Here is a 57,671-nt window from a genome sequence, read left to right as displayed (position 1 = left end):
CGCAAGGCTACGTGCTTCTTTGTGTAGGAAAAGCACTGACCGATAAGGTGAAAGTGGAAGTGGGTTAATAAACTCATTTTTTGATGACAAATAGAATCGTCTGGGATCAATTTTATCAAAAGCTGAACGTCATTTTCAATGGCGTATTAGCTATTTCCATGATTCCTTTTGCGCTTGTTTTTTTGGATATCCAAAAGAACGATCCTCCGTCCATGTATGAGGGCATGACACACACTGCACTGAAAATGTCACTGATGTTTTTGAGTCTGGGCGTGTTGGGAATTTCCAACTGGTTTTGGAGGAAGCATATTGGGCAAGTGTCAAAAGCTTCAGACATTGAATCAAAGCTCGAGGCCTACCTTTCCGAGAGATTGAAGCACCTGGCGGTAATAGAATTGTCAGCAATTGTTGCGGTAGTGGGATATTTCCTCTTAAAGGAATTCATTTTCGTTATCATATATCTAGGTGTGCTGTTTGTTTTTTCACAGTACCGGCCAAGGTTTTCGAAGGTCTGTAAAGATCTACTGGAAAAGGAGGAGGATGTAATTAATTGGATTGAGCAGGGATAGAAGTTAAATTGTGTCTATGAGGTATTTGATTGTTTTGTTGGTAATTGCTTGTCTGACTCAGTGTAAATTTATCGAAAGCAGTACGGGGTCTTCAGGCCCTTCATATGCACCTGCCACTGGTCCTCACGCATTAACCGGTCAGCAATGCTTCATTAATGCCAAAGTATTGATGATGCTGGACACTGGAGTTTATGAATTGCGGGTTTATCAAATTATGAAGCAATCAAAGACCTTTTCTCAGCCGCTTTCTCCGGGAGATAAGATCAGTCTTCATACGCCCATAATATTGCAGGTGGATTCGGAAGTCGATCTGAGTATTGAATGGGAGGAATATAACGGAGGAGGAGGCCGCTATATCCACAGTTCCTCCGCCGAGTAACACCAATCTTATAAAGTTATTCCAAAGCTCATGGCGTGCAGGCCTCCTAAATTAACCGGGCCGTGTCCTTGACTAAATACTTCGTTGAGGTCATACGTTGCGAAAATGTCCAGCCCTTTGAATCCAAATTGAGCCCTAATTCCATATCTGAAATTTTGAAGATAGAAGTGATCGGAGGTCTTATCTTTTTGCTTGTTGCCGTTCACCTTGTATTTCAATTTGCTATTACCCCCAATCCTGTAACCGGCATAACCGCCTAACCCGAATCTTAATCCCTGGTTTTTATATTCATCCCGATCGAAATTGAAACCATCCTTCCATTTAGAATGAGGCCTTTGACCATTGGTCAGGTTAATAACAGGTACAAAATTGACATTGACATAAGGCACTGAGAGACGACTTTTGATAGTCTGGTATTCTGCCGGTGTGGGTTGGAGTTCAATTTCATTGGCTCCTTTCGTAAAGATATAGTCAGAGTCCTGAAGCTTGTAATTATTCCAGCTCACCCCAAATCCCCAATCCAGATATAAAGGCCCGGTGACCCAGGTACTGTAACTACTATTGAGGCCTATGTACCAGCTTCCAAACGGCTTTACCGTGAAAGGAGAGTTATCGGCATCGGGAAATTTCCCTCCAGCCATCCAGTTGTTGAGTCCAATGTCTACATTAAATGAATTAGAGGTCCTTCTATTATCGTTGTCATCTTCCTTATCAAAGTCATCCCAGAAAAAGTTATGGTCCTCTTCATCTTCCTCCCATTCATCAGCGTCAATGAGAAGTTCCATATTGCCAATTTTTATGCTTGTTTTGGCCTGACCATCACCAATGATAATTGTCGTGTCCTTTGAATAACTCTGACCATTTTCGTCAGTCAACTCTATTTTTTGAATTTTTTTAGATTCTAACGCTTCGTTAATATCTCTGATCATTTGATTGATATCATATCTCTCCAGTCCTTTGAGTTCTTCGCGATTATCGGAGTAAATAATGATCTTGCTTCCTGCTGAAAGTTCGATGATCACAGTATCTGAGGCTAAGATATCTTTTGTGGTGAAAGCAAAACTTCCCAGGGCTGTGAACAACACAGCGATAAATATTGCGGTCTTTTTCATGTTGATTTTCTTAAAAGCTTAATTTCTACTTAATAACTGGTTCTTGGCATCACGCAAGTCGGCTAACAGGCCGGCAGGGGAGACCTGCTGAGCAACAGAGATGACTTTTGTAAGACTTTCACCCACGCCATCCTTTTTATTGCCGGGCATATGTGCTATTCGAACGCTTTGACTAACATCTGCCGGTACTGGTGCCAGGTCCAGGGAATATGAATAGGGAATTGCGATCTGCTGAGCTGGTTTCGCCTCAACCGTGAAAATCTCAGGCACTCGTTCCTCGACTATAATATGATTTGTTTCAGGTTCAGCAGTTTTAGTGGCTAATTTATAGATTGGATCACTTTGGCTGTCAGAAATCTTCTGGGGATCAGGAACAGGTAATGCGATGACCACGATTTGTTCTTTTCTTTGAACTGGATGATCAATTGAGCCACTCAGGTACTGATCGGACACTGAATCAGTTTTCCAGAAGGCCACGACAGCCAAAAGTATTGCGATGGATGCGGCTGCGGCCCAATAAGTCCTGACTTTTACGGATTTCTTCGGCACAATTTCCTGCTGGAACTGTTGCCATGCCAATTCCGTAGGAGTAACCTCCATATTCGATAGGCGCTCTCGAAAAAGTAAATCTGTTTGATTGATATCAGCCATTTTCTTTCCTAATTATCCTTTCATCTTCCTGCAGGGCCATCAACTTTGTTTGAAGCAGTTTCCTGGCTCTGCTAAGTTGCGATTTAGATGTACTTTCATTGACATCTAGTAGCTCAGCGATTTCGGCATGATTGTAACCTTCAATTGCATACAGGTTGAATACCGTTCTGTAACCCACAGGAAGTTCTTGTATGATTCTTAACAGGTCCTCCGTGGCCATGGACGATTCTATCAGTTCAAAATCAATTGACGATGGGTCATTCACATAATCCACCTCCAGAGACATCATTCTGTTCTTTCTGATGTACATCAGACATTCGTTGATCACAATTCGTCTTACCCATCCTTCCAGGCTACCTTCCCCTTTAAATTGCTTCAACTTTTCAAATGCCTTGACCATGGCACCTACCATTACGTGCTCGGCTTCCATCCGATCAGGGATGTACCGGGCGCATGCGCCTAGCATCTTGCTCGCAAATCGCACATAGAACTCCTTTTGGGCCTGTTGTTTTCCTTTCAGGCAGTCCTTCAGAAGTTGGTTTTCGGCGATTGTTTTCTGTATCAAAAGCATTTGAGACGATAGCGTTCGTAAGGAAGATGCTTGTGTTGCAACAAAGGTTGCATCATTATTAATTTTGAGTTAACCAAAATTATTTTGGTTAAAAAATGTACCCTTCAACGTATTCAGGAATTCCTTCATAGGTGCCGGAGACCCTGTTATCATTATTTAACAATACGTCAAACGTGATCCTTATGGTGCCATTCTTGAAAGCAACCAGTTTCACGTTACCCTCAATAGCTGAGAAATTTTCCTGGGCCGTCCCAAATAAAAAACGTCGGTAAATGTATTCTTCGGCTATCTCCTCGAATGATTCATCACGTGATTTTTTACGAAAGGTTCCGGTGGTGAACTGCTCAGTCCCCGGAGAGAACAATTCAATAAGAACAAAAAAGTCCACGCTATCACTAAAAACAAAGTAGGGCCGTCCTGCGTAATCGGTTTGTTTCTCAAAATAGACTGATTCACCTATTATCGTGAAGTCCATATTATAATGAGTGCCAGTATGGGCTCCCCAATCCTCCATAAGACAATGAGAAAACATCAGGGTCTGATCTTCATAATGAAGCACCGAGAGGACATCAGACTCTTTGTTGCACGAGCTAAGAACCAGTGTTGTAATGAAGCCAATGAAGATTGAAATTGATTTCATTGTGTTGAGCGTCTATATAAAGTTACTCATTGTTTGCCTTGAAATGGTAGGTTGTATATGAAGGTCTTTTTCCTTAAATTATATAGGTATAAACAACAAACTAGACCAAGCCAATGAAAACCCCAACACTATCTGTCATCCTGGTGATGGCTATTGCACTGATTTTTACGGCATGTGACAGCCGGCCAGCTAAAGACCAATCGAAAAGGGCAACAGTAGGAATAAGCCTTGGACCAGCTGATGGTCGATGGGCAAAGGACAGGGACTACCTGATGAGTAACCTTGAATCCAAAGGAGCTAAAGTTTATGTCAGGGAGGCAAAGGATGATGTGGCCACACAAAAGGATGATATCAGATACCTTATCAGCGAAAAAATTGATGTGATGATTGTGGTGCCTATTGATGGAGAATCATTATCAGAACTTGTAACAGAAGCCAGGTCAAAAGGGGTTAAGGTGGTGGCTTATGACAGGTTGATTCCGAATTGCAACCTGGACTTTTATGTTTCATTTGACAACTTTCGGGTTGGAGAAATGCAGGCGGAATACCTCACAAGGGTGATTCCGGAAGGTAATTACATGGTACTGGGAGGGTCTCCTACAGATTTGAACTCTAAGTTTCTGCGCCTGGGTCAGATGAATATATTACAACCACTTATTACAAAGGGAGATATCAATCTTATCTACGATACGGATATTGATAATTGGAACACGGAGCTGGCTTTTCAAAAAGTAAATGAGTTTCTAAAGAAATCTGAAACCAAGCCGGATGCTATACTTGCTTCAAGTGATAATTTGTCTATTGGCGCGATTCAGGCCTTAGATAGACACGGTCTGACAGGAAAAGTTATTGTCTCGGGACAAGATGCTCAGGAAGATGCTTGCAGAAGAATACTGGAAGGTTCACAGATCATGACGGTTTATAAAATCATTGAATCACTGGCACATACTGCCGCGAATGTGTCACTTGCTTTAGCTAAAAATGAAGTTATCCCGGATTCACATCTGACCATTAGCAATGGTAAAATGATGGTTCCGTCGATCTTATTGTCTTCTATGATTTCTGTAAATAAGGAGAATCTTCGGATGACGGTAATTGCTGATGGATACCTGGATGAATCTAAAGTCTATGACTCGAGTATGGTAGTGTCAGAAGAATAAAAAAAGGGCTTAATGAGCCCTTTTTTTGTTATGCGATGTTGGTAAAAACCTGCTGTACGTCGTCGTCGTCCTCAATCTTATCCAACATCTTTTCAATGTCTTCCATTTGCTCCTCTGTAAATTCTACCGGAGAAGTGGGTATTCTTTGAAGGTTAGCCTTTTTTATGTCTATTTCATGTTCCTCCAATGCCTTGGATAGAGTTCCGAAACTAGTATAATCGGCATATAGATAAACCATGTTTTCGTTTTCCTCGATTTCTTCCAGTCCGGCATCAATCAGCTCTAATTCCAATTCCTCCAGGTCCATCTCGTCCGGCTTTTCAAATTCAAATACAGCCTTTCTGCTAAACATGAACTCCAATGAGCCATTCGGGGCAATACTACCCCCTGCCTTATTGAAATAGGACTTTACATTGGCGACCGTTCTGGTTGTATTGTCCGTGGCACATTCGACAAAAACTAATACACCATGTGGCCCTTTACCCTCATAGATCACTTCTACAAAATCGGAAGCATCACCTCCGGAAGCTCTTTTGATCGCATTCTCAATGTTGTCTTTTGGCATGTTCTGCGCTTTGGCATTTTGAATTGCCGTACGCAGCTTGGCGTTCATTTCTGGCTCTGAGCCACCCTCCTTCACCGCTACGGTAATGGCTTTGGCCAGTTTCGGAAATAATTTGGACATTTTGTCCCAGCGTGCCTCTTTCGCTGCTCTTCTATATTCGAATGCTCTTCCCATGGGTTAAATTCAGAAATTGATATGCGAAATTACTTCGATTGCTTCAATGAAAAAACTCAGAATTGACATTTAGCGATGGCCTCTTTGAGTCTTTGGAGTGTAGGTGGCTTTTGTACAAAGTCCACGTAAGGGACTTCAGGGTAATGTTTCATAAAGCCCTCCGTATGAGCTGAAATTACGATGATCTTTGGCTTGTGATCCAGTACTTCAACAAACTCAGGACCTTCCAAGCCCGAAATGTTAATATCAAGAAAGATGAAGTCAGGTTTCCTTTTTTCAATTTGTATTGCCGCGTTTACGGTATCGCCATAGGCACCCACTATTTCAATACCTTCAATTTTTGAAAGTAAAAATTGAAGGATTTCAATGAATTCAGGCTCATCTTCGACAATGATACATTTCAACGGCTTCATATTCCGCAATTATAAACATAACCGCCATGTTTTTTCAACCTGACGTGTCATCGGGAGACATTACCTGTTAAATAAATCCTGGAAACTTCTTCGCTTATCGATTTTAAGTTGCTGAAGGAGTGCGGACCTTGGGCGAATAGACAAACTGAAGGATTGATAATATCCGAAAGGGATGTAGCTAAATGTAAGAGACCAACAGTGAAGGTCCCTGTTCACATTGATGTTGGTGGTGGTCATCTTTTTGGCTTCAAAGTCATAACCTGACCGGAAAGAAACCTGGGTTTTTTGCGTTAGACTTACAGATCCACTAAAAGACATGCTTTGGGTAAGTTTTGCTTCATCAAACCCCGTTTTCCTACGATTGATTGAATATTGGACATTCAAACTCCAGGGCATATCGAAATCGACGTATTCCTCTGGGTTTTGCATAATGTAGTCGAGTTCTTCATCTGTAGCATAAGGATTATCGGTCAGTCCATTTTTTTCATCAATGAACCCATTGGTGTCTGAAAAAGTGTCGGCTCTGTTATAAGGGTCCTCGCTGGTGTCAGATTTTCCTTTCGTGTTTTTAGGCTTCAGTCGTAAGCTAATTGAGGTATTCAGTGAGGAGAGTTGGCCGATACCACCCCCGTGATTCCATGCATATTGATCAAGGCGTCGTTGAGATACTCGTGTATTCCCCCCGGCATCGGTTGTTTTACTGAGAAGCTGATAGACGTATGGGTCAAAGACACCTCCGAAGCTGACGCTTATGGCACCCTTAAAAAAGGAAGTTCTTGCATTCCAGTTGATATTGCTCAACTTAAAGGAATCGGCAGCGAAGTTATAACCGGAGCTCATGGACAGGTTGTCGAAAATCTTAACTTTTCTGTAGTCTTGCGTGCTGTCCTTATCATCACGGATTTTCATTTCAAGGTTGTTGCTTAGGGAGAAACTCATGGTCTTGCTCTTAGAGCCACTTGGTGAGCCATAGGCAAAATTTTGATACTTAGAGAGTCTTCGGGTATTGCCCAGGGTATCTATTTGAACATCTTCCCACACACCATACCTTTCTGATCCAAAATCAGGGCTGTAGCTAAATGAAACGCTTGGAGTAGCAACATGACGGATAGCCTGAATTTTCCCATCTCCACCAAAGGCAACAAATCCATAGAGCCGGGTATTCATAGAGGCACCGGTGTTCCAACTGCCTGCGCGGCTAAAACCATCTACGGTATCTACCCTTACTCCATTTTCTTCTGGCACAAAGGTGTAATCCAACTCTTTGAGGTACCATACCTCCTGGTAATTGAAACTAGGGCTGACTGTGAAATATTTCAGAAGACTGAAAGAAGTACTGACCGGGATAGTATGTCTACCTCCCGACTTGGCGTAGGGAAGGAAATCGCCCAGGTTGGCAAATAAATCTTGCAATTCAGCATCGGGATCTCGTGGCTGAGCATTGACCACATTAATACCCCCAATGGAAGAGCTCGAGATATTATTAGTTATTTCATTTTTAGCGGCAAAATTATGGCTGAAACTCAACTTGGCCAACGGAGATTTAGAGTTGCTGACGATCTTTTTCAATGGATAGATCCGGTTCATACTCATGGTGAAATCCGGCAAAGTCAAACTCGCCACCTTGGTGGAGATGTTTTGACTATGACGAGCATTCATTGCAAAGTTGAATGGCAGGTTACGAAATCGTTGAGTATAACCCACATTCGAAGAAAACTGAGAATTGATACTTCGCTCATAGTTTTGGCTGACAATGTTATTGTTAGAGTTATATGTAGATGTACCTGCTGAAACTGAAGCACTGAAGCTTGACAGTCCACGTGTTTCAGGTCTGTGGTTCCATCTGATCCAATAGTCCTTACTTTCGATTGGATTTTCTACATCATCGGATATGTTACGGTTGTAAGAAAAGTTGAAGGTTCCTCCGTAGCTGTACCTTTTCTTATAGTTGGAGGTGGCATTGATTGCATGTGCACCTTTAGAGTAAATGTCACCTGTAAGTCTGAGGTCGATATAATCGTTGAAAGCAAAGTAATACCCCATATCTCTTAAGAAAAACCCTCTACGTTGCTCTTCACCATATGAAGGAAACAATATACCGCTGGCCTGGTGTTTTGGTTGAGGGAACATTCCAAAGGGTCCCCAAAGTGGAGTCGGTATTTCTCTGAATTTTAGGTTGAATGGCCCTGTTACGACCTTGCTTCCGGGGATTACTTTGATTTTGTCTGATTCTATAAAGAAATGGGGGTCGGCCAGGCTACAGGTGGTGTATTTTCCACCTTTGATAAACAAATCATCATCTTCATCTTTTTTCACATCCTCGCCGTGCATAAAAGCACCATCGCTTTCAGTTACTGCACCCTTAATAAGGGCCCTTTTGGTTTTGAAATTGTACGTGAGGTCATTGGTTTCGTAAACTTTGCTTTTCTGTGTAAAAACAGGCTTTCCATATTTTGATCCCGTAGAGTCGACCAGAAATTTGGAGCTGAGTGTTTTCTCCTCCCAATCTATACTGGTGTTTTCAGAATCAATGGACATATCGTCATAATCGATGTGCGCTTTCCCGTATAAATACAATTTTTGATTGTCTACATCGAATATAATTGAGTCCTTGGCACTGTAGTTGATTGTGGTCTCAATGTCACTTTGTGTCCTTTGTTGAGGTCTGGGAGTAGGGGTTCGGGTAATTGAATCCTGTTTTAGAGGAGAAACACTTACAATTGAGTCTTTTTGTGAGTTATTTGAAGGATTGGCGATAATTGAGTCTTCAGGGAGAGACGGAACGAGTTGATCATCCGTTTGCGCCCAAAGATTAATTGAAAAAATCGTAAAAAAACAAGCAAAAACGAAACTCCTCAAGCCCTCTCGGATTTTAATTTAAAGTCAAAAATTTACAATTTTGCGTAAAAGTATTGGATTTTAGTATATAACCTGAATGCTGTGAGAAATATTGCTGTACCATTTCTAATTTCGGTGATCTTAGTTTTGGCTTCCTTTAATACGATAGGAGTCAAAAACGTTAGGGTCAAAAAGGTTGTTATAGACGCTGGTCACGGTGGACGGGATCCCGGTACTCATGGCGCTATCTCTAAAGAAAAGGATATTGCGCTCAAAATAACTAAGGAATTAGGTCGTATCATCAAGGAAAATTTACCTGAAGTTGATGTAGTCTATACCAGAAAGGACGATAGCTTCCCAACGCTTGAATCACGTCCGGAACTAGCTAATAAAGTAGGTGCGGATCTTTTTATTTCTATTCACGCTAACTGGATATCTAACCCTAAAATTCATGGATCAGAGACCTATGTTATGGGGGTTCAGAATAGTAGCCGAAATTTTGAAGTCGCGAAAAGAGAAAATTCAGTTATTCTTTTGGAGGAGAATTATCAAACCAGATATGATGGATTTGATCCTACTAAACCAGAATCTTATATTTTGTTTAACCTCACTCAATCTGCTTATCAGGAAAGAAGCTTAAGATTAGCCTCCTTGATTGAAGATCAATTCCAGAATAGAGTTGGTCGAAATAGCCGGGGGGTGAAACAATCGAGCTTATGGGTATTATGGAATTCCGCTATGCCTAGCGTTTTAGTAGAAGTGGGTTATCTTAGTAATCCCAAGGAAGAAAAGGAGCTGAACGATGAGCTGAATCAGGTGTATATCGCTTCAGGAATCTACAGAGCTTTCAGGGACTACAAACAGGAAATAGAATCCATGAATTAATCCGCATGTCAAAACAATTTAAAGTAGGACTAATAGCACTTCTTGCAGGTGGTGTGCTCTATTGGGGCTTCAACTTTTTAAAGGGTACTGACTTTTTCTCGCCGATCAATAAATATTATGTTGTTTATGAGAATGTCGAGGGCTTAAATAAATCCAACCCGGTTATTATCAATGGCCTCACGGTAGGACGTGTAAGTGAAGTAAGCTTACTGCAGGAAAAGGATAATTTCATTCTTGTCGAATTGGATATTGATGAATCTGTAGTCCTTGGTAGTGATGCTCAGGCTGCTTTGTCAAATACGGACTTTCTAGGGAGTAAAGGTATTGTTCTGAATGTTGGTAACCTCAGTAATCCAGCTGAACCGGGAGATACCCTTGATGCTGTTATCGATAAAGGTCTCGGAGAAATTTTGGAAAGCGCTCAACCAGTGGCCAATAACCTAAATACAACGATTACCAGGGTTAATGAAATTTTGATTGGTCTTAAGGGGAGTGGAGAGAAGATCAATGAGACTATCGGAGAGCTCCAAAAAATGATTGTTGGGGTCAACTACATGATAGATAAAAACCAGTCTAACATCGCCAAGGTCATAGCATCAACTTCGGAAGTAGTTAATAGTCTCAATGACAAAATTGATCAGCTTGGTCCGGTCATATCCAAGTCAGAAGGCTTGATTGATACTTTAAGTAATGTGAAGATCAATCAGACACTTGCCGGAATGGATTCCCTTATTTATAACCTCAATCAGACCGTAATGAATCTCAAGGATAGTGAAGGAACCCTGGGTAAATTCATTAAAGATGACTCTGTTTATAACAACCTCAATCAGTTGCTGATCGATTTAGATAAACTCGCTATCCACTTTGATCAATATCCTAAGGATTTTATGAAGCCACTTGGTCGTAAGCACAAAAAGCTAAAATCAGGTAACGAGTAGAAATAATAGCACCTGATCCTTAGCACATTTTTCGGGTTTATTGTTATATTAAAAGAGGAACCCCGAAGTTTAATTTCAGATTATTTAAAAGCCGTTTTGAAAGAGAGCGAATTAAAAGCACTGGTAACATTGCTCGAAGATGAGGATGAGGAGATTGTCAATCATGTCGAAAAAAGATTGATGGAATTGGGTACTGGTGTGATCCCTCTTTTGGAACAGGAGTGGGAAAGTAACTTCAATCCATTGATTCAGCGACGCATTGAAGACCTTATTCATACCCTGCAGTTTGAACTGGTGCAAGAGCGCTTAATCGAATGGAAGGACAATGGCGCAGAAGATTTGCTGGAAGGGCTTTGGCTGGTAGCGACTTACCAATACCCCGACATCGATCTTGAAGAGCTTAAGCAAGACGTACATCAGTTATATGTTGAAGTTTGGCGTGAGTTTCAAGAAGATTTGACGCCTTACGACCAGGTAAGGATATTAAATTCTGTCCTGTTCGATAAACTGAAATTCAGAGCTAACACCAAAAATTTTCATTCCCCTGCCAATAGCATGATCAATGCGGTATTGGAATCAAAGAAGGGTAATCCTATATCACTTTGTGCAGTTTATATGCTTATCGCACAGAAACTGGGCTTGCCCATTTATGGTGTAAATCTGCCAAACCTCTTCATTCTTACTTATAAGGATGAATACAATGAGTTTTACATCAATTGTTTCAATAAGGGGCTCATTTTTAGTCGGGCAGATATTGATAATTATTTGGATCACCTGAGCATTAGTCCTCAGGAGCTTTTCTATGAACCATGCGCACCTTTAGATATTGTCTTAAGAGCGTTCAGAAATCTTGTGGTTTCTTTCGAAAAACTGGGTGACTATCATAAATCCGACGAGGTGAAGATCATATTGAAAAGACTGGATGATCAATATATCGGGCTTGATTGAAAATTATTTCAGGTATTATAGGCGAGGACGTATCCTTTAATTTCCTCCAGCACAATCTCGTAATCTTTCGAAGCTCCATTCATAGACTTACTTATTGTTCCAAGGATTTGCTGATCCGAAAGGAATTTGACGAAAGTATCATCCTTCAAACTGAGTCTCTTTCTACTGTAGATTTTATAAAGGACTTCTTTAGCGCACCAGATGGCACACAGTTTTGACAGGTCATCTGCGTATGACACTTCAGACCCATTGATAAATTTTTCCCTAACCTGGATGAGTTTATGTCTTGGCAACTCCAGGTCAATACCACATGGAGATTTCAAATTAATAAGTGCCGCTGCCAATGGAAATGAGTGGGTAATGGAGATCTCAGCTTTTTTGTTTCTTAAAAAGGGCTTTCCAGTGGCTTCCACATCCACTCCCTCGTACGGGATGTTATACTTTGCGCAAAGTGTTTGAATAAGAATTCTCCCTACCATCCATTCGGCCTGTTTAGCCAATTTATAGTCCTTGGGAGGCATATCCGGTACCATTTGAGCCAATTCTTCGTTGGTCTCTTTGATGTTCCAAACGGCATATGCGGAATGGCCGTTGATAGCTTTGGAAAGTAGTAGTGGCATATATTCTGGATTGGATTGTTAATTTAGTATTAAATACAGGTATTTGGTCATTATTGATGAATGAATTTACTGGTATGATTGTTAATCCCGAATTCCCAACAGGAACCCAACTATATGCTTAGAAAACCCATTCAGGTACAAAAAATAAGAACACTTTCCGGACATAAGGAGCCGCTTTATACGCTCCAACCATTAAATGGATCACAATTTCTTTCAGCAGGAGGAGATGGAATGGTTGTGCGTTGGGATTTAGACAATCCGGAAGTCGGGCAGATGATTGTAAAGGTCCCAGCTTCGGTATACGCTATGGAGTACAATGAGCCCCATAATCTATTGGTGGTGGGACAAAACTTTAGCGGAGTGCATCTCATAGATGTTGAGAACAAAAGTGAGGTAAAGTCAGTAGCACTGACAAGTGAGTCCATTTTTGATATCCAATCTTCTCAAGAGTATATTTATGTGGGTGCCGGAGATGGGGAGTTGATTGTGCTGGATTGGGATTTGAATATTGTAACCAGGAAAAAACTGTCCCCCAAGAGTATCAGGGCCATAGCGATCAATCAGCATAAATCTGAAATGGCGGTAGGCTACAGCGATCATAAGGTCAGAATATTGTCAATGGATGATTATAAGGTTTTGCATGAAATTGAGGCACACTCTAATTCAGTTTTTAGTCTGTGTTATCACCCTGAGTTACCCTTATTGCTAAGTGCGGGGCGTGATGCAAGGATTAAATTTTGGGATACAGATAACGAATATAAGTGTGTGGAGGAAATCGTCGCACATATGTATACGATCAATCATCTGACGTTTAGTCCCGACCGACAACATTTTGTATCTTGTAGCATGGACAAGTCGATAAAGGTGTGGGATGCCCAAACCTTTAAACTGCTCAAGGTAATTGATAAGGCAAGGCACGCCGGACACGGCACATCGGTAAATAAGTTACTGTGGCTCAATCATAAAGAAACTTTGGTTTCTTGCAGTGACGATCGTACTATTTCCTTGTGGGACATTAATTTTGCTTCCTGATATGAAGATCACACCATTAGAAATTAGACAAAAGAACTTCGAGAAAAAGCTTCGAGGCTACGATAAAGATGAAGTATCGGCTTTTCTCCTTTCACTTTCGAATGAATGGGAAAGAGTTCTGGATGAAAATAAAGAATACCGGATCAAACTGGAACAGGCAGAAAAGGAGGTTAAAAAACTTAGAGAGGTAGAAAGCTCTTTGTTTAAAACTCTTAAAACAGCGGAAGATACCGGTGCAAGCCTGGTCGAACAGGCGAACAAAGCTGCTGAACTTCACCTGAAGGAAACGCAGATGAATGCTGAAGCCATGCTTGGTGAGGCAAAATCCAAGGCCAAAAACCTCATTGAAAAGGCCGAATCTGAGGCTCGTGACATAATCGACGAAATGCAGGAGGCAGTAAAGGACCTGGAGGAAAATTATCGGACACTCGAAAATCTGAGATCCACCATTATTTCGGAATTAAAAAATTTCACTGGTGATGTGACAGAAAGAATTGACAGAACGGTCAACAAGAAGGCGGAGTTTAAGCTTGAGGATCATACAAAGAAAGTAAAAGAGATCGTACGTGAATCGGAGAAGCGCATTAATAAGGAAAATCTCGAGATCAAGCCAAAGGTGATGAAGCCGATCAGTGAAGAAGAGGTGAGGAAAAAGTCGCTACCTGCTGCTTCTGAGAAGATTGTGAAGCCAAAACAACCGGTTAAGTCCAATCAGGGAGGTTCATTCTTTGACGAACTAGAGGACTAAGTAAAGGTTATGGGCAAGGTTTCTTTAGAGGGCATGGAGTTTTACGCTCGTCATGGTTATTACGAAGAGGAGCGTATTATCGGCAATAAGTACAGTGTTGATGTAACTATTGAGGTGGACTTTTCAGAAGCGGCAGAGACAGATCATCTGGAAGGTACGGTCAACTACGAAAAGGTCTACGAAATTGTGGCTGGTGTGATGGCCGTGGATGCCTTACTCCTGGAGCACCTGGCTGGAAAGATTATTAAAGACCTCAAAGCTCATTTTCCCCGAATTAAAAGCACCACTGTAAAAGTTTCCAAGTACAATCCACCAATCAAGGGGCTTTGTCAGCGTGCGGTGGTTGAGATGGAGGGATAGTGGATATCCTTATTCGGGCTTGGGAAAGCCCTGTTGTTCTGTGAATGACAGATGGTCCCAGTAGCCTCTCTGGAATTTGATTTTTTCATCGACTATCTGAAAAAAGCCACACCCCCTTAGTCCCAGTGGATCTTTCCATTCGAGTATCCCCCATTCACCATCCTCGAATATATTTTCTATTACACATGTCATTTGAGCGCGGGAGAAATCCTTTTCGAACATCATTTTGATATTCTCTCTACCTTCTATCGGATCCCATACCACCTGATGGTTAATTGCATCAGCATGATATAGTTCAGCTAAAGCATTGGCATCTCCATTGTTGAAATGTACCACCCATTGTTTTATCAGTTCTTTCGGGCTCATGATCCTCCCGAATTAAATACAAAACCCATTTCCGTTTCACCTTCGTACCAATCAATTTCCTTCCCGACCAAAAACATCGTTTCACGTTTTTGAACATAGACAGGAACACCATCTACTTCATAGGATAAATCTCCTTCTTTTTCTTTATCAAAACCGAGGACGAAGGACACACCGCAGCCCCCACCCTTCACACCTACACGGAGGCCATATCCTGAAGGAATATTCTTGTTTTTCAGAATGTTTTTGATCTCAACGAGTGCTTTTTCTGTAATTGTTACCGGTTGCATTTTGTGGCCAAAGAAAATGGTTATTTTTGGAACGCTTTACGTTTTGGGGTGGTGGAATAATTCCACAATAAACGTAGCAGCAAAGTTATATGTCGATTTGACAAAAATGATAAACTCTTAACACCGATCCAATGGAGATGGTTTACGACCTTCTGAAAATTACCTTACCTGCAATCATTGTATTATACGCCGTGTATTTGATGGTGCGTTCATTTATGCAGCGTCAGTTGGATGAATATCAGCAAACCTTAAGACATAAAAATCAAGAGGTGGTGATGCCCATTCGGCTTCAGGCCTATGAGCGTATCTGCTTGCTTCTGGAGCGTATTTCTCCTAATAACATCATACCGCGTTTAAATGAAAGCGGGATGACCGCGAAAGAATTGCAAAGTATGTTGGTAAGTGAGATTCGGAGTGAATATAACCATAACCTGTCTCAACAAGTTTATATCTCTGATGACGCGTGGTCTTTTGTTTCAGGTGCTGTGGAGCAACTGATTTCATTAATTAATGAAGCAGGAAATGAGGTGAAAGCCGATGCGGCAAGTATTGAGCTGGCACGATTAGTTTTGGAAAAATCAATGCAAAACCAAAGCGATACGATTAAAGGCGCTATCCACTTTTTGAAAGGGGAGATAAAAGAGTTATTTTAAGCTGATGGCTAATAAGAAAATAGATGCGATGATGACACGGGCAAAGGAAACCCTTTCAAACAATGAGAGGGTGAAAAAGCTCCTGGAATCGGTCAAGGATAAAATTGATGAAATTTCTCAGGATGGGGAGGGTAAGCAAAATTTTATCTATCATTTGCAGACTATTATTCGTATGGTAAAAGCGCAGGTGACCGGGGAATATCACAGCTTTTCTATTCAGTCCATGCTGATGCTTGTTTTTGCATTAGTGTACTTTATTACACCACTTGATCTTCTGCCTGACTTTATTCCTGCGCTGGGATTTACTGATGATATCTCCATTGTTCTTTTTATTTTCCGAAGCATCAAAGAAGATATCGATCAATTTCTGAGCTGGGAGGAAGCTGGTGCTTAAACTATGCGTGTAGTTATTCAGCGAGTTTCCGAGGCCTCTGTTACTATTGATGGAGTAGTGAAATCCCGGATTGGAAAAGGTCTGTTGATTTTGTTAGGCATTGAGGAGGCTGATGGTTTGGAAGACATCGATTGGCTAACCAGGAAAATTTTGAATTTGAGAGTTTTTTCAGATTCGGAGGGTGTCATGAATGAGAGTATTCTGGATCATAAAGGAGAGTTGTTGGTGGTGAGTCAATTTACGCTTCACGCGAGTACAAAAAAAGGTAATCGTCCTTCCTACATTAAAGCAGCCAGACCAGAAATTGCCATCCCTCTTTACATGAAATTTGTTGAAGATCTAAAGAAATCCGGGCTTAGCATTTATACTGGTGAGTTTGGTGCTGATATGAAAGTGTCGCTGGTCAATGATGGGCCGGTAACCATTTCAATGGACACTAAAAATAAAGAATAGGGGATTCCTTCATCTCCCAAAATCCTTATTACGTAAAGCTTCAATAATGACTATTGTTTGTGCTAACTTTGCCCACTTTTAATAGTTCATATGGATCATATTCGTAATTTCTGCATCATTGCTCACATCGATCACGGCAAGAGTACCCTTGCTGATCGTCTCCTCGAATTTACCCAAACGGTATCTGATCGGGACATGCAAGCTCAGTTGCTGGATAACATGGATTTGGAGCGTGAAAGAGGTATTACTATCAAAAGTCACGCAATCCAGATGAACTATCTAAAAGGTGGTAAGGAGTTCATTTTGAACCTGATTGACACTCCAGGACACGTGGATTTCTCTTATGAGGTTTCTCGTTCAATTGCAGCTTGTGAAGGGGCATTATTAATTGTGGATGCCTCACAGGGTATTGAAGCTCAGACCATCTCGAATTTGTATCTGGCACTTGAGCATGATTTGGAAATAATTCCGGTGCTTAACAAAATCGACCTTCCAGGCGCCATGCCTGAGGAGGTTTCTGATCAAATTATCGATTTGATAGGATGCGCCAAAGAGGATATCATCCACGCCAGTGCCAAAGAGGGAATTGGTATTGAGGATATACTGAATGCCATCGTCGCAAGAATCCCATCACCAAAAGGCGATCCGGAGGAGCCGCTTCAGGCGATGATCTTTGATTCAGTTTTCAATTCATTTAGAGGGATCGAAGTATTCTTCCGAGTGTTTAATGGTACGATCAAGAAGGGTGACAAAGTCAAATTCGTTAATACGGGGAAAGTTTACGAAGCAGATGAAATTGGCGTATTGAAGCTGGATCACGAGCCACGTAAGGAATTGAAAGCTGGAAATGTTGGCTACATAATTTCCGGTATTAAGGTGGCAAAAGAAGTCAAAGTTGGGGATACGATTACCCATGTTGATAGGCCTACTCAACGTCAGGTCAAAGGGTTTGAGGATGTGAAACCGATGGTTTATGCGGGTATTTACCCGGTAGAGACCAGTGAATTCGAAGAATTAAGGGCTTCAATGGAGAAGTTGCAGCTCAATGATGCATCGCTGGTTTGGGAACCTGAGACATCCATGGCGCTTGGCTTTGGGTTCCGATGCGGATTCCTAGGTATGTTGCATATGGAAATTGTGCAAGAGAGACTGGAGCGTGAGTTTGATATGACGGTAATCACTACCGTGCCGTCGGTACGATTCCATGCGATTAAGTCAGATGGAGAAATTGTTAAGGTGAGTGCGCCTTCAGAGTTGCCTGAGTCAAATTATATTTCTCATGTGGAGGAGCCTTACATCAGAGCGCAGATCATTACGAAATCGGAATATATTGGAGCAGTGATCGCTCTGTGTATGGATAAAAGAGGTGAAATCAAAAACCAGGTTTACCTAACCAGTGACAGGGTTGAGCTGACTTTTGAGTTGCCGCTGGCCGAAATTGTTTTCGATTTCTTTGATAAATTAAAGACAATATCACGAGGGTATGCCTCATTGGATTATGAACTGATTGGGTATCGTCAGTCGCATATGGTGAAGTTGGATATCATGCTCAATGGGGAAAAAGTTGATGCACTATCAGCAATTGTTCACAGAGATAAGGCGTACGAATGGGGTAAAAGACTTTGTGAAAAACTGAAAGAGCTAATCCCTCGACAGATGTTTGAAATTGCGGTTCAGGCCTCAATTGGAACAAAAATTATTGCAAGAGAAACCGTAAAGGCCATGAGGAAAAACGTTTTGGCTAAATGTTACGGAGGTGATATTTCGCGAAAGCGTAAACTTCTTGAAAAACAGAAAAAAGGTAAAAAACGAATGCGTCAGGTAGGTAACGTGGAGATTCCACAGGAGGCTTTCATGGCGGTATTGAAACTGGACTAGTTTGAGGGAAGGGAGTACGAAGCAGGAAGTTGGGTTTAAAATTGAAAAGTTGAGAATCTGGCAGGATTCAATGGATTTTGCTGAGATGGTTTTTAAGGCTTCGAAAGATTTTCCTGATAATGAAAACTTCAATCTTACATCTCAAATAAGAAGAGCTGTCAATTCAGTTGGATTAAATATTTCTGAGGGATCAATTCTTCAATCCAATGCGGAGTTCAGGAGATTTCTTGGGTATTCAATAAGGTCTTTAGCTGAAGTTGTTACCTGCTTGCACAAGGCAAAACGAAGAGATTATATGAGTGGAGAAGAGTTCAATGATTTTTATCTTCGCGCTTACAATTTGATGAATATGATTATTGGCTTTAGAAATAAATTGATCTAATGACTTCCAACTCCTCACATCCAACTTCAAGTTCTAAAATCCTTGATGGTAAAAAGGTGGCTTCCGATATTAGAAGCGAAGTTTCGCTCAAAGTAGAGCAACTCAAAAAGGAAGATAAGCGAGCTCCAAATTTGGCAATCATTATTGTAGGAGATGATGGCGCAAGTCATACTTATGTAAATGGCAAGATTAAGGCGTGCAAAGCAGTAGGGTTTGATTATACCTTAATGCACTTTGCGAGTACCATTTCAGAGGATAAACTGCTCAAGCATGTTGATCAGCTTAACGACGATGAGGATATAGATGGTTTTATTGTTCAGTTGCCATTACCTGAACACATCTCAGTGGAAAAAGTAACGGAGCGGATCAAACCTGAAAAAGATGTCGACGGTTTTACTAATCAGAATTTTGGCAGTATCGTGTCAAAGAATCCTTTGATTCTTCCGGCCACTCCTTTTGGTGTGATGGAGATATTAAGAAGATACGATATTCCTCTGGAAGGTAAACACTGTGTGGTAGTTGGATCAAGCAGATTGGTTGGAGCTCCTTTAAGCATGATGTTATTGGAGGAAGGTCGAGCCACCGTCACGGTTTGCAATAAATACACTACAGATTTAGCGTCTCATACGAAAGAAGCCGATATACTCATTGTAGCCGTAGGAAAACCTAACCTGATTACAAAAGACATGGTGAAGCCTGGCGTGGTGATCGTAGATGTAGGAACCACACGAGTAGAGGACTCATCAAGTAAAACAGGATTTAAGTTGAGTGGTGATGTGGATTATGAGGCAGTGTCAGAAATCAGTTCTTACATCACTCCGGTACCTGGGGGTGTTGGACCGATGACCATTGCTTCTCTACTATTAAATACCATGAGAGCGTACGAGCAGCAGCATTTGAATGGCTGATTCAATTTCAGGATCGAAACTTCCGTTAATGGAATCTTTCTTCACCATACAGGGTGAAGGTTTTTACTCGGGTACTCCGGCATATTTCATCCGTTTGGGTGGATGTGATGTGGGTTGTGTGTGGTGCGATGTGAAGGAATCATGGGAAGCTAGTGATCACCCTGAGGTTGATATCTTAAAAATGGTGGAGCAGGCAAAATCATCAGGTACCAAAGTTGTGGTGGTAACTGGAGGGGAGCCATTAATGTATGATCTGACTTCTTTAACTGATGTGCTTAAGCAAAGCTCGCTGCAAACCAATGTGGAGACAGCAGGTGTGTACCCAATCACTGGTAATTGGGACTGGATATGCTTTTCTCCCAAGAAGTTTAAGGCTCCGCTGGCTGAATATTATCAGCAGGCCAATGAACTTAAGGTCATAATATATAATAAATCAGATTTTTCCTGGGCTGAGGAACATGCATCTAAAATGAACGCAGAAGCCCAGCTTTATTTACAGCCGGAATGGGGTAAAAGAAACGCGATGATGCCCCTCATCGTTGATTATGTGAAGAAGAATCCAAAATGGAGGATATCTTTACAGACTCACAAATACCTGAACATTCCTTGATTGATCTTCGAAAGTTATTTTTTCTGTGTTTTTTTCTCGGTTCTCTGGTACTGTCCGCGCAGAAGTATTCAACTTCTAGTGGTAAGGCCATCAAGCTTTTCGAAAAGGGAGAGCAAGCAGTTATTGACAGGAACTTTGAAACTGCAATAGCGCTATTTGAGAGTGCTATAAAAAAGGATAACAGTTTTCGGGAGGCCTATCTCAAGCTAGCAACGATCTATTCCCTTTACAGGGATCAGGAATCTAGTCTTAAATACTATCAGGGATATTCTGAGGTTACTCCTAAGGAAAAGGTGAGTTGGGGAATTTGGAAAAATCTGGCATATTTAAATTTTTCATTTGGTCATTATGAACTCGCTGATCAGGCTATGACGCAACTATTGAATTTGAAGCCTGATTTATCGAATGACCCGAACATCAAGCTATTGGCTGAAAGTATCGAATTCTCCCTGGAAGCCATTAAAAATCAAGATGATCTGGTATTGAACGAATTGCCCGCCAGTGTCAACCGCTTTGCTCTTCAATATTTCCCAGTCCTTGCTGTAGATGGAAGAACCTTACTCTATACCAAGCGGGATGCGAATCACCCGGGTGCCGATGAGGATATTGTGTTTAGTGTACGCTCTGATTCAGGGTGGAGTGAAGGAGAATCTATATCTCCGATGATCAATACCGATCTGAATGAAGGAGCCTGTTCTATATCAGCAGATGGTCGAACCTTGGTCTTTACCTCATGTGATGATGGTCGGACTATCGGAAGCTGTGACTTATTTATGTGTACGCGAGAAGGTAATGAATGGTCGGAGCCGCGGAATATGGGGGAAGTGGTGAATTCAAAGCATTGGGACTCTCAGCCTTCTCTTAGTGCTGATGGACGAAAGATCTATTTTTCAAGTAACCGTCCGGGAGGATTTGGTAATAGGGATTTATGGGTTACCACGCTTAATGGGACGAATTGGTCTCAGCCGGTGAATATGGGGTCAACGATTAACGGTTGGAAAGACGAAACCACTCCATTTATTCACGCAAACAATAATATTCTACTATTTTCAAGTAATTCTTATCCATCATTGGGAGGATATGATCTGTTTTTTTCTAAAAAAGAGAATAATGTTTGGTCACAACCAGTGAATTTGGGCTACCCGATTAACTCTTATAAAGATGAAGTTTCGCTGTTCATTGCCCCTGATGGCACTGAGGCCTATTATTCTAAAGAGAGAATGGAACGTGGAATGGTGGTTGAAAGCAAGATTGTTAATTTCAAAATCGAATCAGATACGTTTGAAGTAAGTAAAGTGAGTTATGTAACGGGTTTGGTTAGGGATGAGGAGACTAAAGCGCCATTAGGAGCAAGACTGCGGCTATTGAACTTGTCTGATAGTACTGATGAATACCTTGCGTTTTCAGATCCCGCTTCAGGTTCCTATTTCATTGCATTGACGGCAGGTGTTGAGTATGGTGTATTTGTAGATAGGGAAAAATATCTGTTCGAGAACCTTTCATTCGAGTCTAGAAGCAATGAATTATTGCGTCCAGATACGGTAAATGTTGATTTGAAGCCCATAAAGCCGGGAAGTTCGGTGGTGCTAAAGAATATATATTTTGAATTTGACCGGTATAAGCTAAGTGATAAATCAAGACTTGAGTTAGAGAGTATTGTTAAGTTTCTGGAATCTAACCCTGAAGTACAATTTCAGATTGAAGGGCATACAGATAGTCAGGGGGAAGATGACTATAATGTTCGCTTATCTCTCCAAAGAGCTGAATCTGTATTCAATTATCTGAAGTCAAGAGGAATATCCCCCAAAAGAATGGTTGCAAAGGGTTTTGGAAGCAGTCGTCCGTTACAAGCAGGGGAGTCCGAGGAGGTATATCGAATTAACCGTAGAATCACTTTCAGAGTCTTAAAGTAATCCTTTAACCGCTCGTCTAAAAAATCTACAATTTTTTTCAAAAAAATCACCCCAAATTTCATTCAAGTAGATCAGGGAATTAGCGATGAATATTTGGTGATTTTTTTAATTGGGATGTTCTGAGATTGAAATATCCTGTTTTTCCCGATTTTACAATCAAAACACCCCTTTTATGGCAATTGTCAAAACATTTATTGGTTTTGTTCAATACCATATAATTATTATAAATTTAGTCATGTAAACATAATGTTCAATTTAAACAGTATGATATGAAGAGGATTCTACTACTCAGTTTCATGTCTTTAGCTGTTGTCTTTGGGACAATGGCGCAAAGAACGGTATCTGGTAAGATCACCTCTGCCGAGGACGGCAGCGGGATACCAGGAGTGAACGTAGTTCTGAAAGGAACTACTACAGGTACAACGTCTGATTTGGATGGTAACTACAGAATTAGTGTACCTGAAGATGGAGGCACGCTCGTTTTCTCATTTGTGGGATTGCAGACTCAGGAAGTTTCAATCGGAACAAGGTCTACTATAGATGTGGGAATGAGCTCGGATGTTCAACAGTTGACCGAAGTGGTCGTAACTGCCATGAACATTTCCAGAGATAAGGCCTCATTAGGTTATGCAACGCAGACTCTGGATAGTGATGCGGTAACTCAGGCTAAAGAGCAAAACTTTGTCAACTCTTTATCTGGTAAAGTTGCTGGTGTTCAGATTAGGACCAATAATAACTTTGGAGGTTCTACGAACATTGTTATTAGAGGTAACAATTCAATTTCAGGAACAAATCAGCCACTCTTTGTTGTGGATGGGGTGCCTATCGATAACAGAACTGGTAATGATGATTACCAGCAGCGTGGTCGATACGGTTATGACTATGGTAACGCAGCTTCTGATATTAATCCTGAGAGTATCGAAAGCATCAGTGTTTTGAAAGGTGCTGCGGCAACTGCGCTTTATGGATCAAGAGCTGCTAATGGTGCTGTGATCATTACTACCAAGAAGGGGAAAAGTGGTCAGGGTATTGGTGTTTCGGTTTCTAGTGGTCTAATAATAGGTAAAATTAATAAAAAGACCTTTGTGAAATATCAGGATCAATACGGTGCTGGTTATTCTAATTACTATTATGGTAATGACGGAGGTCCTTTCGATGATTACTACGATAATAATGGTGATGGAACCATTGACCAGGCGGACTGGACTGTTCCAACTTACGAAGATGCCTCATACGGTCAAAAATTTGATCCAACTCTTAATGTTTGGCATTGGGATTCATTCGTTCCTGAATCACCGAATTTTGGCAAGCCTTATGCCTGGTCTGCTGCCGAAAGTACTCCGGTTGATTTCTTTGAAACGTCTTTAACTTGGAATAACTCTGTTTCAATATCTGGGGGAAGTGAAAATAATACTTTCCGACTTGGATATACCAACTTTAATCAAACTGGTATCCTTCCAAACAGTGATCTGCTAAGACATACCATTAATTTCTCAGGGGTTAGCAAAATCAATCCTAAGTTGACAGCAACTGTTAATGCTAACATCAGTGCTCAGGATGTAACAGGTAGAAACTCTACAGGTTACGGTGATAACCTGATGTCGGAATTCAGACAGTGGTGGGAGACTAATGTTAGTATAAAGGATCAGAAGGATTTGTTCTTCGAAACAGGCAGAAATGTAACATGGAATATGTACGATGCCGCGGGAGGTGATTTTGATCCGATTTTCTGGGATAACCCATATTGGACGAGACACAAAAACTACCAGACAGATAAAAGAAATAGAACCTTCGGTAACGTATCATTGGATTTTAACCCAATTGACTGGTTGAATATCACTGGTAGAGTTTCTCTCGACCACTATACTGAGTTAAGAGAGCAACGAAGAGCGGTAGGTAGTGTGCCACAGGAGTTTGGTATCCAAAAATTGGACGAGCAGTCCGGTTATCATAGAGAAGATAGAGAGGTAACAGAAGCGAATTACGACTTCTTGGTATCCGTTAACAGAAAATTATCCTCTGATCTTTCTTTATACGCCTTAGTGGGTTCAAATATTCGAGTTCAGAATTTTGAGTCTGTATGGCAGTCTACTTCAGGAGGTTTGGCGATTCCGGATTTATATACGATCAATAACTCAAAGAATAAATTGCCTCTTCCTGTTGAGACCATTCAGGAGAAGGAAGTTTATGGTTTCTTTGGTAATGTAAATTTAGGTTACAATGACATGTTGTACCTTGATTTGACCGGAAGAAGAGATATTTCTTCTGCACTTCCTGTTGGTAACAATGCTTACAACTATGGTTCAGCAGCTTTGAGTTTTATCTTCTCTGAAGTGGTTGACCTTCCATGGTTGAACTTCGGTAAGGCAAGATTGAACTACGCTGAGGTAGGTAACGACACAGATCCATTGAACACCAAGGACTACTATTTGAGAAATGATAATTTTGATAAGGCTGTTATTTACACCGCTTCTTCATACAGAAGAAACCCTGAACTAGAGCCTGAAAGACAAAAAAGTTTGGAGTTCGGTTTGGAGGGTTCAGTTTTGAATAACAGATTGAGATTTGATGTTGCAGCGTACAATACCAATACTTTCAATCAGATCATGACCATTGAAGTGTCAAGAGCGACTGGTTACAGATACAAAACAGTAAACGGTGGTGAAATCAATAATCATGGACTTGAACTTACCTTGTCAGGTACTCCAGTAAAAGTTGGTGATTTCTCATGGGATGCAACTGTAAACTGGACGGCTTACAGAAGTGAGGTTAAGTCTCTGGCCCAGGGAATTGAAAACTTTGTTATCCAAAGCTACCAGGGCGGTGTGTCATTGAACGCCACTGTTGGTGAGCCTTTCGGAGTACTTAGGGGCACCGGGTTTGAGTATTTGGATGGTGAAAAAGTAGTCACTTCAAGTGGTTATTATGCAGCTGTTCCTGATCAGGTAATTGGTAATCCTAATCCGGATTGGATGATGGGTATTACTAACTCCCTATCATATAAAGGCCTGAACTTAAGCTTCCTGATTGACTGGTCCCAAGGGGGTGATGTTTACTCATTGGATATGCATTATGGACAAGGAACTGGTGTTACCGCTAATACTGTTGGAACCAATGATTTAGGGAATGATTGGAGACTACCTGTAGCTGATGGAGGAGGTATTAAGCTGGAAGGTGTTCAGGCTGATGGAACTCCAAATGAAGTTTATGGACGTGCTGATTACTATGGTGGTGTGTTCTACTGGGGTAACAGTGCTAGAAACCCCGCAGCGCTAACTGTTTATGATGCTACTTATATCAAATTGAGAGAGTTGGCATTAAGCTACAGTTTGCCTAGTGACTTGATTGGTGGATTTGCTAAGAATATCAACCTTTCAGTTGTAGGTAGAAACCTATGGATCATTAAGAAATACCTTCCTTACGCTGATCCCGAGTCTGGTCTAGGTGCAGGTAATGCGCAAGGTTACGTATCAGGTTCTTACCCAACAACAAGAACAGTAGGTTTCAAAGTAGATTTCAACTTCTAATAACTGAAAAGATTAGATTATGAAAAAAATATTAATAGCAATATTCGCAGCGGCAACACTGTTTGCCTGTGACGATAGAATGGATAAATTGAACACTCCTAAGACGTATCCTGTTGAGGTGCCTGGTGAAGATTTGTTTACCAATGGTCTTAGAGAAATGTTCGATATGATGACTAACACGAACGTTAACGAAAACGTGTTTAGACTATACGCCCAGTACTGGGCACAGACGACCTACCCGGATGAGTCTGGTTACAATATGGTTACAAGGGAAAATCCTGATAACCTGTTTACAAATGCATATAGGGAAGCACTGAAGGATATGGCTGATGGTAAAGCTTTTATCATCGCTAACCCGGATGCGACGGTTCCTGATGAGCAAGAGTTGAATCAGCAGTTGATCATAGACATCAATACAGCGTATGTCTATTCATTCCTTGTGGAGACATTTGGTGATGTGCCTTTTAGCGAGGCCCTTGATCCAGATAACCTTACTCCCAAGTATGACGATGCGCTGACCATTTATCAAGCTTGCGTAGATATGTTGGATAACGCCATCGATAATATCGACCCAGCTTTTGACGGGTTCTCAGAGGCGCAGGACCCTGTATATGGTGGAGATGCCGCCATGTGGGTGAAGTTTGCGGCTTCTTTGAAGTTTAGAATGGGTGTGATGCTGATCGATGCAAATCCAACTTTGGCTCAAACCTGGATTACTGAAGCCCTGGCTACAGGTGTGATTTCAAGTAGTGCAGAGAACACTACAATCACCTACAGTGCTACTCCCCCAAGTACCAATCCTCTATACGAAGATTTGGTGCTAAGTGGAAGAAAGGACTTTGTGATTGCAAATACTGTTGTTGACTTGTTGGATTCATTGCTGGATCCACGTTTACAGTTGTTTGCTACGGAAACGATGCCTTTTCCATATGAAGTTGATCCGTCAACCGGAAGTAAGAAAGATTCGGTATTGAATTCACCTAAATTCCTTGTTTATGAGGATGTAGATGGTGAAGATTCTCTTGTTGCCGTTACGACTGCGATGTTACCTTACACTGTATTGGCTGCTGACTCTACAGAAGTTAAAGCTTATATAGGTGGTACCTATGGTACAGCTAATGGTTACGCCGGTAAAACAAAAATCGGAACGATGTTCTTTGAGCCAGATATTTCGGCAAGCATTATCACTTATACTGAACTGCTGTTCTTAGCTGCTGAGGCTGTTGAGAAAGGAATGACATTAGCTGCTCCTTTCACTGGTACTGCACAAGAATTATATGAAGCAGGTATTACATCAAGCTTTGCGGATTGGGGATTGGCTGGGTCAGCTGCTTACATAGCAAGCCTTCCAGCTTACTCAAGTGCGGATTATAAGCAGATGATTGGTATACAGGCCTGGATTGCTCTTTACAACAGAGGATACGAGGGATGGACTACCTGGAGAAGATTGGATTTTGATGGATTTAACATTGCGGAGACTATTACTACCGTTGATGAAATTCCTGTAAGATTCATCTATCCGATAAGAGAAGCTACACTTAATCCTGCTTCTTTGACAGCTGCCAGTACTGCCATTGGTGGTGATGAGCAGGTCACTAAACTGTTCTGGGACAAATTCTAAAATCAATAGCATTTTTAAAGGAGCTTAATTTTAAGCTCCTTTTTTTTTGCTTTTGAAACTTGATGGTAATATCAAGCAACTGTATTAATACACTGTTTCATGATGTTGAGTGTGAGTCGAGCATGTCTCCTCATAGGGATGCTGCTTCTATTATTTCAGTCTCTGAGAGCTCAAAGTGTACGGGATGTGATGATAAAGCCCGCAGACAATGGGCGGATCCTGAATGAATTTTTGGAGGAAAAGGAATCTGAATATGGTGTGGATTTCATTTTTGAAAAGTCACGTATGGAAGCTCTAAATGTTTCTGGTGTCCGGGAAGAGGATAGATTAGAGGATTTTCTGAAAGATTATTTTGTGAGTTTTGGACTGGCTTTGGTAAAGGCATCAGATAAAATCGCTCTTATTGTTGATGAGCAAACAGAAAGAACGCTTGGAAGAATAAAAAGTAACTATTTGGTAGTCAACACAGAAAATTCTAGTGGTCGGTTTAGGCTGGAAGGGAAAATAAAGGAGGCAGATTATAACGAACCACTGGTTGGAGCTCAAATCGTTATTAAAGATTTAGAAAGTGGTACCCTTTCGGATATAAACGGACACTTTGAACTATGGCTTCCAATGGGCTATCACAATGTGGAGATAAGGAATGTAGGCCATTCCAATTCTAATTTTGTAATTGGCTATAGTTCACTTGCAGAAGCTACAGGAGTATCAATTACCATGTTTCCTTCAGTTACGGAGTTGGATGAATTGGTAATTACGGCGGAGAAGGAAAATATTAATATCAAACAGACTTATGCTGGTGTTGAAAGCATGGGGATCGAGGCCATAAAAATGATGCCCACATTTCTTGGGGAAATAAACCCAATCAAAAGCATTACAGCGCTTCCTGGTGTTTCTTCCGTTGGAGAAATAGCCTCAGGGTATAACGTTCGGGGTGGAGAGGCTGGACAAAATTTGATCTTACAGGATCGAAGCGTCATTTACAACCCTACACACTTATTTGGAATGTTTTCGGCCTTCAACCCTGATATCGTCAGTAATGTTTCCTTACACAAAGGTGCAGGTCCCCCATCATTTGGGGGGAGAGTGTCGTCTGTTTTGGATATTTCATTACGCAATGGAGACCTGAACAGGAATATATGGTCAGCCGGAGTGGGAATTATTTCGTCCCATTTGACCACCGAAGGCCCAATTATCAAGGACCGGTTATCTTATATTATCGGCGGACGTTATTCTTATAGTGACTGGTTTTTAAAAGCCTTGAACAATGAAGGATTGAATGATAGTAATGCTGATTTTTATGATATAACAGGAAAACTGACCTACAAGCTAAATGATAAGAATTACATCTCTTTAAGTGGTTATAGTAGTCATGATTGCTTTAAAGTGGAGGGAGACTCCACCTACTCATGGAATAGTCTCAACTTCAATATTCTTTGGGACCACACATTTGGGGCTGTGTGGTCGTCTTCTCTCAGTTTATCCAGAAGTCAGTATTCCAGCCAAATTGATAATGAGTATGTTCTGGATGCTTTTACGTACAAAAACGGAATTAATGATCTAAGTCTAAAGTTTGACTTGACATTTAAGAGGAGTGAAAAAATGGCGATGAACTTTGGCTTAGATGCAAACTACTACCTATTGCGTCCGGGAGAAGTAATTCCATCTGATAGCTTAAATAATACCCCAGCGATTAGAATAAGTAATCAGAGGATATTTCAACCAGCCTGTTATTATGAAATTAGTATTGAACCTACGGAAAAAGTGGGGCTAAATATAGGGCTGAGGTATTCTCAGTTTTACAGGATGGGGCCTGAAGATATTCTTTCGTTCGATTACAATAATTTTGATGGGAGAAACTCCAACATACAAGACTCCCTTTCATATGCTGCTGGTGAGGTGGTTAAGTTCTATCATAATTTGGAGCCCAGGATTTCAATGAGATATGCATTTAATGATAAAAATGCTGTGAAAGCGGGATATGGTAGAGCTACTCAATATTTACACCTAATGTCCAATACTACCTCGACTACACCATATGATTATTGGATTAGTAGTGGTCCGCATCTGAAGCCCTTGATATCAGATCAGTTCACTTTTGGTTATTTCAAAAACCTGAAAGAAAACACTTATGAACTTTCAGTTGAAGCTTTTTATAAGGTGATACATAATGCTGTTGATTATTATGATGGAGCTGATATCACCGTGAATCCGGCTCTTGAGTCCGTTTTGTCGCAAGGCAGAGGGCTTTCTTATGGACTTGAGCTTTACATGAAAAAGGCTAAAGGAGAAGTGAATGGGTGGGTGGCTTATACTTATTCAAGAAGTTTGAGACGGTTTGAACCTGATCAGGTTGGCAGAATAATCAACCAGGGAAAATATTATCCATCTATTTTTGATCAGCCGCATAATTTGACGGTTGTATTAAATTATCGGGCCAGGGAGCGCGTTTCTTATTCAGCTAATTTTAGTTACAGCACCGGGAGGCCAATAACTATTCCTGTATCGAAATACGAATATGATCCTTATTTAGCAGTGCTAAACTATTCTGAACGAAATGAATATCGAATTCCAGACTACCATCGTTTGGATCTCTCTATGAACATTCAGGAAAGGAAACGAAATAGTAAATCCTATCAGGGTGAGTGGGTGATATCTATTTTTAATGTTTATGGGAGAGATAATGCATACTCCATTTTTTTTAACAGGTATGGGCGGGCAAAACAACTTACTATCCTGGGGTCTGTTTTTCCTTCTGTCTCTTACAAGTTTAGGTTTTAGGAAAATGCAAAGGGGAGTATTCTTAATACTACTAATAGTTCAGGTTACTTCTTGCATTGAGCCCTATCAGTTTGAGCTGGAGCAGGAGGTGACTTATCTGGTCGTAGACGCCCGGGTTTCAAATGTCAGTTTTAATGAAACGCTGAATTACCCTTCCGAAGGTCGGCTTTTTATAGTGAGTTTGGGTTTCAGCAATAAGCCATCTAATGTTCGAGATAAAACTTTGACAGGAGCTAATGTTTTTATCGAAGATGATCAGGGAGGGAAGATGATCTATGATGAAATGGGTGATGGGGAATACGTAATTCTTGATCCGGATTTTAAAATTATGGAAGGGAGGTCTTATAGATTGACGATTGAGGATGGTCAGGATATTTATCATTCTAGGTGGGAGGAACTCCCGGACAAGACTGAACCCATGAAATCGGTTTATTTTGAAGAGGACCAAATGAAAGTTCTCGTATACAAAGCGGGTGAACCTGAATTAGAAACCGTTGAAGCTGTATCAATTTACGTGGATGTACCATCTAATGGGATAGATACAAGATATTATATGTGGGATTACGATGCACATTGGGTGTATAGGGCACCTCTTGCCAGCAGGCAGGGATCAATTATTTGTTGGGTAAATGAACCCCTGTATTTGCGAGATTATACATTAAAGCTTGATAAAAATGGAGGATACCCACAAAAGCTATTTCAGGTTCAAACGATCCGTAATGAACGTGTTTATGAAGAGTTGACAGTGTTAGTGAAACAATACCTCCTTAATAAAGGGTATTTTTTTTATTTAAAGGATTTGCAACTCCTGGCTTCCAGGGAGGGTTTGTTTGAAGAGCCGCCATATAATCCTCAATCAAATATTTACCACGAAAGTGATTCTGAAAAAAAGGTTTTGGGTTATTTCGGAGTGGTTAGAGAGCAGGCACAGCGTTGGTATCTTACGGATAATGATCTATCCTATTTTGTTCCGTCAACTACCCTGGAGGATTGTACTGCACATGAGCAGGAACCTTCTCCCCAGTGTTACGATTGTATGGAGTACAGCCGTGGTGAGCCTGTCAACGAGAAACCTTTCTGGTGGTAGACCGAATTTGGGTCAATTGTAATATTTAAAACCTCTTGCCAGAACTTTATAATCGTCCAGAATTTTACCTACTGAAGCCCTAAGGAACCTTTCATTCTCCATTTTATTGTCCTGGAATACCCCTGACATGTATCCGCTCCAAACGGTGTTGTTCTTTTTTGCATCGAAAAAGGTCAAATATATCATGCCTTCCAGCATCTCCTGTTTGATGGGAATGTATTCGCCGGTGGAGGTAACCACATAGGAATTTCCATCTTCGTCTACCTCAATGCTTTCTTCTTCTAGGTTATAAACTGGATAAAAGCTCGCGCTATCATATTTCTTCTTTTCAAACTCAACGCCTCCCAGGTTGTTTTTAACCCAGGAGTTGAATTCAGGCTGATCATAGCAAAGGAATGATACATCATTGTAGTAAAACCTGTAGGTGATGAGCAGGTCTGGCTTATCATCCTGCTGAGAATAGCCCATTGATGATAATCGCGACTTTATGGCTTTCTGAACTACTTCATTATTGGATGAGCTCGCGTCGGTATTTTCATCATCCATGAAATTGAATGTGCGGTACTTATTGAATCTTCCCCTGTAACTATAATCGGAGTCCAGGACATAGTCTTTCATGGAAAAGCAACTGGAAAGAAGTACTAAAAATGCTATTAAGGAAACGTTTTTCATATTGCAGCATTTTGAATTAGATACTAAAAGTTAGTTGATTTTGTTAAATAAATCCATCTTCAGTTAGCGTATCGCTAATTTTTGAAAGCATCACGACATATGTAACAAAGTTGATCGCTCAGTTATTTTAACATAAAAGTTTGGAGGCCTGTTCCATATTGTGAGTTCATCAGAAGGATATTTGTTTTATAGGGTTAGAGGTTCCAAGTTCTATTGATTTTCAAAAACAGGATTTTTTTGTGCGTCGGCTCTTTTTTGTGTCAATACCTGATAAAGAGTGCTAGCTTCCCTACTTTTGCGGTTTAAAGTAGACCATGATTTTTGTTAGCAGAAAAGAACATTTTAACGCAGCTCATAAGTTGTACAATCCCAAATGGAGTGAGGAGAAGAATCGTGAAGTTTTTGGGCCATGCGCTAATCACAACTGGCATGGTCACAACTTTGAGTTGATTGTGACAGTTAAAGGGAATCCGGATCCTGATACGGGATTTGTCGTGGACTTAAAGAAATTGAGTCTACTGATAAAATCTGAGATCATTGATAAGGTCGATCATCGAAACCTTAATATGGATGTGGATTTTATGGAGGGTAAGATGGCCAGTTGCGAGAACCTGGTGATGGAGTTTTGGAAGATATTAGAGCCTCGTGTAAAAAAATTAGGGAGTCTCTGCGAACTTCATTCTCTAAAGCTCTACGAGACCCCCCGTAATTACGTTGAGTATTTTGGTTGATTGGCTTATGCCGCCCTTAGCTTATTGAATTTCGATTTCTCGAATTTCTCAGCCGCATACTCTTTAGTTATTTCTATTTCTTTAATGTCCTTCGAAGAAGGGATTTCAAACATAGCGTCTGTAATAATTGCTTCGCAAATAGATCTTAGCCCTCTGGCACCTAGTTTATATTCCAACGCTTTCTTAACAATATAATCAAGAGCGCCCTGAGAAAATGCCAGCTGCACGCCTTCCATATCGAATAAACGCTCGTACTGTTTGATTAACGCATTCTTTGGTTCCGTTAGGATCATTTTGAGCGTTTCCTCATTCAGTGGGTCTAAATGAGTAAGTACCGGCAGTCTACCAATTAATTCCGGAATCAGGCCAAAGCTCTTCAAATCAATAGCCGTAACATATTGAAGTAGGTTTTGCTTGTCAATTGTTCCTAATTCAAAATCATCCTTACTTGAAAATCCGATTGGTCGGGTATTCAAACGATTTGCTATGTGACGTTCTATTCCATCAAAGGCCCCACCACAGATGAATAATATGTTTTCAGTGTTCACCGAAATCATTTTTTGATCCGGGTGCTTACGCCCACCTTGTGGTGGCACATTTACCGATGTTCCTTCCAGTAATTTGAGTAATGCCTGTTGAACACCTTCACCACTTACATCTCTTGTGATGGAAGGGTTGTCAGATTTTCTGGCGATTTTATCCAGCTCGTCAATGTATACGATGCCACGTTCAGCCGCTTCAACTTCATAGTTAGCCGCCTGAAGCAGTCTTGTAAGGATACTTTCAACATCTTCTCCAACATATCCAGCTTCTGTAAGAACAGTAGCGTCAGCGATACAAAATGGTACCTGAAGGATTTTGGCTAGTGTTCTTGCAAGATAGGTCTTACCAGTACCAGTCTGGCCAACCATAATGATGTTTGACTTTTCGATCACCACATCATCCTTATTTTCTTGCTGCATGAGCCGCTTGTAGTGATTATAAACCGCTACAGAAATGTATTTTTTGGCCTCATCCTGTCCAATGACAAACTCATCTAAGTGCTGCTTCATGTCAGCAGGCTTGATAAGGTTGAATTTTGGTGATTCGGATGGACTCTTTGTCTTTAACTCTTCACTGAGTATTTGTTGAGCCTGCGAGATACATTTATCACAAATGTGAGCATGAATCCCTGAAATCATCAGATCCACGTCTTTCTTATTTCTCCCACAAAAGCTACAAGTTACTTGTGCCATTAGCCTTTCGGATTTTTCTCTAATACCTCATCGATAAGACCGTATTTCTTTGCTTCGCCCGCTCTCATCCAATAATCTCTGTCGGAGTCATTCTCGATCTCCTCATAGGTCTTCCCGGTATGACTTGCCAGAATGTTATAAAGGTCTTTTCTTAATTCCTGCATTTGCTTCAGGGTAATTTCCATGTCTCTGGACTGACCCTGCATACCACCAGAAGGCTGGTGAATCATGATTCTGGCATGAGGAAGTGCAGATCTCTTACCTTTTGCTCCTCCGGCCATCAATACAGCGCCCATAGATGCGGCCATTCCGGTACAGATGGTTGCCACATCCGGACCAACAAATTGCATCGTGTCATACATTCCTAAACCTGCATAAACAGATCCTCCCGGACTATTAATATACAACATAATATCCTTCTTTGAGTCAACAGACTCCAGGAATAACAATTGTGCAGTGATAATGTTGGCGATGTTTTCCTCCACTTGCATGCCTAGAAAAATAATGCGGTCCATTATTAATCTGGAAAAAACATCAATTTCTCGGAAGTTTGTTGGTCTCTCCTCAATAACGGCGCGGGTCATGTTGTTAACCCTTTCTACGTAGGAGTCGAACGTCAAACCATTCACTCCTTGCCCTTTTACCGCAAATTTCCTAAACTCTTCTGTATTGATCATGTTTCAATATAACTTAACTCGTACAAAATAAAAAAGTCCTTATCTTATTGTAAGGACTTTAAATAAACTTTTTTTCTCGAACGAAAGTTCGTTAAAGTTTTCTAAAATCGTCTACACTGACCGCCTTTTCCTTGATAGTAATCTGCGATTTAATGTAATCAAATACCTTGGTTGAAAGTACCTGGTTGTGAACCTTCATATAGTTCTCACCATTTTCTCCCTGAAGGTAGTTGTTTGCAAAGGTGTCAAGCTGATCATCTAGCTGACCAATTAAGCCCGCCTGTCCGAATTGTGAACGGATCATATTTTTGGCTTCGTCCTGAATTTCGTTTGGAGCAGCATTAAGCTCTTGCTCTTTAGCTATTTTATTTCTGATCAAAGACCATTTTAGCTCAGCAGCATACGCATCGTATTCTTGCTCAAGAACCTCAGGAGTGATGTTTTTGTTGGTTTTCATTAACCAATCTTTCAAAAACTCATCAGGGAGTTCAATTTTAGCCTTCTCTACTAGTGCTTCTCGCAATTTATGAATGAAGAAGTGCTCTTCCTCGTTTTTGTAATTTGCGCTGATAGCCTCTTTTACCTTCTCCTTAAATTCTGCTTCATCTTTAACATTTCCTTCACCGAAAGTCTTGTCAAAAAGTTCCTGGTTGACTTCGGCAGGAGTGGTGTGATTGATAGCTTTGAGTGTAAAAGTTAATTTGGCTTTTAACTCATCAAATGAATCGTGCGAAATGTCAAGTTGATGGTGAAGCTTGTGGCTGTCTTTGTAAAGTATCTTTGGATCAAAATCCAAACTGTCTTCCAGCTTTAAAGCAATAAGTTTTTTAGTGATTGCAGACTCAGTTTCAGTTAGGTCGATAGCAATCTCTTTGTTGATATCGTTGGCCTCTGAAATAATTGTTCCATGAAGCGTATCACCAGCAACAGCTGTTTCCGGGTTGGAAATTTCACCGAATTGCTTTTGAAGGTTTTCGATGGTTTCGTCGATAACCTTTTTATCTACTTTAATCGTATTCTTTTCGATTTTGAATTTGCTATCGACCGGAAGATCAAACTCCTTAGCAAAGCCAACTTCGTATTCAAATTCAAAATCCTGAGGGTTTTCAAAGTCCAGACTTTCGAATGAATCTTCTTTTGGCATTGGTTCTCCCAAAATTTGAAGATCACTTTCTCGAATGTATTTGTTTAGTTGATCGGAAAGAATTTTGTTCAATTCCTCTGCAAGAATGGACTTACCGTACATTTTTTTCACAAGTCCGAAAGGGACTTTACCGGGTCTGAAGCCCTTTATTGCAGCCTTTTTGCTGTATTCCTTGATCTTTTGTGTGACAGCAGGTTGATAATCCCCCTCCTTTAAACTAATTTTAATTGAGGCTTGTGTCTGGTCCTTTTTGTCAAGTGTGATTTCCAAATCAGTGAGTATTAAAGTGTGTAATTTGCATAAATCAAAAACCCTCTTTCCCGTCCCATTACCCGATGTTAACCGAGGCAGGAAAATGAAAAGAGGGTTGCTTGGTGCGGATGGAGGGACTCGAACCCCCATGCCTCGCGGCGCTAGATCCTAAGTCTAGTGCGTCTACCAATTTCGCCACATCCGCTGAAATGGAGTGCAAAGATATACGGAATTTTATAATCATCAATAGTGTGATTAATTTTATTTTATGATTTTAAATGTAGACCTGGAAGAAGAGAGAAAGGAAATCCTAAGACGCTATAGACGATTGCTCAGGCACGCCAAACCAATCCTTAAAAAGGGTGACGCGCCGATCATCAAAAAGGCATTTACAATATCAGCTGAAGCGCATAAAGATATGCGCCGTAAATCCGGTGAACCATACATTTTTCACCCCATTGAGGTAGCTCAAATTTGTGTTTCAGAAATTGGTCTGGGTACAACTTCTATTGTGGCGGCATTGCTCCATGATGTAGTAGAGGATACTGATATGACCCTTGGTGATATTGAGCGGCTGTTTGGGCGGAAGGTTTCTAGAATTATTGATGGCCTGACGAAGATATCAGGAGTATTTGATCAGGGAAGCTCTCAGCAAGCGGAGAATTTTCGAAAAATGTTACTCACCCTATCAGAAGATGTTAGGGTGATTTTGATTAAGCTGGCGGATAGACTTCATAATATGAGGACACTGGGGAGTATGCCCCGGGACAAGCAGCTGAAGATTGCTAATGAGACCATATATATATATGCTCCACTGGCGCACAGGCTTGGCCTTTATGCGATTAAGTCTGAGCTGGAGGATTTATACCTGAAGTATACGGATCGTGAGACCTATAGTCATATAGCTAATAAGATCAATGCCACAAAGGCGGCGAGGAATAAATTCATCCGAAGCTTTATGAAGCCGATCAAGGATGAACTGGATATGAATAGTTTCACTTGTGAGATAAAAGGCCGTCCTAAATCAATCCATTCTATTCTCAATAAGATGAGAAAGCAGAATGTGCCGTTTGAAGAGGTCTACGACCTGTTTGCTATTCGAATAATTATTGATACTGACCTTGAAAATGAAAAAGCGGCCTGTTGGCAGGTATATTCTATAGTTACCGACTATTATCAACCTAACCCTGATCGGTTAAGGGATTGGATCAGTATTCCCAAGTCTAATGGATACGAGTCTTTGCACACGACAGTAATGAGTGATAAGGGACAATGGGTCGAAGTTCAAATTCGAAGTAGAAGAATGGACGACATAGCCGAAAAGGGTTACGCAGCTCATTGGAAATATAAGGAGAGTAAAGACGGTGCTAATGATCAGGGCCTCGAGATGTGGATTTCTAAGGTTCGCGATATTTTGGAGCAGAATGATACCTCAGCAATTGAGTTTGTTGATGATTTTAGGTCAAATCTGTTTCAGGAAGAGGTCTTTGCTTTTACACCCAAGGGTGATTTGGTAACCCTGCCAAATGGTGCTACCGCCCTTGATTTTGCGTTTGACATACACTCAGAAATAGGATCGCGTTGTTTAGGAGCGAAGGTGAATCAGAAGTTGGTGCCATTAAACTATCAATTAAGAAATGGTGACCAGGTCGAAATTCTGACGTCAAAAAAACAACGGCCCAAAGAGGACTGGCTCAAATATGTGGTTACATCCAAAGCCAAGTCCAATATTAAAGACTCCCTAAAGGAGGAGAAGAAAAAATATGCTGCTGATGGCCGTGAGATTGTCCAAAGAAAATTGAAACAGCTAAAACTTGACTATACTCAGGAAGTCATAGACCAAATGGCGGCATTTTTTGAGGTCAAAACACCGACTGACCTGTTTTATCTGATAGGGAAAGGCAAAATTGATCATAGTGAGATCAAGAAGTTTAATGACAATAAGTCGGAATCTGTTAGAAGAGTTGGTCGAGTATCCAATACCGAATCCTTTAAGCAACAAATAAAGCAGGTTCGAAAAGAGGATAGTGATCTCTTACTGATAGGTGAGGACATGGATGTAGTAGATTACAAATTTGCAAAATGTTGTAATCCTATCCCTGGTGATGATGTTTTTGGCTTTGTAACTGTTAATGAAGGCATAAAAATACATCGCACTAATTGTCCCAATGCAGCGGAATTGCTTTCTAATTATGGCTACAGGGTTGTTAAAGCGAGGTGGACTTCAAGTCAGGACGACTCCTTCCTGGCCAACTTGAAGATCATTGGAACGGATCGAATGGGACTCATCAATGATATTTCACGGATCATATCAAGTGAACTTAAAGTCAACATGAGATCATTAACCATTAACACTGAAGGGGGAATTTTTGAAGGGGAGATCGGGCTTTATGTTAATGATACCAAACACCTGGATATTTTGATTAGAAACCTGGAAGCTGTGCAGGGGGTTGTTTCTATATCCCGAGATAGTTAATGGTAAATTCTGTGACTGCTCTATATTTGCGTCCAAATGCAGCAAGAGGCTATACTTGAAGAAGTTAAAAAGATTTTCACAGCGTATCTTGAAAGAAAGACACTCAGGAAAACTCCGGAGAGGTACGCTATACTGGAAGAGATTTATTCCAGGACTGGCCACTTTGATGTAGAGTCTTTGTACATCAGTATGAAGGAAAAGAACTATCGGGTGAGTAGGGCAACTGTTTATAATACCCTTGATCTTCTGGTAGAATGTGACCTGGTCACCAAGCATCAATTTGGAAAAAATCTAGCCCAGTACGAAAAGTCTTATGGCTTTCGTCAGCATGACCACCTTATTTGTACAGATTGCAATAAGGTGTCTGAATTTTGCGATCCGAGGATTCAAAACATTCAGAATATGGTAGGGGACCTGTTAAAGTTTGATGTTATCCATCACTCATTGATACTCTACGGGCACTGCATGAAAGAAAACTGCGAAAACAAAAAGTAATCAGCATTAAATTTGTTTCGTGAAAATATTGAGTGGTTAGATAAATGACCATTGGAGTAAAGTTTTGATTTTAAATCAATAGAGAATGAAATATTCACATGCGATAGACCAGGGGATTTTAAAATTGGTTTTTTCCGGAGACCTTATAGGAGAGAACAATGGTCCTGATTTGGTTGAATTGATTAATGATACCCTGAATAATGATGTCAAGGATTGTATCATTAACATTTCGGATGTGCGGTACATTAACAGTAGCGGTATTGGTGTACTGATCACCATACTTACCAAGTTTAGGAATAAGTCAGGTGATCTTTACCTGATCAATCCTTCAGAACACGTCAAAAAATTATTAATAATCACCAAGCTTCAGGCAATTTTCAATATTGTCGACTCTGAGCAGGAAGCACTAACTAAAATCGCGGGATAGTCAAATTATGGCGGCAGTAGATATCTTATTGGGCCTTCAATGGGGAGATGAGGGCAAAGGAAAAATTGTGGATTTTTTAGCTCCAAAATATGATGTGGTGGCCAGGTTCCAGGGAGGACCGAATGCCGGGCACACGTTGGAGTTTGATGGTCATAAACACGTATTACACCAGATTCCATCGGGAATTTTCCATGAGGGAATTCTTAATGTAATTGGAAACGGCGTAGTACTTGACCCAATCACATTTAAGAAAGAAATTGAGGAGCTTGCTCCTTTCAACCTGGACCTGAAAAGACATCTGGTAATTTCTAATAAAGCACAGATGATCATTCCAACCCATCGCATGTTGGATAAGGCTTATGAAATTGCGAAAGGAGATAAAAAAATTGGTTCAACCCTAAGAGGTATAGGACCAACTTACCAGGATAAAGCGGCCCGAAAAGGTCTGAGAATTGGAGATGTCAATGAACCTGACTTCGACGATAGGTACAAGCAACTTAGAGATTTTCATCTCGAGATATTGGCCAGATATGATTTTGAAGCTGATTTGGAAGAGGAAGAAAGATTATTCTTCGAGGCGGTGGAAATGATCAGGGAGTTTGATATTCTGAGTACGGAGTACCTTATCAATCAGGCTTTGGTTGAAGGAAAGAGTGTATTGGCTGAAGGGGCTCAGGGTTCTCTGCTTGATGTTGATTTTGGCAGCTATCCATACGTGACCAGCAGTAACACAATTGCAGCGGGAGCATGCACCGGTTTGGGGGTTGCGCCAAATAAAATTGGAGAGGTTTATGGTATCTTCAAAGCTTACTGTACAAGAGTAGGAAGTGGTCCATTTCCAACTGAGTTGCATGACGCATCTGGAGAGGAATTGAGAAAAATAGGTAACGAATTTGGTGCCACAACTGGTCGTCCAAGAAGATGTGGTTGGTTGGATCTACCGGCTTTAAGGTATACCGTAATGTTGAACGGAGTGACTCAGCTTTTTATGATGAAGGCGGATGTGTTGGAGGATATTGACGAGATCAAAATTGCTCACAGCTACCTGAAAAATAATGAGTTGACGGATGAACTACCTCTGTATCTTGATAATGGAGAGTTTTCATTAAGTTTTGATTCATTTAAGGGATGGGGAGGAACAAAAGCGACAGAATTCGATCAGCTGCCGGAAGGTTTGCATAGCTATATAAAATACATAGAATCTAAGGTGAGCGCTCCGATTAATTTAGTTTCACTTGGTCCGGACAGAACTCAGACCATTATGAAAGGCGATATTGTAGCGCAATAAAATTTTAGACATTGAGTCTTTTAAGCCCGGTATTGGCAATGGTTGCTGATGCCGGGTTTTTCTTTTAGGGGCAATTTGACTAACTTTTTACCAGGTCATAATACTCATTTATCCATTAAACCCCATGATAATGAAATGGCCTGTCCTCATCCTTATTTTTTCCTTTCTCTTAATTGATTGCGCGAAAAAGACCGAACAACCTCCTGCAGAACCCGATTATGAGCCCAAATGGTGGAAGGAGGGTATTATATATCAGATTTATCCAAGGAGTTTTAAGGATTCCGATGGTGACGGAGTAGGAGATCTTCGGGGGATCATTGAAAAGTTGGATTATATCCAAAGTCTGGGAGTGGACATGGTTTGGTTAAACCCTATTTACCAATCGCCGAATGTTGATAATGGCTATGATATTAGTGATTACAGAAATATCATGGATGAATTCGGTACGATGGAGGACTTCGATGAAATGCTTGCAGGAATGCATGAGCGTGGGATCAGGTTTGTCATGGATGTAGTTGTGAATCATAGCAGCAATAAGCATGAGTGGTTTAAACAGTCCAGAAGCTCAAGAGATAATCCCTATCGAGACTATTATCATTGGTGGCCATCGGAAAAGGGTGAGCCAAATTATCGCTGGAGCTTTTTTGATGACAAGGGAGAAGCATGGAAATATGATTCCCTTACCGATTCCTATTATCTACATTATTTCGCGGTGGAACAGCCGGACCTGAATTGGGAGAACCCTAAAGTAAGGCAGGAAGTGTTTGATGTGATGAAATTCTGGGCTGAAAAGGGCGTAGATGGTTTTCGTTTGGATGCCTTTCAGTATGTATCCAAGGATACCACATTTGCTGAGCTGCCTGAAGGCTTTGAAAATAATATTAACAAATACTACGGAATGGGCCCCAACCTTCATGGCTACCTGAGAGAAATGTATGATCAGGTATTGAGTCAATATGATGTGTTTGCAGTGTCAGAAGGAGCCGGAAGCACCTTTGAGGATGCACATTCGTTGGTCGATTCAGACCGGGACGAATTGCAAATGGCTTATCACTTTGAAGGAATAGGTGTAGGAAGCAGTTTGGATAGATACACCCTTTCTGAATTTCGGGGAATATACTCTCAATGGGACAGTGCCTTTGCTGAGGATGGTTGGTTATCGATTTTTTTGGCTAATCATGATCAGCCACGGATGGTAAGCAAGTATGGTGATGATAGTCCCGAGTTCAGAGCGATTTCAAATAAAATGCTAAATACCTTTATCCTCAGTATGCGCGGGACGCCATACTGCTATTATGGGGATGAGCTTGGAATGACCAATATTGATTTTGACAGTATTGATCAATATCAGGATGTGGCGGCACTAAATGGATATAAGAAAGCGATGTCTGAAGGTGCAGATATGGATGATTTCATGCAAGAACTCAATTTTATGTCTCGAGACAATGGTCGAACTCCAATGCAATGGGATGCTACGAAGAATGCCGGGTTTAGCGATGGTGTACCCTGGTTACCGGTTAATGAAAATTACACCGAAATTAACGTTGATCTGCAGGAAGAAGATAAGGAAAGTTGCCTGAACTACTTTAGAAGGATGGTAAAACTCAGAAAAGCCAATCCGATTCTTGTTTACGGAGATTACAAAGTAATTTTTCCAAAACATGAACAGGTATATGCTTTCACACGATCATTGGGCGAACAGCAAGTGATTGTGTTATTAAATTTTAGCTCTGAGCCAGTTACAGTTACCTTGCCGGATAATGTATTAATGGGCGAAGTGTGGATTAACAATTACAAGGGAGTGAAACTGGATGGCCAAGCTCTTAACATGGAGCCATACCAGTCCATTATCGCTGAAATCTGATGCCATTTGTGTTAGGTGCATAATGTAATTGGAGAATAACGTAGTTGTTTTAATTAACCAGGTGATTTTTTAGGGTTATTTTAATCGTATCACTTAAAATTATTTTTTTCATAAATCACTAAGTGGCAAAAACAATTTGAATGATAAATTGTTAATTAATGAGTATATTTATTAGGGGTCGTATCATTTAAGGGGATTATAGAATAATTAGACAGCATTGTCTTTTTAAAGAAACCCGAACAATATGATGAGAATTCTACTACTACTCTTCTCGTTTCTGGTGGTTACGACTATTTCTCTAGCTCAACAACGAACCATTTCAGGAACAATCACAGATGCAGAAACAGGCGAAACGGTACCAGGTGCCAGTGTGCTTGTTTTGGGAACGACCAATGGTACCATCACAGACTTTGATGGGAAATTTTCTTTAACTGTTGACCAGCGTGATACCCTGCAAATCTCATTCGTTGGATATGCAAATTACATTGTACCGGTAGCCGGAACGACTAACTTCAATATTGGTCTTTCAACAGATGTTGAAGAATTGGCGGAGGTCGTGGTGATTGGATACGGACAAGTGGAGAAAAGAGATGCAACAGGTGCGGTGGCTTCTGTAAAATCAGAAGATTTTAATGGGGGAGTGATCGCAAGTCCGGAACAACTTTTTCAGGGAAAAGCTGCCGGTGTTCAAATTACCGGAAACAGTGGTGAGCCCGGAGCTGGAGTTAATATTCGGATACGGGGTTCATCCTCTGTTAGAAATGGGAATGGCCCTCTGTACGTGGTTGACGGCATTCCACTAACTTCGTCTGATGTGTCCAGTGGTGGAGTAGATCTGGGGCGTGGTAAGGCCGCAGCATCAAATCCGCTTACTTTTTTAAATCCTAGTGATATCGCTAGTATCGATATTCTTAAAGATGCATCTGCTACGGCTATTTATGGTTCCAGAGGAGCTAATGGTGTTGTGATCATCACCACGAAAAGTGGGAAGGGAGCCAAGGCCTCTGTGACTTATTCGGCTTCTGCGAGTTTGGCTCATGTAGCAAGAACATTCGATCTACTTAACGCACAGGAGTTTTTGGATGGAGCTGTGGCCAGAGGGGGGATACGTACAGAGTTGGATTTTGGCTCCGAAACAGATTGGCAGAAAGAAATCTTTCAGACTGGTATATCAACTAAACATGATGTGGCTTATGGCAATGGCTATAAAAATGGTGATTACCGCCTTTCTGTATCATATGGGCACCAAGGGGGGATAATTGATAAATCTGAATTGGATAGATACAGTGCTCGACTCAATTTGAATCATCGAATGCTCGATGATAAGTTGAAGTTGGGATTCCAGGGAACGATCTCAAGGGTCAATAATTCCCAGGTTCCATTAGCAGATGATACAGGTTTTGAAGGAGATTTGCTTGCTGCTACCTATATGGCCAATCCGACGTGGCCTGGAGACCCTGACTTTCAGCCTGAAACTTCAAATGTGAACCCGTTATCCTACTTAAAATATTCCGAGGATGTGACCCAAACTGATAGGGCACTAATTGGTTTAACAGGGGAGTATCAACTTTTGGATCCACTAAGTTTTAAGGTGAATGTTGGTTTGGATCGTACACATTCTATCAGGGAGGCTGCAATAAGTGGAGACCTCAACCTTATAGGAAGGCAGGCGATACCTGGTAACGGCAAGGGTGCTAGATCAGATTGGAATACTGATAGTGATCTGGTTGAAGCATATTTTAATTTTGTTAAAGATCTTGGAAATGCCAAAGTAAATGCGGTTTTAGGTTACTCCTACCAGCAGTTTAAAAGGGATGGGACTAATAATGTGGGCTGGGGATATAGCACCTCAGATCTTTCTGAAATGCACAAAGAACTGGAAAGGACAGCTAAATTGATAAGGTCAAGTGTTTCAGGTGATTATCAGCAATGGGGCTACCAAAAGGTTTATGATGAAAATGGAATTGAAACTGGAGAGAGGCTCTTTGTCAATAGACTATTTCCAACGCCAACTTCAGAGGTGAATGATAGTTTTTCGGCCTTTCCTGTTAGTCTCAAGTCCATAACTGAGGATGTGTTTGAGGAGGTTGATGAACTGCAGTCATACTTTGTACGGGTTAATTATACCCTCCTGGATCGGTATATGTTTACGGGTACTGTAAGAACGGATGGTTCGAGCAAATTTGGAAGCGAAAATCAGTACGGCATTTTTCCTTCGCTGGCTTTAGGTTGGAGGATTTCTGATGAATCCTTTGCTCCTTCTTTTTTCCAGGATTTGAAATTGAGAGCAGGATGGGGAATAACTGGTAACCAGGAAATTCCTCATAACTTGCATCAGGCCAGACAGCGCTACGGAGCTATTACGGTCGGGGATAACGGAAATGTTGCGATCCCTAGCCTTACCACCATCGCATTTGCTAACCCCGATTTACAATGGGAGCAAACAATCCAAACCAACATCGGATTTGATTTTGGTGTCATGGATGGTAGATTAAATGGTACAGTGGATTACTACAACAAGGTCACCACTAATCTCTTGATAAAAATAACATCCGCTCAACCGGCACCCCAACCCTTCTACTGGGCCAACTTGGATGCTGAAGTAGTTAATACCGGTTTCGAGGTAACCTTGAATTATAATATCCTCAGCAACAATGCCCTTACATGGGATGTGAGTGGTAATTATTCCAATAATTCAAACGAAGTCAGTGGTCTGACGACATTCTTAAATACCGGCCAAATTAATGGTCAGGGGTTGACTGGAGCATTTGCTCAGAGAATTGCCAACGATCAGCCACTATACGCCTATTATCTACGAGAGTTTTCTGGATTTGATGCAGATGGCTTTAGTATTTACGAAGGGGGAGATGTGCAAAAGTTTATCGGAAAGTCACCACTGCCAAAAACCAATGTTGGACTTTCTACGAATCTCGCTTATAAAAACTGGAACTTGAATGTTTATGCTTATGGGCAATTTGGAGGGTACGTATATAACAATACGGAAAACGCCTTGTTCACATCAGGAGCTCTTGGTAGTGGCCGAAATGTTATTCGAGATGTAATTGAGTCAAATGAGTCTAACCTAAACGCTCCCGATGTATCTACCAGGTTCCTTGAAAAGAGTGATTTTGTAAGAATTCAGAATTTTGCTTTGGGCTATAATTTCAATACAGAGTCCATTGCATTTTTAGAAATGCTCAGCTTAAGTGCAACTGTGCAGAACTTATTTCTGTTTACTAATTACTCTGGATTAGATCCTGAGGTGAATAATAATAAGGCTTTGGATGATATTCCATCATTTGGAATTGAATATTCACCATATCCAAGACCAAGAGTTTATACCATAGGGCTCAATGCCAAGTTTTAATCTAAAAATGGACGGAAAATGAAAAGAGCATTAACATTTATACTGTCACTTGCATCCATTTATGTTTTTTATGGTTGCGACATTGATGTCGAAGAAAAAGATTCCCTGTTGATTGAAACCGCTTCTGGAGAATTTGGTGGAGTAGACCCTACCACGTCCCTTGAGGGTGCTTATGAAGATTTAAGAGCCATTATGGAATCGCAGGAGAGGATTCTGGCTTTATCCGAGCATCCCTCAGATGAGTATATGGGGCCTACACGTGGGACTGACTGGGGAGATAACGGAATATGGCGAACCTTACATCAACATACCTGGTCTGCCAATCATAACTTTATACGTGACACATGGAATCAAGTGAATGAGCGTGTATTTAAGCTGGGCCAAATTCTTCACCCGGCTTCCGCAGCAAGTACCCAGCAAGCTGCAGAGGCTAAATTTCTTAGGGCCTGGTATATGTATTGGATATTGGATTTTTGGGGTCAGGTGCCTATTCGGGAGCCTGATGCAGGAATAGATGAAGACCCCATTGTGCTCAATGCTACTCAGGCGTTTAATACCATTCTTGAGGACTTAGATGATGCAATTGCTGATTTGCCTGCTGCTGCGCCCGGTGTAGCCAATACGAAGTCTGCCACAAAAACTGCCGCTCAATACCTCAAGGCGAAGTTACTACTCAACAAGGCAGCATTCCTTGGTGGATCAGAAGATCCTGCGGATATGACTACAGTGATTAGTTTGGTTGATTCTATTTCGGCTGAAGGTTTCGCTCTGGAGGATGATTATTTTGAGATTTTCCGTTCAACGGATGATAATGAGACCATCTTTTGGACTCCATCTTCAATTGGTCCTCGTGTATGGTGTGGACTTCATTATAACCAACCTACTAGAGATAATGCTGGTGGTTGGAATGGCTTTACTACGACATCAGATTTCTACAATCTTTTCGAAGGTGATCAGAACATCAATGTCCTGGGCAGTAATCAGGAGGAAAGAAGAGGTTATGTGCCCACCGATGGTTCTTTACAGGGGATTGGATTGGGTTTTTTGATAGGTCAGCAATATGATTCTACTGGGGTGGCACTTAAAGATCGAGCAGGAAATCCACTTGTTTTTACCTTGGAAATGCCTGGTATTTCAGGAAACAATGAGCGAACTGGGGTGAGGATTATCAAGTATCACCCGAATGATGGAGCATCAAGGCAGCATGTGATTTTGATGCGTTATGCAGACGCCTATTTGATGAAGGTGGAGGCGATTCTTAGAGGGGGTACTTCATCAGATGATCCACTCACCATGATAAATGATCTTAGGGCCTTACGTGAAGCTCAACCTGCTACCACCGTGGATTTTGATTATTTATTGGACGAAAGGGGACGTGAACTTTACCTTGAAATGTGGAGAAGAAATGATCTGATCCGGTTTGAAAAATTTACTGCAGAAACGTGGCAGTTTAAGGAGGCTTCAGAAAGCTACAGGGTTAAATTTCCCATTCCAGAGCAAGCATTGGCCACCAACCCTAATTTGATTCAGAATGAAGGTTACTGATCCATTTAGTTAATAGATTTAGTTGGAAAGCAGAGGTCATTCTCTGCTTTTTTTATATCTTATTAGCATGAAGCTATCGTGTTTGTTCTGCACACCTCTTTTGTTGTTGATTGGTTGTAAAGAACCAAATGAACCGGCTTTAAAAATGTTCACTAAAATGAGCCCTGAGCAAACAGGGGTTGATTTCGTGAATCAACTGGACCTTCAGGAGGGACTCGATGTTTTTCGCTACAGAAATTACTATAACGGTGGCGGAGTCGGCATTGGGGATATTAACCAGGATGGCTTGCCGGACATCTATATGGTCTCGAACCTCTCATCAAATAAACTTTTCCTCAATCTGGGCGACTTTACCTTCAGAGATATTACAGACGAAGCGGGTGTTGGCGGTAATAAGCCCTGGTCTACAGGTGTAGCAATGGCAGACATTAATGGTGATGGCTTGCTGGATATTTATGTCTGTAATTCCGGTGATGTCGATGGCGGCAATCGCGGTAATGAATTATTCATCAATCAGGGGGACGGAAGTTTTTCAGAGGAAGCGGGAGCCTATGGTCTGAGTGATCAGGGGTTTTCAACACATGCGGCCTTTTTTGACTTTGATCAGGATGGAGATCTTGACTGTTATTTACTCAACAACTCTTTTAGACCAGTTTCTAGTCTCCCAATAGAAAACATCAGAGATCAAAGAGACGAGCTCGGGGGGGATAAGTTTTATAAAAATGAATCTGGGAAGTTCGTAGATGTAAGTGAGGAGGTAGGAGTTTATGGTAGTGTGATAGGTTTTGGATTGGGTATTACACTGCTCGATGTCAACAAGGATAGCTGGACTGATATCTACGTATCTAACGATTTTTTCGAGAGGGATTATTTGTATTTAAACAAAGGTGGTTCTCGTTTCGAGGAAGTGCTGGAGGATTATTTTGGACAAACGAGTCTTTTCTCAATGGGAGCTGACGCTGCTGATTTGAATAATGATGGACTGGAAGAAGTCTTTGTTACCGATATGCTTCCTCGAGACCCTCAACGTCTAAAGCAAACAACACGCTTTGAATCTTACGACTTATTCAACTTGAAAAAGAGCAGAGGTTTCCATAATCAGTTTATGAAAAACACCCTTCAACTTAATTCAGGTAATGGATGGTTTGAAGAAGTAGGACAGCAATTTGGAGTCAGTGCCACTGACTGGAGCTGGGGTGCATTGATTTTTGATATGGACAATGATGGGTACAAAGACATTTTCGTGGCCAATGGCATTTATAAAGATGTAACGGATCAGGACTTTCTGAAATACTTCTCGAGCGATGAAAACCTGGAGGCGGCAAGAAAAGGAGAAGAAGTAAAGTTTGAAGATTTTAATGAGCGTATGCCGTCCAATCCACTTTCCAATGTCGTTTTTAGCCTGGATAGTACCAGTCGCTATATGGACAAATCTGAAGCATGGGGGCTGAGTGAGCCTTCCTACTCCAATGGGGCGGCTTATGCTGATTTGGACCTGGATGGGGACTTAGATCTCGTAGTGAACAACGTCAATCAGCAGGCGTTCATTTATCGAAATGAGTCTGATCAACTATCAAATAACCACTTTCTTCGACTTGGCTTAAAGGGTGATGTGAAAAATAAGTTTGCCATAGGCGCCGAGGTAAAACTCTATTTGGGCGATGAAATTATTTCCTATCAACATTACCCGACCAAAGGATTTCAATCTTCAATGGATTATACGATTTCCCTCGGTTTAGGGAATCGTGTGGTAATAGATAGCCTGGAAATACTGTGGTCCGAAAGTCGACGAACAATCCTATCAAATCCACCTATTGATACCACCTTGCAATTTTCTATCAATGATTCCAAAAGTTATATGGTCCCTCCCGGGTCCAAGGATCCAATTTTCACCAAAAAGCCTTTTGACCATCCACATATAGAAAATCATTTTATTGACTTCGATTATAATCGGCTGCTCTATCATCAATTGTCGATGGATGGCCCGTGCCTGGCAGTTGCAGATTTAAATACGGATGGACTTGATGATTTTTTCATTGGAGGAGCAGCCGGTTATCCCGGATCTATATACCTCAATAACGGTAATGATGGGTTTCGTTCAGTTTCGATTCAGTTATTAATTGATGATGCCGATTTCGAAGATGTAGATGCTGTATTTTTTGATGCCGATTTGGATGGGGATGATGACTTGTTGGTAGTTAGTGGGGGGGTTGAAAATGGAGATAATAGTATCCTTTTTAAACATCGATATTATATCAATCAATCGGATAATGGTAAACTCTCTTTCACAAGAGGCGAACTACCTGTTAAGGCGTTTTCAGGTAGCTGCATCCGTGTGGCTGATTATGATGACGACAATGATCCGGATATTTTTATAGGTGCAAGAAGTATTCCCGGACGATATGGAATAGCACCTTCCAGTTATTTATTAGAGAATGATGGACAGGGCCATTTTTCTGACGTTACTCCACAAAGGATTTCTTCGCTGTCTCAACTTGGAATGGTGACGGATGCTACCTGGTTGGATTATGATGAAGACGGCGATCAGGATTTGTTTATTGTGGGCGATTGGATGCCGCTTACCTTATTCGAAAATCGAGGAGATTTTTTTCAGCAACGCGCTGATTTTGGCGCTTCCCAAAATTCTAAGGGTTGGTGGAGGTCATTGATGGTAGCGGACATTGATCAGGATGGACATAAAGATCTTGTAGGTGGTAATTGGGGAACGAATTCAATGTTCACGGCTTCATCAGCATCCCCAATCCGATTGTATATCAATGATTTTGATGAGAATGGTTCGCTGGACCATATCTCCTGCTTTTGGCAGGATGGAAAATATTACCCCTATCATCTCAGGGATGATTTACTGAGTCAATTAGTATTCCTAAAAAAGAAGTTTCCGTCATTCGCTTCGTATCGTGATCAACCTATTGAGCAAATTTTTTCTCCTGAGCAGCTGGAAAAATGCCTTGTTCTGGAGGTGCAGGAACTTCGTTCGGGGGTGTTTCTAAATAGTGGTGATGGAGATTTTAGGTTCGAACCGTTACCACAGCGAGCTCAAATTGCTCCCATTTTCTCAATGCTCTTGGAAGACTTTAACAAGGATGAGGAAGATGAAATAATGGTGGTAGGCAATTTTTTCGGTACAAGACCTGAAGAAGGTATTTATGATGGCAATCACGGTCAGGTTTATTCTGTGGAAGGTCAGGGACTCAGGGAGGTCAGTTTTGATCAGACCGGACTATTCCTGAAGGGACAGGTTCGGGAAATAAAGATTGCACAAGGTAAACATTCACGACTCATGCTGGTGGGCAGAAACAATGATCAAATGGAGATTTATGCGTATTAGTGGGTTGAGCATATTGATGATTATTCTGACGATCGCCTGCAAGGAAAAAACTCGTTTTCAATTGCTGCCTTCTGAGCAGACAGGGATTGATTTCGTGAATGAAATCACCCCGACTACAGATCTGAACATTTTCAATTATTTGTACTTCTACAACGGAGGGGGAGTTGCAGCCGGAGACCTTAATGGGGATCTTTTACCAGATCTTTATTTTGTTTCCAATCAGGGCCAATCGCAGCTGTATCTGAATCAGGGAGATTTTAAATTTTTAGATATATCAGAGGTTCTCAATCGAAAGGATCGAAATAGCCAATGGTGCACAGGAGTGACATTTGCCGATGTCAATGGAGATGGTCTCATGGATATCTATGCGCAGGAGGTAGGTAGTCACTTGAAGGTCTATGGCCAAAACAAGCTTTATATCAATCAGGGTAACGATGAAAATGGTATTCCTCAATTCAAGGAGATGGCTAAAAAGTATGGTTTAGATTTGGTGGGTTATTGCACCCAGGCGGCCTTTCTGGATTATGATTTAGATGGAGATTTGGATATGTACCAACTGAATCACTCTATTCATGCTCACGGCACTTTCACCAAATCAGACCTGAGATATGAAAAGCACCCCTTGGCCGGAGATCGCTTTTTACGAAATGATGGTGATTACTTTAAAGATGTGACGGATTCATGCGGCATCTATTCTTCACCCCTGGGATATGGTTTGGGTATCGCGGTGAGCGATATTAACGAGGATGGATATCCGGATTTGTACATTGGGAATGACTTCCATGAAAATGACTATTTCTATATCAATCAGAAAGATGGGACCTTCAAGGATCAACTTGGTGACATGATGGGCCATACTAGTCGTTTTTCTATGGGAAATGATATCGGAGATATTAATAATGACGGAGCTATGGATGTCTTGTCTCTGGACATGCTGCCACGTGATTACGCGGAGCAAAAGTCTTCAGAGGGAGAAGATAATTTCGATGTGTTTAGGTACAAACTGAGCTATGGATATAACTATCAGTATGCCAGAAATACCCTCCAATTAAACCGGGGTAATGGAAAATTCAGCGATATCGCCTTTTACTCTGATGTTCAGGCCACTGATTGGAGCTGGGCGGGCTTGTTGGCAGATTTTGATCTGAATGGTTTTAATGATTTATACGTAGCCAATGGGATAAAAAACCGGATCAATGATTCCGACTATATCAAATTCATAGCTAATGAGGCCATCAGTCAGAAGCTGGAAAAAAATGTCACAAATGAAGATTTAAAGCTGTCTGAAAAGATACCGGAAGTACTCATCCCAAATTATGTCTTTCAAAACCTGGGTGGAATTCAATTTTCGGATGTTTCAGCCGAGTGGGGTCTTAACCAACCCAGCTATTCCAACGGATGTGCTTATGTTGACCTGGATCTGGATGGCGATTTGGATTTGGTGGTAAACAACATTAATCAGCGAGCATTTATTTATAAGAATAACACCCTCGAAAAGGAGCCATATCGACATTTTGTTGGGTTTCGATTTGAAGGGAACGACAGGAATAAGTTTGGTATTGGATGCAAAGTGCAAATTGAATTGTCCGATGGAAATGTACTTACCCGAGAAAATTTCATAACGCGAGGATTTGAAAGTTCGGTGGAGCCCGTTTTGCATTTTGGATTGGACACATTCCAAACTATTTCAAAAGTAAAAGTGATTTGGCCCGGGTCCGGCACGAAGGAGTATTCGAACCTTAAATCTGATCAGATTTATAAGGTTAATCAGGAGGACATGATCAACCTTCAAGACCAGTTGACAGGCCAGCGACCTGTGGTTTTGATGGATGAAGCTCATGAAATGGGTGTTGACTTCCTGCATAGAGAGAACGACTACATAGATTTTAAAAGAGAGGGGCTGATTCCTCAATCGGTTTCTATGGAAGGGCCTGCCTTTGCAAGGGCGGACTTTAACGGAGATGGCAAGGAGGATTTTTTCGTGGGTGGAGCAAAATGGCAGTACTCCCAGGTTTTCATACAAAATGAGATGGGTGGGTTTGGTAGTTTACGCTTCGAGGAGGATTCTACTTTTGAGCATGTGGATGCAATCGCCCGTGATTTCAACGGTGATGGTACGGAGGATTTATTGATTTTAAGTGGGGGGAATGAATTTCGGGGACCCTCACCGTATAGAAGTCCGCGATTATACCTTAATGACGGTCAGGCTCATTTCACATTAGATACAGAGGCGTTCGAAGAAGTTTACCTTACAGGTTCTTCGATAGCAGCCGCAGATTACGATAATGACGGAGATATGGACCTGTTCCTGGGGGCCAGAGCCGAACCATGGGCTTATGGGATAAGTCCTCAAAGCTATTTCCTGTTAAATGAAAATGGACGATTTAGTGTTGATGAGAGGTTTGACGAGCTTTCATTTCTGGGTATGGTGACGAAAGCACAATGGGCTGATATGGATCAGAATGGCATGCAGGACCTTGTGGTGGCAACTGAGTGGGGGAGTATAAAGATCATTTATCAATATTCAGATGAAATGAAAATAGTAAAGCTGGATCAGGGACTTTGGTGTGGATTGCAACTGGATGATGTCGATGGGGATGGAGATATTGATATCATAGCAGGTAACCTGGGACTCAATTCCAAAATAAAAGCCGATGATGAAAACCCTTTACACCTGTATATCAAAGATTTTGATGGTAATGATCAGGTTGAGCAGATCATTACCTACGAGCGCGGTAACCGAGAATACCTTTTTGCAGAGAGGGATGATGTGGTAGGTGCTTTACCCTATCTCAAGAAGAAATTCCCGGATTACACCTCATTTGCAAAAGCGGATTTTCATGAACTTTTCTCCGAGAAAGAACTATCCGAGGCTACAATCCTTAAAGTCAGTGAGCTTCGAAGCTGTGTGTTTTATAATAATGAAGGTCATTTTGAGAAGATCCCCTTCCCTGCTAAAGCTCAGTGGTCACCTCAGTATTCCTTTCAGCTTTTTGATCTGGGCAATGATGAAAAACGGATATTGTCCGTCGGCAATTTTCGAGGTGCTACAGTCGAGCGAGGAAAATATGATGCAAGCTATGGAGACCTCATTTCAGTCAAAGGCGTGCGGATCTCTTATATTGAAAATCAGGAGCATGGCCTGTATTTGAGCGGCGATATGCGAAAAGTCGCTCAACTGAATGTTGACGGAGAGGATTTTGTTGTTGTATTACGAAACAATGGTCCGTTATCTATATATAAGTTTAAACCTTCATTAAACCCAGCCTTATGATTAGCAGATACAAACTGGCGTTGATCCCCTGGCTTTTGCTACTCTTTATTTTCGCTTCTTGTCAAAAAGACAATAGCTATGAAGCCACGCTACAAGATGCTGAGACTTATCAAAAATGTGCAAAGAAGCTGTCGGATGCGATAGTATATGATATTTTCTCCCCACCTGTAGCCAGCAGAGTTTACGCTTATTCAAACATTGCGGCCTTTGAAACATTGGCCGCTTCTGAAGCATTCGGTCTCATTTCACTAGCGGGTCAGATTACCGAGCTAACCCCATGTCCTGAGCCAATTCCAGATGTCAATCTTCATTTGGCAAGTATCCATGCCTTCCTTACTGTTGGGAAGGCCTTGATTTTCACCGAAAAAAATTTGGGTGATTTTCAGGATCAACTATATCAACAGTTGAAGGATCAGGGATTAAGTAGTGGGGTTCGGGATGCCTCGTTAGAATACGGGGAGACGGTCGCTGCACACATATTAAAATGGGCAAATCAGGATATGTACAAACAGACGAGGACCTATCCCAAGTATACAATTTCAACTGAGCCATATGCATGGAAGCCAACCCCTCCGGATTATATGGAGGGAATTGAGCCGCATTGGAACAAAATCAGAACCTTAATACTCGATTCAGCTGATCAATTTGTGCCCACCCCTCCGCATACTTTAACAATGGATGAATCAAGTCCATTTTATGCCGAATTGAAGGAGGTGTTTGATGTAGGTAATGAGCTGAATGACGAAAGGACTGAGATCGCGAAATTCTGGGATTGTAATCCTTACGTATCCCATCATAAGGGCCATGCGATGTTCGCTACCAAGAAAATCACGCCGGGAGGGCACTGGATGGGAATTACAGCCATCGCCTGTAGGCAGACTAATAGTGGTTTTGAAACGACTGTTGAAGCTTTTACCAGAACATCAATCGCACTCTTTGATGCTTTTATAAGTTGCTGGGATGAAAAATGGAGAAGCATCGTCATCCGACCGGAAACGCTGATCAATCAATACATGGATGAAGATTGGAAACCTTTGCTACAGACACCGCCATTCCCAGAGTATACAAGTGGGCATAGTGTTATTTCAAGAGCGGCGGCGGTTACCCTCACAGACTTTTTTGGCGATGATTTTTACTTTGAGGACATCACCGAAGAGGAGTTTGGTTTACCGATGAGAACCTTTAATTCGTTTCTGGAAGCTTCTGAGGAGGCGGCCATTAGCCGGTTGTATGGAGGTATTCATTACCGGATGGCGATCGAAAATGGAGTGGCACAAGGGCATAATGTTGGTGATTTTGTTGTTGAAAATTTAAAAACTACCCAGAATAATAATGAACTGATGACACACCGATAATCCTGTAAAAATGAAACCCCATTTCTTTTCCTTAATGGTAATAGCCAGCCTTGTTATTGGATTGTCTGGCTGTGACAAGAAACCAAAAAGCACTTATTATCAGCCCTGGGTTGATATGAAGGAATTATTTCATGAGGTTCAGATGAATCGGGTCTTTGAAGACTCCAAAACATTTGTTGATTGCATCCCGCTGAAAAATCCTGAGGACATCATGAAGGAGTATAAAGCATCCAGAGGTAGAGAGGGTTTTGATCTTAAAGCGTTTGTTCAGCAAAATTTTGAGTTGCCTAAGCCGCCAGTTCAGGCGGAATTTGAACCGGTAGACTCCAAGGCCAGGATATGCGCCAACTGTTATGATTCACTCGATTTCCAACTTTATCAATACCTCGATAACAAATGGGATGAGCTGATCCGCGATTCCAATGAGGGAGTGCGAAATTCCACGTTGATTCCACTTCAAGGTCAATATATCGTTCCAGGCGGCAGATTTAGAGAGATATATTATTGGGACAGCTATTTTACGATGATTGGGCTGGAGGCGTCTGGCCGAATCGATCTCATTGAGTCTATGCTCGATAACTTTGCCGGGCTTATAGAAACTGTAGGATTTATTCCGAATGGTAATCGAACTTATTATCTGGGCCGCAGCCAGCCACCTTTCTTCTCACTGATGGTTAATCTCTACGCTAATGTCACAAGCCAGCAACAAGCACTTGGTTACCTAGATGCGATTCAGAAGGAATATGATTATTGGATGGCCGGAAGCGAACAGTTAACTGAAGAACAGCCATTTGGTGGAAGAGTGGTGTACTTGAATGATTCGGTAATTCTAAACAGGTACTGGGATGATTTCGATACACCACGACCAGAGTCGTATCGGGAAGATGTCGAGCTTGCATCTGAAGCTCCTAATAAACAGGGGCTATATAGAAATTTGAGATCGGGGGCAGCCTCTGGATGGGACTATAGTACCAGGTGGTTCGAAGACAAAGAGGAGTTTGCCTCCATCAGGACGATTGAAATGTTACCTGTTGATCTCAATTGCCTACTTTATTTCATGGAGGCACAATTGGCTTCCTTTTACAAATTGAAGGGAGATACTCAAAAATCTGATGAATATGAATTGAAAGCTTCTGAAAGAGAAGAGGCCATACGCGGTACCTTTTGGAATGACGAGTTAGGAATTTTCACAGATTACCTCTGGTCAGATGCCAAACTCGAAAGTCAGCTGACCATGGCGTCCATGTTTCCGCTTTACTTTGGTATTGCTACTGAAGCTCAAGCTGAGCGCATGTCCCGGGAGATCCGTGATAAGCTTTTGGCTCCGGGTGGTTTGTTGACGACTACTATAGAGTCCGGTCAGCAATGGGATGCCCCAAATGGTTGGGCGCCCTTGCAGTGGATAGGCATAAAAGGACTGGAGCGATATGGGTACGATGGCTTGTCGGATACCATAGCCACCCGATGGGTAAATATCAATAAGAAGGTTTATGCCAACACCGGCAGAATGATGGAGAAATACAATGTCGTGGATACCACCTTACTTGCAGGTGGAGGAGAGTATCCTACGCAGGATGGCTTCGGCTGGACTAATGGCGTTTTGCTGGGCTTACTGGCAGGAGATCCTGTAGAATAGTTTTTGGAGCGTCAGCATACTCCTTTTCATAGAAAGGGCTTAATCCCGCTATCGTCTTTATCCCTCAGCGGCGCTTCGGGGATATCGCCTCTATCGGGGCTATGGCTGGGTTCGATTTTCATAGCCTGGATTCTGGTTTCATATATCCTTTATCCAGTCACATTCTTCCCTTGATTAAATGCAGATAGTGGTTGTGGAAAAAAATGATGACGTTCTAAGTGGTTGGTGTTTAGGAGTTTGAAATGAATTATTGAAAAAAGACATAAAATTTCATTGGTTATGTCTGGCAATATCGAGGAACTTTCTATCTTTGCCCTCCCTTACGGAAACGACCGGGGAATTAGGGCTGAAAGGGTCTTAATATTTTTAATGAAAATTGCTTTTAAAGGGTGTTGGAGGTGTTAAAAAATATTTTCAAATA

48 protein-coding genes and 1 tRNA gene (1 of these 49 running past the window's edge) are annotated in these 57,671 nt (G+C 41.3%); 34 read left to right on the top strand and 15 right to left on the bottom strand.

The features are described from left to right. The 3 genes in view from NXR94_RS13595 to NXR94_RS13585 are tightly spaced (at most 16 nt apart) and all read left to right on the top strand, a layout consistent with a single transcriptional unit that may run on beyond the window. Positions 1-68, top strand: partial view of a ferredoxin--NADP reductase gene (locus tag NXR94_RS13595; RefSeq protein WP_258105202.1) — the 3' end only. Its footprint begins 1,033 nt before the window's first position; the window shows 68 of its 1,101 coding nt (coding positions 1,034-1,101); the start codon falls outside the window, past its left edge; it ends in the stop codon at positions 66-68. 15 nt (positions 69-83) lie between these two features. Then, positions 84-569, top strand: coding sequence for a hypothetical protein (locus tag NXR94_RS13590; RefSeq protein ID WP_258105201.1), 486 nt, complete (start codon positions 84-86; stop codon positions 567-569). Positions 570-585: 16 nt separating this feature from the next. Beyond that, positions 586-948, top strand: a complete 363-nt coding sequence (locus NXR94_RS13585; RefSeq protein WP_258105200.1) for a hypothetical protein — start codon at positions 586-588, stop codon at positions 946-948. Positions 949-956: 8 nt separating this feature from the next. Here NXR94_RS13585 and NXR94_RS13580 read toward each other — a convergent pair whose 3' ends face one another. From NXR94_RS13580 to NXR94_RS13565, 4 genes are all read right to left on the bottom strand, one after another. Next, positions 957-2,060, bottom strand: coding sequence for a hypothetical protein (locus tag NXR94_RS13580; RefSeq protein WP_258105199.1), 1,104 nt, complete (start codon positions 2,058-2,060; stop codon positions 957-959). 18 nt (positions 2,061-2,078) lie between these two features. Next, positions 2,079-2,711 carry a hypothetical protein gene (locus tag NXR94_RS13575; RefSeq protein ID WP_258105198.1) on the bottom strand — a complete coding sequence of 211 codons (633 nt, stop codon included), beginning with the start codon at positions 2,709-2,711 and terminating at the stop codon, positions 2,079-2,081. Further along, positions 2,704-3,282, bottom strand: a complete 579-nt coding sequence (locus NXR94_RS13570) for an RNA polymerase sigma factor (protein ID WP_258105197.1) — start codon at positions 3,280-3,282, stop codon at positions 2,704-2,706. Before NXR94_RS13570 ends, NXR94_RS13575 begins: the two co-directional genes overlap by 8 nt. An 88-nt stretch (positions 3,283-3,370) precedes the next feature. Next, positions 3,371-3,922, bottom strand: coding sequence for a hypothetical protein (locus NXR94_RS13565; RefSeq protein WP_258105196.1), 552 nt, complete (start codon positions 3,920-3,922; stop codon positions 3,371-3,373). Positions 3,923-4,035: 113 nt separating this feature from the next. Here NXR94_RS13565 and NXR94_RS13560 point away from each other — a divergent pair, with 113 nt between their 5' ends. After that, positions 4,036-5,082 carry a sugar ABC transporter substrate-binding protein gene (locus tag NXR94_RS13560; RefSeq protein WP_258105195.1) on the top strand — a complete coding sequence of 349 codons (1,047 nt, stop codon included), beginning with the start codon at positions 4,036-4,038 and terminating at the stop codon, positions 5,080-5,082. Positions 5,083-5,110: 28 nt separating this feature from the next. Here the strand turns inward: NXR94_RS13560 and NXR94_RS13555 are convergent, their stop codons facing one another. The 3 genes from NXR94_RS13555 to NXR94_RS13545 are packed head-to-tail and all read right to left on the bottom strand — an operon-like array spanning position 5,111 to position 9,093. Continuing rightward, on the bottom strand, positions 5,111-5,821 hold the full coding sequence (locus NXR94_RS13555) for a YebC/PmpR family DNA-binding transcriptional regulator (protein WP_258105194.1): 711 nt from the start codon (positions 5,819-5,821) through the stop codon (positions 5,111-5,113). Positions 5,822-5,877: 56 nt separating this feature from the next. Continuing rightward, positions 5,878-6,234 (bottom strand): LytTR family DNA-binding domain-containing protein, encoded by a 357-nt coding sequence (locus tag NXR94_RS13550; RefSeq protein ID WP_258105193.1) that lies wholly within the window; start codon positions 6,232-6,234, stop codon positions 5,878-5,880. Positions 6,235-6,294: 60 nt separating this feature from the next. Beyond that, positions 6,295-9,093 (bottom strand): putative LPS assembly protein LptD, encoded by a 2,799-nt coding sequence (locus tag NXR94_RS13545; protein WP_258105192.1) that lies wholly within the window; start codon positions 9,091-9,093, stop codon positions 6,295-6,297. A gap of 81 nt (positions 9,094-9,174) precedes the next feature. Between NXR94_RS13545 and NXR94_RS13540 the strand changes: the two genes are divergently transcribed. From NXR94_RS13540 to NXR94_RS13530, 3 genes are all read left to right on the top strand, one after another. Further along, positions 9,175-9,957, top strand: a complete 783-nt coding sequence (locus NXR94_RS13540) for an N-acetylmuramoyl-L-alanine amidase (protein ID WP_258105191.1) — start codon at positions 9,175-9,177, stop codon at positions 9,955-9,957. A gap of 5 nt (positions 9,958-9,962) precedes the next feature. Further along, on the top strand, positions 9,963-10,895 hold the full coding sequence (locus NXR94_RS13535; RefSeq protein WP_258105190.1) for an MlaD family protein: 933 nt from the start codon (positions 9,963-9,965) through the stop codon (positions 10,893-10,895). A gap of 96 nt (positions 10,896-10,991) precedes the next feature. Then, complete coding sequence (locus tag NXR94_RS13530) at positions 10,992-11,843, top strand: transglutaminase-like domain-containing protein (protein ID WP_258105189.1); 852 nt, start codon at positions 10,992-10,994, stop codon at positions 11,841-11,843. Between the two features lie 8 nt (positions 11,844-11,851). Here NXR94_RS13530 and NXR94_RS13525 read toward each other — a convergent pair whose 3' ends face one another. Further along, positions 11,852-12,463, bottom strand: a complete 612-nt coding sequence (locus NXR94_RS13525) for a 4'-phosphopantetheinyl transferase family protein (protein WP_258105188.1) — start codon at positions 12,461-12,463, stop codon at positions 11,852-11,854. A 114-nt stretch (positions 12,464-12,577) separates the two neighbouring features. Between NXR94_RS13525 and NXR94_RS13520 the strand changes: the two genes are divergently transcribed. The 3 genes from NXR94_RS13520 to folB are packed head-to-tail and all read left to right on the top strand — an operon-like array spanning position 12,578 to position 14,603. Next, positions 12,578-13,495: a WD40 repeat domain-containing protein gene (locus NXR94_RS13520; protein ID WP_258105187.1), complete on the top strand. Its 918-nt coding sequence runs from the start codon at positions 12,578-12,580 to the stop codon at positions 13,493-13,495. A gap of 1 nt (position 13,496) precedes the next feature. Further along, a complete protein-coding gene (locus tag NXR94_RS13515; RefSeq protein WP_258105186.1) occupies positions 13,497-14,243 on the top strand; it encodes a DivIVA domain-containing protein in 747 nt (248 codons plus the stop codon). Positions 14,244-14,252: 9 nt separating this feature from the next. Next, positions 14,253-14,603 (top strand): dihydroneopterin aldolase, encoded by a 351-nt coding sequence (folB, locus tag NXR94_RS13510; protein WP_258105185.1) that lies wholly within the window; start codon positions 14,253-14,255, stop codon positions 14,601-14,603. A gap of 9 nt (positions 14,604-14,612) precedes the next feature. Here the strand turns inward: folB and NXR94_RS13505 are convergent, their stop codons facing one another. Together NXR94_RS13505 and NXR94_RS13500 are read right to left on the bottom strand one after the other, a co-directional pair. Next, a complete protein-coding gene (locus NXR94_RS13505; protein ID WP_258105184.1) occupies positions 14,613-14,969 on the bottom strand; it encodes a nuclear transport factor 2 family protein in 357 nt (118 codons plus the stop codon). Continuing rightward, positions 14,966-15,256 carry an iron-sulfur cluster assembly accessory protein gene (locus tag NXR94_RS13500; protein ID WP_258105182.1) on the bottom strand — a complete coding sequence of 97 codons (291 nt, stop codon included), beginning with the start codon at positions 15,254-15,256 and terminating at the stop codon, positions 14,966-14,968. Before NXR94_RS13500 ends, NXR94_RS13505 begins: the two co-directional genes overlap by 4 nt. Before the next feature lie 131 nt (positions 15,257-15,387). Here NXR94_RS13500 and NXR94_RS13495 point away from each other — a divergent pair, with 131 nt between their 5' ends. From NXR94_RS13495 to NXR94_RS13440, 12 genes are all read left to right on the top strand, one after another. Then, the gene (locus NXR94_RS13495; protein WP_258105181.1) at positions 15,388-15,909 is read left to right on the top strand and encodes a hypothetical protein; all 522 of its coding nucleotides are present in this window, start codon (positions 15,388-15,390) and stop codon (positions 15,907-15,909) included. A gap of 4 nt (positions 15,910-15,913) precedes the next feature. Then, positions 15,914-16,303: a YkvA family protein gene (locus NXR94_RS13490; RefSeq protein WP_258105180.1), complete on the top strand. Its 390-nt coding sequence runs from the start codon at positions 15,914-15,916 to the stop codon at positions 16,301-16,303. A gap of 3 nt (positions 16,304-16,306) precedes the next feature. Next, positions 16,307-16,756, top strand: a complete 450-nt coding sequence (gene dtd, locus NXR94_RS13485) for a D-aminoacyl-tRNA deacylase (protein WP_258105179.1) — start codon at positions 16,307-16,309, stop codon at positions 16,754-16,756. 90 nt (positions 16,757-16,846) lie between these two features. Beyond that, positions 16,847-18,634, top strand: coding sequence for a translation elongation factor 4 (gene lepA / locus NXR94_RS13480; protein ID WP_258105178.1), 1,788 nt, complete (start codon positions 16,847-16,849; stop codon positions 18,632-18,634). Between the two features lies 1 nt (position 18,635). Next, complete coding sequence (locus NXR94_RS13475) at positions 18,636-19,016, top strand: four helix bundle protein (protein WP_258105177.1); 381 nt, start codon at positions 18,636-18,638, stop codon at positions 19,014-19,016. Further along, on the top strand, positions 19,016-19,924 hold the full coding sequence (locus NXR94_RS13470; protein WP_258105176.1) for a bifunctional 5,10-methylenetetrahydrofolate dehydrogenase/5,10-methenyltetrahydrofolate cyclohydrolase: 909 nt from the start codon (positions 19,016-19,018) through the stop codon (positions 19,922-19,924). The genes NXR94_RS13475 and NXR94_RS13470 overlap by 1 nt, the downstream gene beginning before the upstream one ends. Positions 19,925-19,952: 28 nt before the next feature. Further along, the gene (locus NXR94_RS13465) at positions 19,953-20,534 is read left to right on the top strand and encodes a 7-carboxy-7-deazaguanine synthase QueE (RefSeq protein ID WP_258105175.1); all 582 of its coding nucleotides are present in this window, start codon (positions 19,953-19,955) and stop codon (positions 20,532-20,534) included. Continuing rightward, positions 20,489-22,447, top strand: a complete 1,959-nt coding sequence (locus NXR94_RS13460) for an OmpA family protein (protein ID WP_258105174.1) — start codon at positions 20,489-20,491, stop codon at positions 22,445-22,447. Before NXR94_RS13465 ends, NXR94_RS13460 begins: the two co-directional genes overlap by 46 nt. Positions 22,448-22,716: 269 nt before the next feature. Then, the gene (locus NXR94_RS13455) at positions 22,717-25,974 is read left to right on the top strand and encodes a SusC/RagA family TonB-linked outer membrane protein (RefSeq protein ID WP_258105173.1); all 3,258 of its coding nucleotides are present in this window, start codon (positions 22,717-22,719) and stop codon (positions 25,972-25,974) included. A gap of 19 nt (positions 25,975-25,993) precedes the next feature. Next, a complete protein-coding gene (locus NXR94_RS13450) occupies positions 25,994-27,595 on the top strand; it encodes a SusD/RagB family nutrient-binding outer membrane lipoprotein (RefSeq protein WP_258105172.1) in 1,602 nt (533 codons plus the stop codon). 99 nt (positions 27,596-27,694) lie between these two features. After that, complete coding sequence (locus tag NXR94_RS13445; RefSeq protein WP_258105171.1) at positions 27,695-30,376, top strand: TonB-dependent receptor; 2,682 nt, start codon at positions 27,695-27,697, stop codon at positions 30,374-30,376. Between the two features lie 4 nt (positions 30,377-30,380). Continuing rightward, positions 30,381-31,463 (top strand): DUF4249 domain-containing protein, encoded by a 1,083-nt coding sequence (locus NXR94_RS13440; protein ID WP_258105170.1) that lies wholly within the window; start codon positions 30,381-30,383, stop codon positions 31,461-31,463. Between the two features lie 12 nt (positions 31,464-31,475). On the opposite strand, the gene NXR94_RS13435 is transcribed toward NXR94_RS13440, so the two are convergent. Continuing rightward, positions 31,476-32,135, bottom strand: coding sequence for a DUF4136 domain-containing protein (locus NXR94_RS13435; RefSeq protein WP_258105169.1), 660 nt, complete (start codon positions 32,133-32,135; stop codon positions 31,476-31,478). A gap of 314 nt (positions 32,136-32,449) precedes the next feature. Here NXR94_RS13435 and NXR94_RS13430 point away from each other — a divergent pair, with 314 nt between their 5' ends. Next, positions 32,450-32,866 (top strand): 6-carboxytetrahydropterin synthase, encoded by a 417-nt coding sequence (locus NXR94_RS13430; RefSeq protein WP_258105168.1) that lies wholly within the window; start codon positions 32,450-32,452, stop codon positions 32,864-32,866. Positions 32,867-32,871: 5 nt separating this feature from the next. Here the strand turns inward: NXR94_RS13430 and clpX are convergent, their stop codons facing one another. From clpX to NXR94_RS13410, 4 genes are all read right to left on the bottom strand, one after another. Next, positions 32,872-34,101: an ATP-dependent Clp protease ATP-binding subunit ClpX gene (gene clpX, locus NXR94_RS13425; RefSeq protein ID WP_258105167.1), complete on the bottom strand. Its 1,230-nt coding sequence runs from the start codon at positions 34,099-34,101 to the stop codon at positions 32,872-32,874. Beyond that, positions 34,101-34,778, bottom strand: a complete 678-nt coding sequence (locus NXR94_RS13420) for a ClpP family protease (protein ID WP_258105166.1) — start codon at positions 34,776-34,778, stop codon at positions 34,101-34,103. The genes clpX and NXR94_RS13420 overlap by 1 nt, the downstream gene beginning before the upstream one ends. A 91-nt stretch (positions 34,779-34,869) precedes the next feature. Further along, the gene (tig, locus tag NXR94_RS13415; RefSeq protein WP_258105165.1) at positions 34,870-36,192 is read right to left on the bottom strand and encodes a trigger factor; all 1,323 of its coding nucleotides are present in this window, start codon (positions 36,190-36,192) and stop codon (positions 34,870-34,872) included. Positions 36,193-36,294: 102 nt separating this feature from the next. Continuing rightward, positions 36,295-36,379: transfer RNA gene (locus NXR94_RS13410), tRNA-Leu, on the bottom strand. Between the two features lie 66 nt (positions 36,380-36,445). Here NXR94_RS13410 and NXR94_RS13405 point away from each other — a divergent pair. The 11 genes from NXR94_RS13405 to treF all read left to right on the top strand — a co-directional run bounded on the left by NXR94_RS13405 (position 36,446) and on the right by treF (position 57,250). Next, a complete protein-coding gene (locus tag NXR94_RS13405) occupies positions 36,446-38,650 on the top strand; it encodes a bifunctional (p)ppGpp synthetase/guanosine-3',5'-bis(diphosphate) 3'-pyrophosphohydrolase (RefSeq protein WP_258105331.1) in 2,205 nt (734 codons plus the stop codon). A 36-nt stretch (positions 38,651-38,686) separates the two neighbouring features. Beyond that, positions 38,687-39,145, top strand: coding sequence for a Fur family transcriptional regulator (locus tag NXR94_RS13400; protein ID WP_258105164.1), 459 nt, complete (start codon positions 38,687-38,689; stop codon positions 39,143-39,145). 85 nt (positions 39,146-39,230) lie between these two features. Continuing rightward, complete coding sequence (locus NXR94_RS13395; RefSeq protein WP_258105163.1) at positions 39,231-39,572, top strand: STAS domain-containing protein; 342 nt, start codon at positions 39,231-39,233, stop codon at positions 39,570-39,572. Positions 39,573-39,579: 7 nt separating this feature from the next. Continuing rightward, positions 39,580-40,860, top strand: coding sequence for an adenylosuccinate synthase (locus NXR94_RS13390; protein WP_258105162.1), 1,281 nt, complete (start codon positions 39,580-39,582; stop codon positions 40,858-40,860). 130 nt (positions 40,861-40,990) lie between these two features. Next, the gene (locus tag NXR94_RS13385) at positions 40,991-42,724 is read left to right on the top strand and encodes an alpha-glucosidase (RefSeq protein ID WP_258105161.1); all 1,734 of its coding nucleotides are present in this window, start codon (positions 40,991-40,993) and stop codon (positions 42,722-42,724) included. Positions 42,725-42,968: 244 nt separating this feature from the next. Next, positions 42,969-46,091 carry a SusC/RagA family TonB-linked outer membrane protein gene (locus NXR94_RS13380; RefSeq protein WP_258105160.1) on the top strand — a complete coding sequence of 1,041 codons (3,123 nt, stop codon included), beginning with the start codon at positions 42,969-42,971 and terminating at the stop codon, positions 46,089-46,091. A gap of 18 nt (positions 46,092-46,109) precedes the next feature. After that, a complete protein-coding gene (locus NXR94_RS13375) occupies positions 46,110-47,636 on the top strand; it encodes a RagB/SusD family nutrient uptake outer membrane protein (RefSeq protein ID WP_258105159.1) in 1,527 nt (508 codons plus the stop codon). A gap of 157 nt (positions 47,637-47,793) precedes the next feature. Then, complete coding sequence (locus tag NXR94_RS13370; protein WP_258105158.1) at positions 47,794-50,985, top strand: VCBS repeat-containing protein; 3,192 nt, start codon at positions 47,794-47,796, stop codon at positions 50,983-50,985. After that, the gene (locus NXR94_RS13365; protein WP_258105157.1) at positions 50,975-54,259 is read left to right on the top strand and encodes a VCBS repeat-containing protein; all 3,285 of its coding nucleotides are present in this window, start codon (positions 50,975-50,977) and stop codon (positions 54,257-54,259) included. The genes NXR94_RS13370 and NXR94_RS13365 overlap by 11 nt, the downstream gene beginning before the upstream one ends. Continuing rightward, complete coding sequence (locus NXR94_RS13360; RefSeq protein WP_258105156.1) at positions 54,256-55,614, top strand: vanadium-dependent haloperoxidase; 1,359 nt, start codon at positions 54,256-54,258, stop codon at positions 55,612-55,614. The genes NXR94_RS13365 and NXR94_RS13360 overlap by 4 nt, the downstream gene beginning before the upstream one ends. A 10-nt stretch (positions 55,615-55,624) precedes the next feature. Beyond that, entirely contained in the window at positions 55,625-57,250 is a 1,626-nt protein-coding gene (treF, locus tag NXR94_RS13355) for an alpha,alpha-trehalase TreF (RefSeq protein WP_258105155.1), read from the top strand. The last annotated feature ends 421 nt before the right edge of the window (positions 57,251-57,671 follow it).

The organism is Marinoscillum sp. MHG1-6, assembly GCF_024714475.1.
Taxonomy (GTDB): Bacteria; Bacteroidota; Bacteroidia; order Cytophagales; family Cyclobacteriaceae; genus JAMZMI01.
Note: the sequence above shows the minus strand (reverse complement) of the source record. Positions and strands in the feature narration are given on the sequence as shown.

Coding starts and splice junctions, on each gene's coding strand:
- NXR94_RS13500 (WP_258105182.1), bottom strand. CDS start 15,256: ATGCAACCGGTAACAATTACAGAAAAAGCACTCGTTGAGATCAAAAAC.
- NXR94_RS13435 (WP_258105169.1), bottom strand. CDS start 32,135: ATGAAAAACGTTTCCTTAATAGCATTTTTAGTACTTCTTTCCAGTTGC.
- NXR94_RS13360 (WP_258105156.1), top strand. CDS start 54,256: ATGATTAGCAGATACAAACTGGCGTTGATCCCCTGGCTTTTGCTACTC.
- NXR94_RS13420 (WP_258105166.1), bottom strand. CDS start 34,778: ATGATCAATACAGAAGAGTTTAGGAAATTTGCGGTAAAAGGGCAAGGA.
- NXR94_RS13580 (WP_258105199.1), bottom strand. CDS start 2,060: ATGAAAAAGACCGCAATATTTATCGCTGTGTTGTTCACAGCCCTGGGA.
- NXR94_RS13390 (WP_258105162.1), top strand. CDS start 39,580: ATGGCGGCAGTAGATATCTTATTGGGCCTTCAATGGGGAGATGAGGGC.
- lepA (WP_258105178.1), top strand. CDS start 16,847: ATGGATCATATTCGTAATTTCTGCATCATTGCTCACATCGATCACGGC.
- NXR94_RS13385 (WP_258105161.1), top strand. CDS start 40,991: ATGAAATGGCCTGTCCTCATCCTTATTTTTTCCTTTCTCTTAATTGAT.
- clpX (WP_258105167.1), bottom strand. CDS start 34,101: ATGGCACAAGTAACTTGTAGCTTTTGTGGGAGAAATAAGAAAGACGTG.
- NXR94_RS13400 (WP_258105164.1), top strand. CDS start 38,687: ATGCAGCAAGAGGCTATACTTGAAGAAGTTAAAAAGATTTTCACAGCG.
- NXR94_RS13370 (WP_258105158.1), top strand. CDS start 47,794: ATGAGCCCTGAGCAAACAGGGGTTGATTTCGTGAATCAACTGGACCTT.
- NXR94_RS13550 (WP_258105193.1), bottom strand. CDS start 6,234: ATGAAGCCGTTGAAATGTATCATTGTCGAAGATGAGCCTGAATTCATT.
- NXR94_RS13520 (WP_258105187.1), top strand. CDS start 12,578: ATGCTTAGAAAACCCATTCAGGTACAAAAAATAAGAACACTTTCCGGA.
- NXR94_RS13450 (WP_258105172.1), top strand. CDS start 25,994: ATGAAAAAAATATTAATAGCAATATTCGCAGCGGCAACACTGTTTGCC.
- NXR94_RS13525 (WP_258105188.1), bottom strand. CDS start 12,463: ATGCCACTACTACTTTCCAAAGCTATCAACGGCCATTCCGCATATGCC.
- NXR94_RS13445 (WP_258105171.1), top strand. CDS start 27,695: ATGATGTTGAGTGTGAGTCGAGCATGTCTCCTCATAGGGATGCTGCTT.
- NXR94_RS13535 (WP_258105190.1), top strand. CDS start 9,963: ATGTCAAAACAATTTAAAGTAGGACTAATAGCACTTCTTGCAGGTGGT.
- NXR94_RS13570 (WP_258105197.1), bottom strand. CDS start 3,282: ATGCTTTTGATACAGAAAACAATCGCCGAAAACCAACTTCTGAAGGAC.
- NXR94_RS13465 (WP_258105175.1), top strand. CDS start 19,953: ATGGAATCTTTCTTCACCATACAGGGTGAAGGTTTTTACTCGGGTACT.
- treF (WP_258105155.1), top strand. CDS start 55,625: ATGAAACCCCATTTCTTTTCCTTAATGGTAATAGCCAGCCTTGTTATT.
- NXR94_RS13490 (WP_258105180.1), top strand. CDS start 15,914: ATGGCTAATAAGAAAATAGATGCGATGATGACACGGGCAAAGGAAACC.
- NXR94_RS13375 (WP_258105159.1), top strand. CDS start 46,110: ATGAAAAGAGCATTAACATTTATACTGTCACTTGCATCCATTTATGTT.
- NXR94_RS13495 (WP_258105181.1), top strand. CDS start 15,388: ATGGAGATGGTTTACGACCTTCTGAAAATTACCTTACCTGCAATCATT.
- NXR94_RS13565 (WP_258105196.1), bottom strand. CDS start 3,922: ATGAAATCAATTTCAATCTTCATTGGCTTCATTACAACACTGGTTCTT.
- NXR94_RS13365 (WP_258105157.1), top strand. CDS start 50,975: ATGCGTATTAGTGGGTTGAGCATATTGATGATTATTCTGACGATCGCC.
- NXR94_RS13505 (WP_258105184.1), bottom strand. CDS start 14,969: ATGAGCCCGAAAGAACTGATAAAACAATGGGTGGTACATTTCAACAAT.
- NXR94_RS13380 (WP_258105160.1), top strand. CDS start 42,969: ATGATGAGAATTCTACTACTACTCTTCTCGTTTCTGGTGGTTACGACT.
- NXR94_RS13455 (WP_258105173.1), top strand. CDS start 22,717: ATGAAGAGGATTCTACTACTCAGTTTCATGTCTTTAGCTGTTGTCTTT.
- NXR94_RS13575 (WP_258105198.1), bottom strand. CDS start 2,711: ATGGCTGATATCAATCAAACAGATTTACTTTTTCGAGAGCGCCTATCG.
- NXR94_RS13440 (WP_258105170.1), top strand. CDS start 30,381: ATGCAAAGGGGAGTATTCTTAATACTACTAATAGTTCAGGTTACTTCT.
- NXR94_RS13460 (WP_258105174.1), top strand. CDS start 20,489: ATGGAGGATATCTTTACAGACTCACAAATACCTGAACATTCCTTGATT.
- NXR94_RS13585 (WP_258105200.1), top strand. CDS start 586: ATGAGGTATTTGATTGTTTTGTTGGTAATTGCTTGTCTGACTCAGTGT.
- dtd (WP_258105179.1), top strand. CDS start 16,307: ATGCGTGTAGTTATTCAGCGAGTTTCCGAGGCCTCTGTTACTATTGAT.
- NXR94_RS13430 (WP_258105168.1), top strand. CDS start 32,450: ATGATTTTTGTTAGCAGAAAAGAACATTTTAACGCAGCTCATAAGTTG.
- NXR94_RS13555 (WP_258105194.1), bottom strand. CDS start 5,821: ATGGGAAGAGCATTCGAATATAGAAGAGCAGCGAAAGAGGCACGCTGG.
- NXR94_RS13395 (WP_258105163.1), top strand. CDS start 39,231: ATGAAATATTCACATGCGATAGACCAGGGGATTTTAAAATTGGTTTTT.
- NXR94_RS13515 (WP_258105186.1), top strand. CDS start 13,497: ATGAAGATCACACCATTAGAAATTAGACAAAAGAACTTCGAGAAAAAG.
- NXR94_RS13560 (WP_258105195.1), top strand. CDS start 4,036: ATGAAAACCCCAACACTATCTGTCATCCTGGTGATGGCTATTGCACTG.
- folB (WP_258105185.1), top strand. CDS start 14,253: ATGGGCAAGGTTTCTTTAGAGGGCATGGAGTTTTACGCTCGTCATGGT.
- NXR94_RS13590 (WP_258105201.1), top strand. CDS start 84: ATGACAAATAGAATCGTCTGGGATCAATTTTATCAAAAGCTGAACGTC.
- NXR94_RS13470 (WP_258105176.1), top strand. CDS start 19,016: ATGACTTCCAACTCCTCACATCCAACTTCAAGTTCTAAAATCCTTGAT.